The sequence below is a fragment of the Actinacidiphila paucisporea genome (assembly GCF_900142575.1).
In the GTDB taxonomy this organism is placed as follows: Bacteria; Actinomycetota; Actinomycetes; order Streptomycetales; family Streptomycetaceae; genus Actinacidiphila; species Actinacidiphila paucisporea.
On the sequence record NZ_FRBI01000008.1, the window covers coordinates 230,685 to 288,355 of the forward strand.

Consider the following 57,671-nt stretch of genomic DNA (forward strand, 5'->3'; position numbering starts at 1 on the left):
TGACCGGGAGACAGCGATGACAGTGCAGCAGCTCACCGAGAACCAGCCGGCGCCGCAGGAGCCGGCGCCCGCCGTCTTCCCGCTCACCGACCTGCAGGCCGGCTACCTCGTCGGCAGCAGCAGCCTGATCGAACTGGGCGGCTTCCGCCCCACGATGTACGTCGAGATCGACATGGTCGACTTCGACGCCGACCGCGCCCGCCGGGCGGTCGACCTGCTGATCGCCCGGCACGAGCACCTGCGGACCGTCGTGCTGGCCGAGGGCGCCCAGCGGGTGCTCGACCCCGCCGAGGTCGAGCCGTTCGCGCTGCCCGTCACCGACCTGACCGGGCTGCCGCCCGAGCAGCGGCAGGAGGCGCTGCTGGCGACCCGGCGCGCGCTGTGCGAACGCGGCGTCGACCCCACCGGCCGCCCGCTGTTCGAGGTCAGCGCCCACCGGGTGCGCCCGCACCGCTTCCGCATCCACTTCGCGATGAGCCTGCTGCTGCTCGACTCCGGCAGCACCCGGCAGCTCCAGCAGGAGTGGTGGCGGCTCTACACCGACCCGGACGCCGAACTCCCGCCGACCGGGCGGACCTTCCGCGACTGCGTGCTCGCCCGGGTCGCCTACGAGCGCACCGACGATTTCGCCGAGCACTGGAGCTACTGGCGCGACCGGCTCGACTCGCTGCCCGAGGCACCGGTACTGCCATCGTCGGGCCGGGTCGCCACCCTCGAACCCGGCCGCCTGGTCCGCCGCGTCCACCGCCTCGACCGCGGCCAGTGGCAGCGCCTGTCGGCCGCCTTCCGCGCCCACAAGGTGCTGCCCGCCGCCGCGATGATGCACGTCTTCGCCGAGACGCTGGGCGCCTGGGCCGCCGCACCGCACTTCTGCCTCAACGTGCTGCACCAGAACTGGGCCACCGCACACCCCGAAACCGCCGGTGTGGTCGGCCAGTTCAGCTCCACCCTGCCGCTGGAGGTGGACCTGCGCGGCGAGGACGACTTCTTCGGCCGCGCCGGGCGGCTGCAGCGCCGGCTGTGGCAGGACATGGCGCACAGCGAGGTCACCGCGGTCCAGGTGACCCGCGAACTGGCCGCCCGCCGCGGCTGGACCGGCCGCGCCGCGCTGCCGTACGTCTTCAACAGCATGCTCGGGCCGGCCCGCCGGGAGAGCGAGGAGCCCGGGCCGGCCTGCCGGGTGGTGCACAACAACCTGCGCACCCCGCAGGTGCTGATCGACAACCAGCTGGTCGACGGCGCCCACGGGGGAGTGGACTGCGTGTGGGACGTGGTGGACGAGGCCTTCCCGCCGGGCCTGCCCGACGCGATGTTCCAGGCGTACGGGCGGCTGCTCGACACGCTCGCGGGACCCGACGGCGCGCGAAGCGCCCCCGACCCCGTACCGCCCGCGCACCGGGCGGTGGTCGCCGCGGACAACGCGCCCGCCGGCGAGCCGCCGCGGGGCCGGCTGGAGGACGGCTTCCTGCGGCAGGCGGCGCTGCGGCCCGCGGCCCCCGCGGTGGTGACCGCGGAAAGGACGCTGTCCTACGCCGAGTTGGAGTCGGTCTCGCGGGCCATCGCCCGCTGGCTGCACCAGCAGCGGATCGGCGCCGGTGACATCGTCCCGGTGGTCATGTCCAAGGGCTGGGAGCAGGTCGCCGCGGCCCTCGGCGTGGTCCGCTCCGGCGCCGCCTACTGCCCGGTCGACGCCGGCCTGCCGCAGGCCCGTGTCCGCGAACTGCTCGACGACTGCGCCGCTCGGGTGGTGCTCGGCCAGTCCCACGGGCCGCGGGACGCCGGCGGCGCCCGACCGGTCCTCCTGGTGGACAGCGTCGCCCCGAGCGGCTACCCGCCGGCGCCCGCGCACGGCGGCGGACCGGGCGACCTCGCGTACATCATCTACACCTCGGGGTCCACGGGCCGCCCCAAGGGCGTGATGATCGAGCACGCCGCCGCTCTCAACACCGTGCTGGACATCAACGAGCGCATCCGGCTGGCACCGGACGACCGGGTGTTCGGCATCTCCTCGCTCAGCTTCGACCTGTCGGTCTGGGACGTCTTCGGCACGCTGGCGGCAGGTGCCGCCCTGGTGCTGCCCGCCGCGTCGAGCCGGCCCGACCCGGTCGGCTGGGCCGGGACGGCGGCCGAGCACGGGGTGACCGTGTGGAATTCGGTGCCCGCGCTGGCCGAGATGCTCACCGAGGTCGCCGAGCAGGGCCAGGTCGCCGGGCAGGGCCAGGGCACGGGGCAGGAGCAGGGCGCGGGCCGCCCGCCGATCCGGTCCTTCCTGCTCAGCGGCGACTGGGTGCCCACCGCGCTGCCCGACCGGATGCGCGCGCTGTGGCCCGACGTCGAGGTCACCGCGCTCGGCGGCGCCACCGAGGCCGCGATCTGGTCCAACTCCCACCTGGTCGGCCGGGTCGACCCCGCATGGCGCAGCATCCCCTACGGCCGCCCGCTGCCCGGCCAGACGATGCGGGTCCTCGACCACCGGCTCGACATCCGGCCGCCGGGCGCGGTCGGCCGGATCCACATCGGCGGCGCGGGCCTGGCCCGCGGCTACTGGCGGGACCCGGAGCGCACCGCCGAGCGCTTCGTCACCCACCCCTCGACCGGTGAACGCCTCTACTGGACCGGCGACCTGGGCCGCTACCGGCCGGACGGCGTCATCGAATTCCTCGGCCGCGAGGACCGCCAGGCCAAGATCCAGGGCTTCCGGGTCGAGCCGGGCGAGGTCGAGGCGGCGGTCCGCGCGTGCGAGGGCGTACGGGACTGCGCGGTCACCGTGGAGGACGGCCCTGCCGGGCAGAAGCGGCTGGTCGCGCTGGTGGTGGCCGCCCCCGGGCAGCACCCGCGGGCCGCGGAGCTGGCGGCCCGGCTGCGCGGCCGGCTGCCGCACTACATGGTGCCCGGGTCGATCCACGTGGTCGACCGCCCCGCGCTGTCCGCGAACGGCAAGGTGGACGTCGCGCGCACGCTGGCCGCGGCCAGGGCCGCCGACCGGGACGGCGGTGCCGCCGCCGCGGCGGACGGCCTGCCCGGCGGCAGGACCGCGGTACGGCTGGCGGAGCTGTGGCGTGAGCTGTTGGAGGCCGACGCGGTGGGACCCGAGTCCGACTTCTTCGCGCTGGGCGGCAATTCGCTGCTCGCGCTGCGGCTGGTCAACCGGGTCGACGCGGAATTCGGGGTGACGCTGCGGTTCGGCGAGATCTTCGAGACGCCGACGCTGCGGGGCCTGGCCGAGCGGGTCGGACAGGGCGCGGAGGCGGCGGATGCGGGGCCGGCCGGCTGCTCGGTCGCCCTGTCGGCGGGACCGGGCGTGGAAGTGCACCTCTTCCACCCGGTCGGCGGCTCGGTGAGCTGCTACACCGACTTCGCCCGGCTGTGGGGCGGGCCGGTACGCGCCTTCCAGCACCCGTCGCTGGCCAGGGGCGGCCCGGCGGACGAGCGGGCCGACCTGGTGGCCATGGCCGCCGCCTACCGGGCGGAGCTGCTGCGGCTCACCCCGAAAGGCCCTTACCTGCTGGGCGGTTGGTCGATGGGCGGAGTGCTCGCCTACGAGGTGGCCGGCCAACTCGCCTCCGCGGGGCACCAGGTGCGGGTCTTCATGATCGACAGCGATCTGGCCAACCTGCGGCAGCCCGCCACCGACACCGCCCGCCACCGTGAATTCCTCGCCGACCTCGCGCGCGGCGTGCTGCCCGCCGATGTCGCCGCCGCGGTCAACGGCGCGGACAGCGAGGCCCGTTCGGCGGCCGCGCGGGACGCGGCTGTCGCGCACGGGCTGCTCCCCGCGGAAGTGGACCCGGCGGGCTACGAACGGCTGATGCGGGTGCACGCGGCCAACCTCGGCGCGCTCGCCCGCTACCGCCCGGCCGCCTCGGCCGTGCCCGCGCTGCTCTTCGTGGCCGGCGGGGTGGACCGGCCCGACCCGGTGCCCGCCTGGCGTGCCGTCTGCCGCGACCTGGACACCGAGGTATGGCCTGCCGACCACTACTCGATCATGGCACCCCCGAACCAGCGTGCGGTGGTGGCCAGGGTCGCCGCATGGTCGGACCCGGTCTGACCCTCCGCGGGTGCGGCGGGGGAGCGCTCAGCGCGCGGCTGCCGGGCGCGTATCCGCCCGGCAGCCGCAGGCTCATTCGTCCGCGCCCAGTTCCGCGGTCATCGCACGTACCAGGGCGGGCAGGCCGATGGCCAGTGCCTGCTGCTCCTCGGGGGTCAGCGCGGCGAGCCAGCGTTCGTGCCGCTGCCTCATCGCCTCGGCGATCTGGGCGGCGGCCAGCCGCCCCGGGCCGGTCAGGACCACCTTCTGGAAGCGGCGGTTGTCCGGGTCGCGGCCGCGCTCGACCCACCCCTTCTCGGTCATGCCTGCCACCAGCCGGCTGACGGTGCTCTTCTCCAGGCCCAGGTACGAGCCGAGTTCGTGCTGCACGCAGGCGCCGGTGGCCAGATAGCCCAGTGCCAGCGACTCCGAGAGTGAAGCGCCGAGTCCCGGTACGACCCGGGACGGATCGAGCACACCACGCCGTCTGAACAAGCCGTCCATCGCCAATTCCAGCACGTCGTGCGGTCCGGCGGGCATTACCACCTCCGTGGGTCGCGTTCGGCGACCCTGATTGCTACGCTGCCGTGAGCAGTTGTGATGTACAACTATAGAGTCGTGCTCATGTTATCCGACCGGGGCCGCCTCCTCGTCGGATCACGCTGGGGGGTGGAGGCGACTTCACGGTAATTGACTTCCGGTGCTTGCGACGACCCGTAGGGCGGGCCGCCGGGAGCGTCGGCTGAGCGCCTGCCGACCTCGGCGGACCCGACGCCGGCGTTGTCGTTGTCTACTCAAGCACTTTTGTGACCGCAAGTGACCGAAGCCCGGCGAAATACGCCACCTTCGTGATCAGGTCGTGCGTCGCGCCGACGACGGCGGCCGGCCCCTCGGAAAGGGCCGGCCGCCGTCTGGACGGGCGGGGCGCGGTCAGGCCTCGGCCGGCACGTCCCCGATCAGGTAGACGTACATGACACTGCTGTTCACCCCGTCCACGTCAAGCAGCTGGTTGACGGCGTCGTCCATGTAGCCGCTGATCCCGATACAGGACCGGCCCATCCAGGTGGCCACCAGCGACAGGTTCTGCGCCAGGTGCCCGCACTCCACCAGCACCAGGCGGTACGCGCGCAGGCCGTAGGCGAGCCGCTGGTGGGTGAGGTCGGCGACCGGGAAGACCCACAGCGGGCAGTCGGCGGCCTCCAGCTTGCCCGTGGCCTTGGGCGCCGGCACCCGCGGGTCCAGCCAGGGCGAGGTCTGCAGCAGCTGCGGGCTGATGTCACCCGCGGACAGCAGCTCCAGCGCGTGCGCCTCCGGGTCGTAGAGGTAGGTGCCGCGCTCGACGCCCTCCACCGCGTGGCAGTACATCACCAGCCGTATCGGGTAGTTGGCGCCGCCGCTGGGGTAGGTGCGCACCCGGTAGGTGGTCGAGGTGCCGGGCAGCCGCTTGTCGGACGCCGTGCCCGCCGAGTAGTGCAGCAGCGTGCTCAACTCGTCCAGCGAGAAGGTGCCCTGGTAGCGGCCGTGCGTGCTGCGCCGGGCGAGCAGCACCTCGGCCAGGCCGGGGCCGCCGGTGCGGGCGCCCGGCGCGGGCAGCGTGACCGTACGGCCGGTCGGGCGCAGGTCCTGGCGGCCAAGCACCGGTCCGACGCTCTCGTCGGCCAGCTGGTCCTCGCCGCGGAAGACGAAGTATTTGCTCTGCTCGTGGTAACGCCGGTCGGAGGAGCCCACGGTGTCGGCGAAGAAGGGCTCGCGCGGTCCGTCGTCCAGCAGCGCGATCGACAGCAGCCAGGCCAGATACGCCTCGTCGGCCGCGGTGATGCCGAGTTGCCGGTGCAAGGTGGCGTGCACCAGGGCCGAGTAGACCTCGCCGGCGGGCCGGTGCAGCAGCCCGGCCTCCTCCATGCCGGCCAGCCGCCCCCAGGCGGCGGACTGCCAGGCGAACCAGCGGGCGATGGCGCCGCCCGGGGCGCCGTCCGCGATGGCGTTGGGGGCACCGGCGGCGGTACGCACCCGGTCCGCCTGCGCCAGCCAGTCCGCCTGGTTGCGGATGAAGCCGGCCTCGGCGGCGAACCGCGCCTGCGTCTCGTCGGCGAGCGTGAGGCCGTCGCCGCGCGCCCAGGAGCGGGTGTGGCCGCGCAGCCACTGCACCGCGTCGCGCCAGGTGCCGCCGGCCGCCAGCGCGCTGGCGGTCAGCAGGTCGGCGGCGGGCCGCAGCCGGCGGGCTCGCGAGCGGTGGTCGCGGAGGGTGGCGATCACATCGGCGTTGGCCGACACCCACAGCCGCTCGGCGACCGCCGTGCCGCCGGGGCCGCCGAAACGCGCCATGTCCAGCTCGTACGGCACCTCCTGCGTGCTGCACCCGTCGGCCGCACCCTCCAGGCGCTCACCCAGGCGGGCGAGTTGCTTGTCCTCGGAGGACCGCAGATGCACCAGCAGCCGCGGCTCGTCGCCCGCCGTGCGGGTCGCGTACCAGTCGGCGGGGGCGTCGCCGCCCGGCGCACCGGCGGCCCACGGCCGGACCGTGCCGATCAGCACGTCGTCGAGCTGCCGCGCCCGCGCCGCCGGATCGGTGCCGCCGGCCACCGCGACGGACAGCGTCCGCCAGGCGGGGCCGGCCGCTGTGGAAGTCCCCTGAATCGTCTGCGCGCTCAACTTCAGCTCCTCGCTGCCGGACCCCGATGGAGATGTCGTGGGGGTCCGCCCCGCCCGCGGCCGGGGCGGACCCCCACGGGGCGAGCTTCCGCCATCGGCGGGCGGCCGTCACCGTTGAGATTGCTCGAACCGCCGGCGGTCCGTCGGCGATCGGCGGATGGCGGGGCCGGACGCGAAGAACCCGGCCTGCCAGGTCCTGGCCCGGTCGTGCGGGCCAGGACCCGGCGGACCGGGCGGTGGGGCTGCGGTGGAGCGGGGGTGCCGGTCAGCCGACCGAGCCGGTGGGGGACTGCGCGGGCTCGCCCGTCGCCGTCGCCGCGGGCTCCTCGGCCCGGGCCTTCATCATCTGCCGGGCGCCCAGCAGGGCGGCCCTGGCGACCAGCATGATGATCAGCCCGTTGATGACGTGGAAGCCCATGACGGCGACACCGCCGGTCGAGCTGTGCGCGTTGTCGCGGCCGCCGACCGTGTTGATCAGGATCTGGACCGGGATCAGCGCGGCGACCAGAATGGTCAGACCGATCAGCTTGCGCGGGACCTTGGCGATGATGGCCGCGATCGTGGCGAGCACGGACAGTGCCGGGATGATCATCATCCCGTTCATCTTGTGGGCGTCGAAGGTGCTGTCGGTCTGCGGCTTGGTGAAGGCCGCGATACCCGCCAGATAGAACTGCACGCCGATGGCGGCGAACAGCAGAACGCACAGGACGAAGTACAGCTTTCGCATGGCGGAAGCAACCTTTCGGAGTGCTGGGCATGGCGGAACCCGGCTGCGGCACTGTCCACGGTATTTATCCTTAACGACAGTGTCAAGGATAGTTGGATCAGCCCCGCAATCCCGGAGCCGACAGGATGTCAGCCGCCCTGCTTCGTACCGGCGTTCGGTTCGGTGGCGCCTGCGGGCGGTCCCGCGGTCAGCAGCGAGAGGATCGTGGTGCTCACCAGCTCGCCCGCCAGGTCGGCCTTCGTCCGCCCCGAGCCGACCTGCTCCGCGGCCAGGTGCATCAGCGTGTAGACGGTGGCCACCAGCCAGTCCAGCGGCAGATCGTCGCGGAAGACGCCCTCGGCCCGGCCGCGGGCCAGCAGCCGCTCGATCCGGTCGAGCACCAGTTCCGCGTACGCGCGCAGCCGGTCGGGCGGCAGGTTCGCCGACGCCACCAGGTAGAGGTTCCGGTGCCGCTCCAGCACCTGCCAGGAGGAGCTGAGCAGTTGCGCGAGCACCTCCTGGGGCGGCCCCTGGTCGAGCGGCAGCTCGGTCAGCGCCTCGTGGGTCTGCGCGAAGGCGCGCTGCAGGGCCGCGTCCACCAGGGCCTCGCGGGTCGGGAAGTGCGAGTAGAGCGTCACCCTGCTGACCCCCGCGGCGCGCGCGATGGCCGACATGTTGAACTCGCCGTCGGACGGCACGGTGTTGAGGGCGGCGTCCAGGATCGCGGCGATGCTCCGCTCGGCGTCGGCGCGGCGGCGCCTGCCGGCGTCGCCGCGCCGGGCCGGCGATTGATCGTCCATGGTCATGAGGATATCCGCGGGAATGGTGAGGTCAGTGCATCGGCATCGGGCTGTCGCCCAGTTCGAGCGGGCCCTTGGGGAGCAGTGCGGTCACCGCGACGGCCAGCGCCGCGGCCCCGATCGCCAGCACCAGGAAGGCGTGCCGGTAGCCGGTCAGCGACGGGGCGCTCGCGGTGGCGAGGCTGGTGGCGGCGACCGCGGAGACCACCGCGATGCCGAGCGAGGCGCCCACCTCGTGGCCGGTGTTGAAGACTCCCGAGGCCACCCCGGCGTGCTCGGGGTCGACCGAGGACAGGCCGCTGGTGGTCGCGGTGACGAAGGTCGCGCCGATGCCGACGGCGGCGAGCAGGAAGCCCGGCATCAGGGTGGTCCACACCCCGCCGCCGATCCCCTTCCAGGACATCAGCCCCATCCCGGCGGCGGCCAGCAGCAGGGCCGCGCACGCGGTGGGCCGCGGTCCGATCCTGCTGACCTGCTCCGAGGCGAGGTGGGCGCCCACCGCGGTGGCGAAGGCGACCGGCAGGAAGACCAGGCCGGCGTGCAGCGGGCTGTAGTGCTCGGCGCGCTGGAGGTAGATGGAGGTGAGGTAGTACGTGCCCAGCAGGGCGGCCGTCGCGAAGACCATGGTGCCGACCGCGCCGGGCAGCGGCGGGCGGCGGACCAGGCCGAGCGGCACCAGCGGGCTGCGCACGCTCCGCTCGATCAGCACGAAGCCTGCCGCGAGCAGCACGGCGGCGCCGATCGGCACCAGCGCCTGCGCCGAGCCCCAGCCCTTGTCGCCGGCCCGCACCAGGCCGTAGATCAGCAGGGCGACCGTGCCGGTGCCGGTCAGGGCGCCGGGCAGGTCGAGGCGGGTGCCTGGGTTGCGCGGCCGGGCGGGTACGACCGCAAGCACGGAGGCGAAGACGAGCACGCCGACCGGCACATTGATGAAGAACGCCCACTTCCAGCCGGGCCCCGAGGTCAGCGCGCCACCCACGACGACGCCGACGGCGGCTCCCGCGGCGCCGATCGCGGCCCACACCCCGAGCGCGCGGTTGCGGGCCTTGCCGGTGAACTCGGTGGTCAGGATGGACAGCGCGGCGGGCGACAGCAGGGCGGCGCCGACGCCCTGGGCGACCCTGGCGGTCAGCAGTTCCGCGCCGTGCGTGGACATGCCGGCGCCGAGCGAGGCGAGGGTGAAGACGGCGAGTCCGACCTGGAAGGAGTTGCGGCGGCCGATGCCGTCGGCGACCTGGCCGCCGAGGATCAGCAGCCCGCCGAAAGCCACGGTGTACGCGGTGATGACCCACGGCAGCGCGTCGCCGCCGAGCCCGAGCGAGTTGCCGATCGACGGCAGCGCCACATTGACCACGGACACGTCGAGAACGGCCATGAACTGGGCGAGGCTGAGAACCAGCAGGACGAGCGGGCCGGCGGACGGTTCCGCGGGCACCTCGTGGCTGGCGCGCTGGTCGGCTGCGGTCCTACTCATCACTGACCTCCTTAACCTTACATATATGTTAGGTTTACCGCAGCATCGCCACGGATGCAACGGCGGGCGTTTTCGGCCAGTGGTCCGAGCAATCTGGGAGAGCCGAGGGGGCCGCGTGGCGTGCCAGCATCTGAGCCGACACGGGCATGGCTCGAACACGACATCGAACCCCTTATGCGGATTACCGCCGACATGGCGGGGCTGTGCCATGCCGGGAGACCGCGGCCGGGGGGAGACAAAAGGGGTGCAGGATATGAGTTCTTCCGCTGATTCCCAGCCGGCTGAGGGCATGCGGCGGCGGTCCGTGCTGATCGGCACGGCAGGCGGCGCCGCCCTGGCTCTCGCGGGAGCGGGCACCGCCGCCGCCGCACCCAGCGGCGCGGCGACCGCCTCGGCCACGCCTGCGGCCGACATCGACTGGGACCACGGCAACATCGTCGAGATGGTCATCGTGCCCGAGGCCGAGCCCATCATCCTCGCCCACGTGGCGGGCAACGACGCGACCATCATCGTCCGCGTCACCACCCTGCTGCAGCACGCCTGGTTCGACGCCATCGCCCCTTACCACGCGACCGCGGTGGGCGTCACCTCCAAGTTGGGTCGCCGCCCGGCGAGCGAGGGCGCGACCAACCGCAACAAGAACATCGCCATCATGTACGCGACGCTGCGGCTGCTCAGCGGCATGATTCCGGCGGCCACCGCCGACTGGCGCGCGCTGCTGACGAAGTACGGCCTCGACCCCGACAACACCACCAAGGACCTGAGCACCCCGGTCGGCATCGGCAACGTGGCCGGGCAGGCGGTCGTCGACAGCCGGCTGCGCGACGGCATGAACCAGACCGGTGACGTCGGCCGGAAGTACCACCCCATGCCGTACCACGACTACACCGGCTACGTGCCGGTGAACACGGCGTACGAGCTGAAGGACCCGTCGCGCTGGCAGCCCAACGTCGTGCCCACCAACAAGCAGGGCCAGTGGCGGGTGCAGGAGTTCATCACCCCGCAGGTGCAGCACGTGCGGCCGTACACCTTCAAGGACGTCACGAAGTTCCGGCTGCCCAAGCCCGCCGCGAGCGACGTCCACAATTGGCGGCAGTACAAAGCGCAGGCCGACGAGATCCTCGCCTACTCGGCCGGGCTGACCGACGAGCAGAAGATGATCGCCGAGACCTTCGACGACAAGTTCATGGCGCTCGGCATCTCGGTCGGCATGGCCGGCGCGGAGAAGAACCTGCCGTTCGACGACTGGTTCCACTTCCACATGATCACCGCGGTAGCCGTCTTCGACGCCCTGATCGCCGCCTGGTACAACAAGAACGTCTGGGACTGCATCCGCCCGATCAACGCGATCAGGCACATCTACGGCGACGGCAAGGTGAAGGGCTGGGGCGGCCCCGGCCTCGGCACGGTCACCATGAAGGCCACCGAGTGGAGCAGCTACCTGACCATCCCGGACCACACGGAATTCCCCTCCGGCTCCACCACGCTCTACCACGCCCACGCCCAGTCGGCGACCCGCTTCCTCGGCAGCGACGCCATCGATCTGCACTTCCCCTTCCCCAAGGGCTCCTCGATCATCGAGCCCGGCGTCACCCCGTCGCAGGACATCGAGCTGCACTTCACCTCCTGGAAGGACTTCGCGGACGTCGGCGGCATGAGCCGCGCCTACGGCGGCGTGCACTTCCTGGGCGCCATCAGGGCCGGCGAGCAGCTCGGCCCGCAGTTCGGCGACCTCGCCTACGAGTTCGTCATGAAGTACGTCAACGGTCAGGTGTGACCGGCATCCGCGACGCGAACGCCCATCCCCTTCCCACTCGCGACAATCGAGGTCCGATGAACATCGCCAAGCTCGTGTCCGCCCGCAGCGCCGCCGTCGTCGCCGCGACCGCCATGGCGTCCATCGCCGCCATGGCCCTGCCGGCAGCGGCCCACACCCCGGTCATCCTCACCGCCCAGGACCAGGTGCCGTGGGTGGCGCCCCTGGTGGTCGACGGCACCGACCCGATGGGTCTGTACGGTGTCGTGGACCACGCGGGCGAAGTGCGGTCCGCCCAACTGCACTTCACCGCCGGCCAGGAGGTCAACATCGCCCTGGTGATCCCGGACGAGGCGCCCGAGAACACCCTGACCGCCGCCCAGCTGCCCACCGTCACGCTGATCGACCCGCAGCTCCACGTCACCCAGCTCACCCCGGCGCTGCGGGTGCCGATCACCGACGGGGACAGCGGCAACCACTTCCTGTTGCTGCTGAGCTACGACGCCACCGCGGTCTCCGGCACCTACTCGGTGATCGTATCCAGCCACGCGGCAGAGCGTTTCGCGCTGTCCACCGGCATCGAGAGCGAGGAATTCCACGGTGTCCTGCGCGCCACGGTGGCCACCGAGGATGCTGTGGAGGACTGGTACACCACCCCGCCGGCCGTCAGGAACCACTACCACGGCTAGTCACTCGGGTCCCGGCCGCGGCCGATGACCCCCTGACTCGTCGGTCGCCTCCGTCCGCAACCCGCCCCCAGGCGGCTTGCGGACCGCGGCATGTTCGGGCCCTGCCCCGGCTTCCGCGCACTCCGACCCATCCACCCGCACCGCGAGACAGGAACGGGACACTCCCAGTGACCGCAAACCTGATCACCTTCGACCTCGTCGCCGTCGTGCTGACCGCGGCGGCCTGGCTGGCGGCCGGGACCACCGCGGCCTCCCGCCTCTCCCTGCCGGCCGCCGCGCTCACCGCGCTGGGCCTCCTGCTGACCGTCGCACGCGTCGCCCTCACGGTGCTGCTCGGCACCAGCGGCGGCTGGTGGTTCGTGCAGGAGAAGGTGGTCCTCGAGCTGCCGCTGCAGTGCGTGACCGCCGTCGCCGCCGTCGCGCTGAGCGCACCCCGGCTGACCCGTGCCGCAATGGCGCGCACCGCGCTCGACGGCGACACCACGGCGGTCGCCGTCCCGCTGTTCGCCGCCGGATACGCGGCCGCCGCCGGCCTGGTCGTCACCCTGCTCCTGGGCTACCCCACCACGGTGGCGGTCGCCCTGATCACGGTCGCGGTCGTCGTGCTCGCGGTGGTGGTGACCTGGCGGCTGCTGGACGGCAGACCGCGCGGCATCATGCTCAGCGCCGGGGGGACAGCCGTCGTGCTCGGCCTGGTCGGAGTGCTGACCACCTTCGCGGGCATCCCGAAGACCGACGCGGGCGGCGGGCCCGCCGTCGCCTACCCGGCTGCCAAGGGCATGTCGGTGGCGTCCCTCACCGGCCCGACCTCCCCCCGGCCCGGCGGCACCGTCCGGCGCTACACCCTGGACGCGCGCACCGCGACCATCACCCTCGCCTCGGGCAAGCGGGTCGCCGCCTGGACCTTCGACGGCAAGGTGCCCGGGCCGCCGGTCACGGCCGTGCAGGGCGACCTGGTCGAGGTCACGCTGCACAACGTCGACATCGCGGCGGGCGTGTCCATCCACTGGCACGGCTACGACGTCCCGGCCGCCGAGGACGGTGCGGCCGGCCTGACGCAGGAGGCCGTCACCCCCGGGCACTCCTTCGTCTACCGCTTCCTCGCCGACCAGGTGGGCACGTACTGGTACCACACCCACCAGGACTCCAACCAGGGTGTGCAGAAGGGCCTCTACGGCTCGCTGGTGGTCGCACCGCGGCAGGCGAAGGCCGCGCCGACCGATCTGACGCTGCCCTTCCACACCTTCGGCGGCACCGCCGTGATCGGCGACCACGACGGCGTCGAGACCCGGTCGGCCGCGCCGGGCAGCCCGGTGCGGCTGCGGGTGGTCAACACCGACAACGTCACGCACCGCTTCACGCTCGCCGGCGCCCCCTACCGGCTCGTCGCGGCGGACGGCAACGACCTCAACGAGCCGGGGCCGCTCACCAGGACCGCGCTGAGCCTGGCCGCCGGCGGCCGCTACGACCTGCAACTGACCATGCCGTCCGCTTCGGTGGCACTGCTCGCCGACGACGACAGGTCCGGCGGACTGCGGCTCGTGCCCGGCGGGGGCAAGGCCGCGGCGCCGCCGGACACCACCGCGTGGCCGGACCTGGACCTGACCTCGTACGGCAGGCCCGCCGCCCAGCCTGTCACCTCATCGAGCGCCTTCGACCGGCGCTTCACCCTGGTCCTGGACCAGGGCCTGTCGCTGTCCGGCAGGACCAAGGGCCGCGACTGGACGGTCAACGGCCACACCTTCCCCGACGTGCCGACCCTGGTGGTGCGCAAGGGGGACCTGGTCGAGATGACGGTGGTCAACCGCAGCCTGGCCACCCATCCGTGGCATCTGCACGGCCACTCGGTCTACGTGCTGTCCAGGAACGGCGACCCGGTGACCGGCAGCCCGCTCAAGCTCGACACCTTCGACATCAAGCCCGGCGAGGTGTGGAAGGTGGCCTTCACCGCCGACAACCCCGGCCTGTGGATGGTGCACTGCCACAACCTGGTGCACGCCTCGAAGGGCATGTCGCTGAGCCTGGCCTACGAGGGGATCACCGAGCCGTTCGACATGGCGGGCATGCACGGCGACTGACCGCCCGTACGGCCCCATGACTCCGCCCGCCGGCGCGTACGGCCGCAACCGGCGGGCGGAGACGTGTCCGCAGCGGCGATCACCCTGCCAGGGGCGGGGCCAGCGGCCGCCCGGTTGTCAGGCGCAGGATCTGATGGACCGCCGCCCGATCCACACCGCGACCACCGCGACGGCGAACTCGGCGGCCACCAGCCACCACCCGGCCTGGTAGCCGCCCCGGCCGTCCGAGAGCAGCCCGAAGGTGGTCGGGCCGACGACGTAGCCGGCGAAGAAGCCCATCGACACCAGGCCCGAGGCGTGGCCGGTGCGCCCGAAACCGCTGCCCTGGGTCACCGCCACCATCGTCACCGCGTTGGCGGCCGCGGCCGAGCCGCCCAGGCCCACCGCGCCCACCCAGATCAGCCAGTGGCCGCCGGTGGACGCCGGGATGAGCGCGGCGAAGGCGATCGCGGCGACCGCGAGCACCAGCAGCGACTTGGGGATGTCGGTCATACGGTTCGCGTAGCGCGACCACAGCAGCCGGGAGGCCACCCCCGAGACGCCGATGGCCGAGATCAGCGCGCCGGCCTCGGTGCTGCCCAGGCCCAGCCGTTGATGCGCGTAGAGCGCGAGATAGGTGTTGAGCGAGGCGAGGCCGGCGCCGATGAAGAGCGAGTAGCCCATCAGCCACTGGGTGGCGCGGTTGGGCGGGGCGGGCAGCGCGAACGCCCGGGCGGGCGGGCCCGACGCGTCGCGGGGCAGCGCGACGGCCGCGATGGAGGCGGCCGCGGCGATGGGCACCACCAGCAGCACCGCGGTGCGCCAGGAGGTCGCGCGGGCCAGGCTGGGCAGCACCAGGCCCGCGATGAGCGCCGCGAGCGGAACCCCGGACTGCTTGACGCCGATCGCGAACGCCCGCTTGCCGGGCGGCACATGGGCGGCGATCAGCTTGTTGGTCGAGGGGTTGGACAGCGACTGCGGTATCCCGGCGATCAGCACCGCGATCAGCAGCAGCCAGTACGTGTGCCCGGCCGCCACCAGTGCGAAGTCCGCCGCTATCAGCCCGGAGAGCAGGATGAAGGCCCGCCGGGCGCCGAAGGTGTCGGTGAAGTGCCCGGCGAACAGCGACAGGACGGTCGCGGTGCCGAACGCCGCGGACGTCAGGTAGCCCAACTGCGACTTGGTGATGTGCAGGTCGGCGATGACGAAGGGGGCGAGCGAGCCGATGGTGTAGAGGATGAACATCGAAAGACCCATGCCCCCGGCGAGCAGCGGCACCAGGACCCGCGGCGTCTGCTTGGCCGGTGCGGCGGCTTTCTGTGCCGAGTCGGTGGTCATGTGTGTCAGGCTGGCCTCGCGGCGCCCCGTCCTCCACTCCTGAATTGCTCGCCCGCCCGATCTCCGGGATCAGAGCCCGGCGGGCATTCCGTCGCCGCTCAGCGCGGCCAGGTCGCTCTTGCGCACCTTGATCACGAACAGCGAGATCAGGAACGCGACGCCGATGATCACCACGCCGGCCAGATAGGCGGTGGTGACGCCGTGGGTGAGCACCGCGTCCGCCCACTTCGTCGGCAGGTTGCCGGACTTGGCGAAGTCGGCCTTCTGCCGCGGTGTGCCGGTGGCCATGAAGTCCGCCACCTGCTTCCTGCCCTCGCTGCGGCTCGCCGAGCCGAAGACGGTCACCAGTATGGACAGGCCGAGCGCGCCGCCCACCCCCTGCATCGCGTTGAGCAGCCCGGAGGCGGCGCCGGCCTGCTGCTGTGCGATACCGGAGACCGCGGTCAGGGTGAGGGTGACGAAGGTCAGGCCGAGGCCGAGGCCGAAGACGATCATCGGCCCCATCACCCCGGTGACGTAGCTGCTGTCGGGTGCGATCCGGGTGAACCACACCATCGACACGGTCGTGACGGCCGTGCCCACGATGAGGAAGGGCTTGGGGCCGAACCGGGGGAGCAGCTTCTGGGCCAGCGTCGCCGCCACGCCGATCGCGCCGGTCACCGGCAGGAAGCCGATGCCGGTCTTGATCGCGCTGTAGCCCAGCACGTTCTGCACGTAGATCACCAGGAAGAAGATCAGGCCGAGCAGGCAGCCGCCGAGCGCCAGCATGATCGCGTAACTGCCGGCCCTGTTGCGGTCGGCGAAGAGCGACAGCGGGGTGATGGGGTCGCTGGTCCTGTGCTCCTGCACCACGAACAGCGCGAGCAGCACGACGGCGGCGACGAACGCGCCGATCGTCCAGCCGTCCCGCCAGCCGTCGTCGGCGGCCCGGATGAAGCCGTAGACCAGCGAGGACATGCCCAGGGTCGAGGTGAGCGCGCCCAGCAGGTCGAACCTGCTGGAATGCCGGGGCGACTCGTCGATGTACAGCGGGGCCAGCAGCGCCACCGCGAGGCCGATCGGCAGGTTGACGAAGAAGATCCAGCGCCAGTCCAGCCACTGCACCAGCACACCGCCGGCCAGCAGGCCGATCGCGCCGCCGCCGCCGGAGACGGCCGCGTAGACGCCGAAGGCCTTGGTGCGCGCCGGCCCCTCGGGGAAGGTGGTGGTGATCAGCGCCAGCGAGGTGGTCGAGGCGATGGCGCCGCCGATGCCCTGGACGGCCCGGGCGGCGAGCAGTTGCCAGGGCTCCTGGGCGAGTCCGGCCGCCAGCGAGGCGAGGGTGAACAGCGAGATGCCCGCGACGAAGACCCGGCGCCGGCCGAGGATGTCACCGGCCCTGCCGCCGAGCAGCAGCAGTCCGCCGAATGTCAGGGTGTAGGCGTTGATGACCCAGGACAGGCCCGAGGTGGAGAAGTTCAGCGCGTCCTTGATGTGCGGGTTGGCGATGTTCACGATGGTGGAGTCGAGAACCACCATCAACTGGCAGGTCACGATCACCGTGAGCGCGATGCCGGGCCGCCCGGCCCGGCGGGCGGCGCCTCTGGTCGAAGGCACGGATAACTGATCCGTAGTCAAGACAGCTCCCGGGTGTGGTCCGGCGATTCCGGACGGAACAGATCGCTGCCACCCTGACACCCGCGCCGTGCCGGGCGCCAGTTGTGTCGGCCAACTCCCGTGAAAAATTGAGCAATCGTGGCGATGATCGCGCCAGCGCACCGGGTGAGACTCGAAGTCCCGTGCCGCGGATCACCCCGGCGCGGCAGCACCCGCCGGAAGGATCACCATGTCGGAGCAGATCAAGGAGCTGGTGGGCAAGCTCTACGACGGGCTCGCCAAGGCCGACGTCGAGGCGATCGTGGCGCTGTTCGACCCCTCGGTGGAGATCGAGACCCCGCCGTCGCTGCCCTGGTCCAAGGGCAGCTACAGCGGCATCGAGGGCGCCGTCGCCTACTTCACCAGCGCCCTGGAATACCTGGAGGAGACCGGCTTCAGTGTCGACGAGGTCCGCGTGGACGGCGAGTGGGCCGCGGCGATCGGCGACTGGACCGGCCGCTTCCGCGCCTCCGGCGGCGAGTTCGACGTGCGCTTCGTGCACTTCTGGCTGTTCCGCGACGGAAAGGTCGTGAAGGGCTCCGGAATCTCCGACACCGTCGGGATCGTCAGGGCCTACGCACCCGACTCGGTGCCGGCCGTCGGCTGACCGGCGCTCCCGTTGTCCGGTCTTTTGGTTTTCTCCGCGGAAGGACGCGGAGAAAACCAGAGCAATGCGGAAGTCGCAGCCCGGTGACCGCGTGCCTAGCATCGGCACACGGACCTATCTGAGGAGGGCCTGTTGGCTGCACAACGAAAGGCGACCGAGCCGCAGGAACGCATCCGCGCCGATGTGTGCGTGATCGGTTCCGGGGTTGTCGGGCTGATCAACACCATCGCGATGGCGAAACGCGGACTGTCCGTCGTCTGCGTCGACCAGCCCTCCGAGAAGCAGCTTGCGAGCTACAAGGTCGGCGAGTCGCTGCTCATCTACTCCAATGCGTTTCTGCGGGTACTCGGCGAAATAGACGACGAACTGAACAACTCCTTCCAGAAGGACGGCTTCTGGATGGCCTACGGCATGGAAGGGCGTACGAGTTTCGACGACAGCGTCTCGGAATGGGGTTTCGAGAGCGAACTCCCGCAGCGCTGGATCGACAACTACTACGACCCGAAGTTCGCCCGGGTGATGTTCCAGGACTCGCAGATCGTCCGGCCGGAGATCGAGGCCGTCCTGCGCGAGCGGGCCCGTACCACCGAAGGCGTCACCTTCCTCGACCGCGGCCTGGTGCGCGATGTCGAACTGGGCGCGGGCGACGGCGACCACCTGCTGACCTGGTCGTCGCGGGACCGCAGCGAGAGCGGCGAGATCGCGGCCCGCTGGATGGTCGACTGCTCGGGGCGCGCGCGCTTCCTGGCCAAGAAGTTCGGCCACGACAAGCCGCTGCGCGACGAGTTCAGCACCACCGCCGCCTGGGCGCAGTTCGCCAACTGCACCGACGACCTGTTCGACGACCGCTGGGAGTACCACTTCCCCGACGGCGTCGTGGCCCGCCGCGAGCGCAACACCCTGCACCTGTGGGGCGACAACTACTGGATCTGGATCATCCGGCTGGCCGGCGACCGGGTCAGCGTCGGCGTCACCTACCACCGCGGCCGGCCCCCGGAGGACGGCAACGCGCGGGACGTCTTCTGGAAGATCCTGCGGCGCTACCCGGTGCTCGACTGGCTGCACGAGGACGACGTGCTGGAGTTCAGCGCGTACAAGGACGTCCAGCACATCACCGACACCTTCGTCTCCGACCGCCGCTACGCCATGGTCGGCGACGCCTCCTCGATCATCGACGCCTACTACAGCCAGGGCATCTCGCTGTCGATGGTCGGCTCCTGGCACATCGCCAACATCGCCCAGAGCGACGTGCAGGACAGCCGGCTCGACACCGGCTACATCGACCACGTCAACAACTCGCTGACCGCCGACTGGCGGATCATGCGCTCGATGGTCCACTCCAAGTACAGCCCGGCCATCGCCGACAGCCGCTTCTTCATCCTCGACCACCTGCTCGACCTGACGATCTTCGGCGCCGCGATGCTCGGCCGCTTCCGGGCCACCCGCTGGCTGATCGAGACCGAGGGGCGCACCAGCGCCGAGCAGGACGAGCAGCGGCACCTGCGGGAGGGGCTCGGGCGGCGGCTGTACCTGTCGCAGTCCGCGCCCTGGCACAAGATCGACCCGCAGCGGGTGGCGACCATCGTGGAGAACTGGCACCGCGGCCTGGAGGAGCGGGCCGTGTGGCGGCTGGAGAACGGCGAGCAGCTGCCCGCCACCAAGGCCGCGATGCGCGCCTACGCGGCCCTGCCGGGCCTGTGGCGGCTGCCGTACCTCGACCGGCTGCCCAAGGCCGACCTGACGCTGCGGCCCAGGGACGAGCCGGAGTTCACCTACGTCAAGGGCAACGAGTACCGGCCGCCGCTGATGGCCGTGTCCGGCACCCTGCTGCTCGCCCTGGTCGGTGCGGGCACCGCGTACGACATCGCCGACACCCGCATCCGCAAGATGCGCAGGACATGGCGGGGGCTCAGGGGCCGGCGCTGACCGGCACAGCGCGCCGCCCGGGCCGGCCATGGCCCGGGTGGCCCCTGGCCATGGCCGTGCCCCTGGCCCCTGGCTCCTGGCTGCCCAAGGACCTCCGCCGACGCGGGTCCACCGCGTTCCGCACGGTTCCAGAACGTATATAGAAATCCCTGAGACCGCGCCGAGAATAATGGCGGCAAGCGCGGTTGATCAGAGCAACCGACCACATGTCGATATGCCGCACCGCGGCAGAAGGACCGCGACCGGATCGGACTAGCGGAAGGTCTTCGCATGCGACCCAATCCCTACGGGGTACCGGAAGAATACGATGTCATCGTGATCGGCGGCGGGCCGGCGGGAGCGACGACGGGTGGGCTGCTCGCAAAGCGCGGCCACCGGGTGCTCGTGCTCGACCGCGAGCGTTTCCCGAGGTATCACGTCGGGGAATCGCTCATCCCCGCGTTCATGCGCCCCATGGAGGAAATGGGAATCACCCAGCGCATGGACGAGCGCGGCTTCGAGCGCAAGAACGGCGGCACCCTGGTCTGGGGCAACGAGCAGGTCCCGTGGAACTTCTCGTTCGTGGAGGGCACCGCCTACACCCACGCCTTCCACACCCGGCGCGCCGACATGGACTCGCTGATCCTGGACCGGGCCCGTGAGCTGGGCGTCTTCATCATCGAGGACGCCACGGTCAAGGAGCCCATCGAGGAGGACGGCCGGGTCACCGGGGTGCGCTACACCCTGCGCGGCGCCGACCGCCCCTACGAGGCCAGGGCCAAGCTGGTGGTCGACGCCTCCGGCCAGTCGCGGCTGCTCAGCCGCCGCTACGCCGACGTCACCTGGCACGAGGAACTGCGGAACGTCGCTGTGTGGACGTACTTCGACAACTGCGAGCGGCTGGCGGGCGACGAGTACACCAACATCCTCATCGAGGGCCTGGACGACGGCTGGTTCTGGGCGATCCCGCTGGACAAGGGCACCATCAGCGTCGGCTACGTGACCCGGTCCTCGCTGGCCGGCCAGTCCGACGAGAAGCTGCCCGACCTCTTCATGACCGAGATGGAGAAGTCCACCAAGCTCAAGAAGATGCTGACGCCCGCCAACCAGGCGGCCGGCTGGCGTTCGGCCCGGGACTGGTCGTACACCAGCACCCAGTTCCACGGCAACGGCTGGGTGTGCGTGGGCGACTCCGCGGCCTTCGTCGACCCGCTGTTCTCCACCGGCGTGGCGCTGGCCACCCTGGCGGGCAGCACGCTGGCGAAGATCGTCGACGAGATCCTCAAGCACCCGCAGATCGAGGCCGCGGCGCTGGACCGCTACGCGACGGCCTACCGGGGCTTCTTCGACGAGATCCGGATGTTCGTGGAGCGGTTCTACGACCGCACCAAGTACAAGGAGTTCTACTACAGCCTGGCCTCGGAGATGGTCGACCCCGACCACGAGCGGACCCCGAACGCCAACTTCGTGCAGCTCATCTCCGGGCTCAGCGGCAAGCACCCGATGCTCAACCTCCACATGGAGGACCTGATCGCGGGTGCAGAAGCCGGTCAGGAGACCGCTGCCTCGGCCTGACCCGGCCCGGCGGCGCGAGCACGCCGACTTCCACAGCGCGTCCGCATCCATGCCCGTGCGGACGGGCTGTGGAATTAGGGCTGTTCGCCTGTGCGGCTGTTCGCCTGTGCGGCTGTTCCCCCGCACGGCTGTTCTCCCCGTGTGCGCGTGAAAATGCAATCGGCGGGAAACAGGGCGGACGTGTCCGCGATTCACCCCTAGCGGATAGTAGGGGTCATCCCCGAGAAACCCCCGACAAATTGCTCGGTCGGATTCAGGGGTTCTGGTGACGGAAGTGTTCTCCGTAGGGTAGTGGTGGGCGCCGTTTTCCCGGGCGCGCTTGAATTCCACGTGGCTGTTGACGACCGCCCGGTCATTTCCGGGCACGACGAAAAGGCTACCCATGCACGCGGATACTGCGTACGATCCGGAAGACCTGATCGCCATCGTCGGCATGGCCGGACGATTTCCAGGCGCCCCGGACACCGAGAGCCTGTGGACCCTGCTCATGGAGTCCCGCGAGGCGATCGTCCCGGTACCCGCCCAGCGCTGGGACACCGGCCGTCCCCTCGACCCCGACAAGGACATCCAGGCGGTCGGCGGCTTCGTCGACGGCGTCGAGAACTTCGACGCGGCCTTCTTCGGCGTCTCGCCCCGCGAAGCGGCGGCCATCGACCCGCAGCAGCGGCTGATGCTGGAGATCGGCTGGCGGGCCATGGAAGACGCCGGGCAGCGCGCGAGCGACCTGGCCGGCACCCGCACCGGCGTCTACGTCGGGGCCTCGTGGCACGACTACGAGCTGCTGCGCATCAACCGCGGCGCCCGCCCCACCCCGCACAGTCTGGTCGGCAACGCGCTCGACGTGATCGCCGCCCGGCTGTCGTACTTCCTGCAACTGCGCGGCCCCAGCCTCACGGTGGAGACCGGCTGCTCCTCCTCGCTGGTCGCCCTGCACCTGGCCGCCCAGGCACTGCGGCAGGGCGACGTCGACGCGGCGATCGTCGGCGGCGTCAACCTCATGATGGACCCCCATGTCACCGTCGGCCTCACCCACTTCGGCGGCCTGTCGCCCGACGGACGGTCCAAAGCGTTCTCGAAGCACGCCAACGGCTTCGTCCGCGGCGAGGGCATCGCCGCGCTGTACGTCAAGACCCTCGCGCGGGCCCTCGCCGACGGCGACCGCGTCCACGCCGTCGTGGCCAGGACGGTCGTCAACAACGACGGCGGCGGCGACAGCCTGGTCACCCCCAGCCCCGCCGGCCAGCGGGACCTGCTCACCCGCGCCTACCTGGCCGCCGACCACCCGGTGGGCGTCCCCTCGTACATCGAGGCGCACGGGACCGGCACCGGCCGCGGCGACCCGATCGAGGCGACCGCCATCGGCGAGATCCTCGGCGGCAAGCGCGACGGCGACGACCCGCTGCACATCGGCTCGATCAAGACCAACATCGGCCACCTGGAGGCCTGCGCCGGCATGGCGGGCCTGTTCAAGCTGCTGCTGTCGCTGCGGCACCGCACCGTGCCGCCGAGCCTGCACGCCGAGGAGCTGAACCCGGCGATCCCCTTCGACGAGCTGGGCCTGCGGGTGGCCCGCGAAGCCGTCGCGCTCCCCGCGGACGGGCCGGTCACCGTCGGCGTCAACTCCTTCGGCTGGGGCGGCACCAACGCCCACGTCGTGCTCACCTCGCCGCCGCAGACCTTCGCGCCCGCGCTGCCGGCGGGCCGGCCCGCCCCGCTCGCGACCGGACTGCCCGTCGTCCTGCCGCTGTCGGCCAAGGACCGGCCGGTGCTCGCGCTGCGCGCCCGCGACCTGCTCGGCGTCCTGCCGCAGGACGCCGCGGGCCTCGCCGCCACCGCGGGCGCCCTGGGCAGGCGGCGCGACCACTTCCCGGTCAGGGCCGCACTGGTGGCCGACGGCCACGGCGAACTGGCCGCCGGGCTGCGGGCCGTGGCCGAGCTGACCGACACCGGCACCGACCCCGACGTGCCGGGCGTCGTCCTCGGCCGGGCGGTGCCCAGGCGGCGGGTAGCCTTCGTCTTCCCCGGACAGGGCTCGCAGTGGCGCGACATGGGTCTGGCCCTGCACCGCGACAGCCCGCTGTTCGCCGACGTCGTCGCCCGCTGCGCCAAGGCGCTGCGCCCGCACTGCGACTGGGACCTGCTGGACGTCTTCGCCGGGCGGGCCGGCGACGAGTGGACCACCCGCATCGACATGCTGCAGCCCACCTTGTGGGCGATGTCGCTGGGCCTGGCCGAACTGTGGCGCGCGGCCGGCGTGGAACCCGACGTCGTCCTGGGCCACAGCCAGGGCGAGATCACCGCGGCCACCGTCGCCGGCATCCTGTCCTACGAGGACGCCGCCCTGGTCATGGCCCGGCGCAGCGCCATCGCCCGGCGCACCTCGGGACAGGGCCGGATGCTCGCCGTCGACCTGGACCGCGAGGGCGCGCTCGCCGCGCTCGAAGGCTTCGAGGACAGCGTCTCCCTCGCCGTGCACAACGGCCCCACCTCCTGCGTGCTGTCCGGCGAGGAGGACTCGGTCCTGGTGCTCAAGGAGCTGCTGGAGGCCGACGGCACGTACTGCAGGCTCGTCAACGTCGACTACGCCTCGCACAGCCCGCAGATGGACCCGCTGCGCGAGGACCTGCTCGCTGCGCTCGAACCGGTCAGGCCGCGGGCCGGCGCCACCGAGCTGATGTCCACCGTCCGGGTGACCGGCCTCGACGGCCCCGAGATGGACGCCGCCTACTGGGTGGAGAACCTGCGCAGCCCGGTGCTCTTCGCCGACGCCATGGGCGCGCTGCTCGCCGACGGCGTCACCCACGTGGTCGAGATCAGCCCGCACCCGGTGCTGGCCCCCGCGGTCGAGCAGATCGCCGCCGAGCTGCCCGACTCGCTGGCCGTCCTGACCACCCTGCGGCGCGACCAGGGCACGACCGGCCACTTCGCCCTCGCCCTGGCCCGCGGCTACACCCGCGGCCTCGAACCCTTCGCGACGCTGCCCTCCGACCCCGCGGTGCCGCTGCCCGGCTACCCGCTGCGGGCGGACCCCTACTGGCCGCAGGAGCGGCGCGGCGGCGCGGGTGCCGCCCGCGGCTTCGACGTCCCCGTAACCGCCGTCCCCGGTGAGGACGACACCTGGCAGGCCGCACTCGAACTGTCCCTGGCCGACCAGCCCTGGCTCGGCGACCACCGCGTCTACGGCACCGCCGTGCTGCCCGCCGCCGCCACCCTGTCGGTCGCCCTCGACGTGATCCGTACCCGCACGGGCGCGCTGCCGGCCCGGCTGGAGAAGATCACCTTCGACCGCGGCGTCACCCTCTCAGACGACGACCTCACCCACCTCACCGCCCGCTGGCGAGAGGACATCACCTCGGGCGGCACCTTCCGCCTGCTGTCCCTCACCCAGGACGCCGCCGGCTGGCAGCCCAACGCGACGGCCCGCGGCGCCCTCGGGACCGCGCAGGGCGGCACCGCACCGGCCTTCCCCGCCTGGGGGCGGGACGCCGCCGACCTCGCCGGGCCGGAGGCCGCCGACGTCGACACCGCCGACTTCTACCGTGCCTGGGCCGCCCGCGGCCTCGAATACGGCACCGCCTTCCAGGGCGTCACCTCCCTGCGCCTCGCCCACGGCCGCGAGGCGCTGGGTGAGGTGCGCCTCGCCGACCGGCTCGTCTCCGGCGCGCGCCCCGGCACGCTGCACCCCGCACTGTGGGACAGCGCCCTCCAGGTCGCCCTCGCGCTCTACGACGACACCCCCGCGGCCACCGCGCTGGTCCCCACCGCGGTCCATCGCGTCATCCCCCACGCCCCCCTCACGGACCCGGTGACCGCCGTCTGGTCCCATGCCGTACGCCACCCCGACGGCCGCGCCGACGTCACCCTCTTCGCCACCGACCACACGCCGCTGCTGACCATGGAAGGCGTCGAACTGCGGCCGCTGGACGTGGGCGACGGCGCCGGCGCGGCGGAGGCGGAACGCCTCCACCGGCTGGTGTGGACGGAAGTCGCCGCGGACGAGGCTCCCGTCGCCACGGGCGCGGCCGCCGCGGCAGGCGGTGACGCCGCCGGCGCGGATGCCTCGGCGGCTGCCGGGAGCCCGGCGGCCGGCGACGGCGCCGTCTCGGCCCCTGCCGTGAGCGGGAGTTGGGCCGTGCGCGGCGACGCCGGGCTTGCCCGTACGCTCGCCGGTGCGCTGGCCGCCGCCGGTGGGCGGATCACCGAGGCCGCCGACGCCGACGCCGTGGTCTTCGCCGTGCCGGCCGCGGAAGGGGGGCGGGGCGCGCAGCGTGCGGCGCTGGACGACCTCGTCGCGCTCGTGCCCGCCCTCGCCGACCGCACCGCGCCGCCGTCGCTGACCGTCGTCACCGTGGGCGCCCAGCCCGCCGTCGACGGCGACCTGCCCGACCCGGGCGGCGCGCTCTTCTGGGGCTTCGGGCGTGTCCTGCGACGCGAGCACCCCGAACTGACGCCCCGGCTGGTCGACATCGACGGCACGGACGACGAACAGGCCGCCGGATGCGTCGCGTTGCTCGCCGCGGAGGACGGCGAGGACCAGACGGCCCTGCGCGGCGGCCGGCGGTTCGCCGCCAGGCTCAGCCGCGGGGAGGGCGGCGACACGCTGCCGCCCGCGCACACCGCGCCCCAGCCCTTCCGCTTCGCCCCCGGCGGGGCCGCCCCGGTGCTGCCGCTGACCCGGCGGGCCCCGGGGGAGGGCGAGATCGAGGTCGAGGTCACCGCTTCCGCGCTGTCCGGCTCGTGCGCAGGGCGGGTGACCGCCACCGGGCCCGGCGTCGACGGTTTCGCGGTCGGCGACCGGGTCGCCGCCTGCGGCACCGGCACCCCCGCGAGCCACGTGACCGTACCCGTCACACTGGCCAGGCCGATCGCGGCCGGGCTGGACGACGTGGCCGCGGCACCGCTGCCGCTCGCCCTGGCCACCGCCGGTTACGCGCTCGCGCACCTCGGGCGGCTGGACGCGGGCGAGTCCGTACTGATCCACGTGACGGCCGACGACGCGGCCGCGCAGGCGGCGGTCCGTATCGCCACCATGCTCGGCGCCCGCGTCCTCGCCACCGCCGCGACCGGGGACATCCGCGGCCGGCTCCGCGACCAGGGCGTCGCCGACGTCTTCGACTCCACCGACCCGGCCTGGACCGACCAGGTCGCCGCGGCCACCGCGGGCCGCGGCGTCGACCTGATGATCGGCCTGCCCGCAGGGACCGCCCCCGACGCCGGCGCCACCGCCCTGGCCCCCGACGGCCGGCTGGTCGTCCTCGGCCCGGTGACCCCGACCAGGACCCCGCTGCCCAGCAGCCTGACCCTGGCCTCCATCGACATCCCGGGCCTCCTGGCCCGCACCCCGTCCCGCTTCGTCCGCGCCCTCGACTCCGGCTGGAAGCTCGTCGCGGCGGGCACGTTCCCGCCCCTGCCGGTGACGACCCACACCTTCGCGGAGTCCGCGAACGTCTCCCTCACGGAGGAGGCGACCGAGCCCCGCGCCCCGCAGCACGACCCGACCGGCACCCCACCCGGCCCCGCCCCGGCTGCCCCACCCGACGACGAGGGCACCCGCGGGTCCGCGGCCGCCGCCGCATCCGGTGGCCGTCAGGCCCCGCGCGAGCAGGACGGCACGGACGCCGCCGCGGGCGGATCGGCTGCAGATACGGCCGCCGCCGATGGCCGTACCACCCTGCGCGAGCAGAGTGGCGCGCTCGGCGCCGGTTCCGCGCTCGACGGCGACGGCGACGGCGACGGCGCACGCGCGTCCGCGCTCGGCGCGGCGGACGGCGCGGACAGCGCCGCGGGCCGGTCCGCCGCCGGCACGGCAGCCGCCGCGCCCGGTGGCCGTACCGCCCTGCGCGAGCGCGGTGGCGCGGACGTCACCGTGCTGGTCGGGCCCTCCACCGTGGAGGCGGTCAGCGCGGTGGCGCTGCCCGACGGGCGGTTCAGGGGCGACGGGACGTATCTGATCACCGGCGGCCTCGGCGAGCTGGGGTTGTCGCTGGCCCGCTTCATGGCCGACCGGGGCGCCGGGCGGCTGGTGTTGATGGGACGGTCGGCGCCCAGGGCCGAGGCCGCCGGGCAGTTGGAGGAGTTGCGGGCGCTCGGCGCCGAGGTGGAGACCGTCGCGTGCGACGTCGCCGACGCCGCCGCGCTGACGGCCGCGCTGGGCGGGCTGCGGGCGGCGGCGTTCCCGCTGCGCGGCGTCGTGCACGCGGCGGGGCTGCTCGCCGACTCCACCATCCGCAACCTGACGTCCGCCCAGCTCGACGAGGTGCTGGCGCCCAAGGTCGCGGGCGCGGCCAACCTGGACGCGGCGACCGCGGGCGACCCGCTGGACCTGTTCGTGCTGTTCTCCTCCGCCGCCGCCCTCGTCGGCAACGCCGGCCAGGCCGCCTACGCCGCGGGCAACGCCTTCATGGACGCGCTCGCGCAGGCCAGGCGCCGCCGCGGTCGGCCCGGACTCAGCGTCCAGTGGGGACCGTTCACCGGTATCGGCCTGGCCGCGCGTGACGAGCAGCGCGGCGACCGGCTGGCCGAGCGCGGCATGGGCGGCTTCCCGGCCGACGAGGCCTGGCCCGCTCTCGTACGGATGCTGGAGCGCGGCGACGCCGTCACCGGCTACGTACCGATCCAGCTGCGCCAGTGGTTCGACGCCTACCCGGACACCGCCGCCCTCGGCAGTTGGCGGCAGCTGTACGCGGCTTCCCGCGACAACACCGCCTCCTCCGGCGGCGAGTTCCTGGCCGGGCTGCTGCGCAGCGCGCCCGAGGCGCGGCTCGCGCCGGCCGAGGACAAGGTCAGGGAACTGGCCGGACGGATCATGCGGATGGACCCGGCCAGGGTCGAATCCGACACCCCCTTCAAGGCGCTGGGCCTGGACTCGCTGATGAGCCTGGAACTGCGCAACCGGCTGGAGGCCGCCTTCGGGCTCAAGCTCTCTCCCACACTGCTGTGGGCCTACGGCACCCCCCGCGCCCTGGCGGGCGCGCTGTGCGGGCAACTGCCCGCGACGGACGGCACCCGACCGGACGCGACGTCGTAACCGACAGCGAGGAACGGACACATGGAAGAGAACCGCACCGGCGGGCCGGCCAAACAGACCCCGCTCACCCGCGCGCTCGACACCATCCGCACGCTCCGGCAGCGCCTCGACGAGCAGCAGGGCAACCTGCCCGTCGCCGTCGTCGGCATCGGCCTGCGGCTGCCCGGCGGCATCCAGGACCTGGACGGCTACTGGGCGGCGCTCGCCGAGGGCCGCGACCTCGTACGGCCGATGCCCGCGCACCGCAGGGGCCCCTTCGGCGCCGAGTGGGACGGGCTGCCGCAGCGAGGCGGCTACCTGGACGAGGTGCTCGACTTCGACGCCGCCTTCTTCGGCATCAGCCCGCGCGAGGCCCGGCACCTCGACCCGCAGCACCGCATGCTGCTCGAAGTCGCCTGGGAGGCGCTGGAGGACGCCGGACTGCCCGCCGACCGCCTGCAGGGCAGCCGCAGCGGCTTCTACCTGGGCATCATGTGGCAGGACTACCGCGAGTGGCTGGCCGGCGACCCCGACGCGTACTGGACCACCGGCAACGGGCACAACTTCGCCGCCGGGCGCATCGCGTACGCGCTCGGACTGACCGGTCCCGCGCTGTCCGTCGACACCGCCTGCTCGTCCTCGCTGGTCTCGGTGCACCTGGCCGTGCAGGCGCTGCGCCGCGGCGAGTGCGACACCGCCTTCGCCGCGGGCGCCAACCTGATGATGTCGCCGCGCTCGATGCGGCTGGTGCAGGAGACGCGATCGCTCTCGCCCGACGGCCTGTGCCGCACCTTCGACGCGCGGGCCGGCGGCTTCACCCGCGGCGAGGGCTGCGGCGTCCTGGTGCTCAAGCGGCTCGACCACGCCGAGCGGGACGGCGACCGGGTGCACGCGGTGATCCGCGGCACCGCCGTCAACCAGGACGGCCGCTCCGGCGGCTTCACCGCGCCCAACGTGCTCTCGCAGGCGGCGGTCATCGAGCAGGCGCTCGCCGAGGCGGGCCTGGAGCCGGCCGACATCGGCTACGTGGAGGCGCACGGCACCGGCACCGCGCTGGGCGACCCCATCGAGATGGAGGCCCTGGCGATGACGCTGGGCCGCCGCAACGGCGGGGCGCCGCTGCCGGTCGGCGCGGTCAAGACCAACCTGGGCCACCTGGAGTCGGCGGCGGGCGTCGCGGGCCTGGTCAAGGCCGTGCTGTGCCTGCGCGAGCGCAAGATCCCGCCGCTGGTCCACTTCCGCGACCTCAACCCGCGCATCGACCTGTCCGGCACCGGCATCACCGTGCCGACCGCGCTCCAGGACTGGCCCGCGCAGGGCGGCCGGCACGCGGGCGTCAGCTCCTTCGGCATGAGCGGCACCAACGCGCATGTCGTCCTGGGCCCGGCCCCCGACCGGCCGACCGCGCAAGCGCTCCCCGCCCCGGCCGGCTTCCCGGTCTCCGCCCGCACCCCCGAGGCCCTGCGCGCGCTGGCCGCCCGCTACGCCGACCACCTCGACACCCTGCCCCCCGCCGACTACCCGGCCTTCGCCGCCACCGCCGCGACGGGCCGTACCCGCATGGAATCGGCCGGCTGGATCGCCGCACCTGACGCGCGTAGCGCGGCCGCCCAGCTGCGGAAACTCGCCGCGGGCGACCAGCCGCCCGCGGCCGTCCCCGACCTCCCCGACCCGCCCCGCGCGGTCACCACGCTGCCCACCTACCCCTGGCAGCGCCGCCGCTTCGCACCCGAGGACGCCGCGCCCGCTCCGGCCCCCGCCGCACCCGCGCTCCCCGCCACCCACCGCCTGGAGTGGTCCCCGCTCCCGGCCCGGGCCGCGGGCCTCGCGGCCGAGCGGTGGGGCGGCGCGCAGGCCGGCGGCGCCCTCGTGCTCGCCGGTGACGACACCGCGCTGCTCGGGCGGCTCGCCAGGGCCGCCGCCGAGGCAGGGGCGCGGGGAACGCTGCTCGCGCCCGGGGCGGTGGAGGTGCCCGAGGGGTGGCAGCGCGGTGCGCTGCCCGCCGGGGCCGAGGGCTGGGACGCGTACTGGTCAGCTCAACCGCCCGTCGCTGGGACCGCGTTGGTGCTCGTGCCGCGGGCCGTGGACTTCCCCGAGGACGGGCAGGGCGACCCGGCCGAAGCCGGCGCCGACATGTGCGCAGGCGTCACCGCGGCCGTCGCCGCCCTCGCCCGTACGGGGCAGGGCAGGGTGACCGCCGTGACGACAGCCACCCGCCGGCTCGCCGAGGGCGAGACCGTACAGGCGGGCACCGGTGGGCTGTTGCAGGGTCTCGCACCGGTGCTCGGGCTGGAATTCCCCGACGCCTGGGCGGGCGTGGCCGACCTGCCGGCCGGCACCGCCGGCACGGACCTGGCCGCACTGGTCGGGCACCTCGCCCACCAGGCCACCGCGCAGGGCCCGCCCGAGGACCTCGTCGCCGTACGCGACGGGGCCGTGCACGCGGCGCGGCTCGTCGCGGCCGAGCAGCCCGCGCCGCCGCAGGTCGTCGCCGACGCCACCTACGTGGTGACCGGCGCGCTCGGCGCCGTGGGCCGCGAGCTGGTGGACGCCCTGGTCCGCCTCGGCGCCCGCCACCTGCTGCTGATCGGCCGCAAGGACCGGGCCGAACTCGCCCCGGAGGCGGCCGGCTTCCTCGACCGGCTGGAGCAGGCCGGCGTCGACGCGGTCTACCGCGGCGGCGGCAGCGACACCCCGCAGGCCCTGGACGCGGCGCTGTCGGCGCTCAGCCGGATGCCCGCCGTCAGGGGCGCGGTGCACGCGGCCGGCGTCGTACGGCACACGCCCGCCGCCGAGTTGACCGCCGCGGGCATGCGAACCGAGATCGGCGCCAAGGCGTCCGGGGCCTGGTGGCTGCACCTGGCCTCGCTCGGCTGGCCGCTGGACTTCTTCGTCCTGGTCTCCTCGGTCTCCGCGGTGTGGGGCACCGAGGGCCACGGCGCCTACTCGGCCGCCAACGGCGTGCTCGACACGGTCGCGGCACACCGGCGCTCGCTCGGACTGCCCGCGGTGAGCATCGCGTTCGGGCCCTGGGACCTGGCGGGGCAGGGCATGGCCGACGCCGAACTGCGCGAGCGGTCGGCCCGGTTGGGCATCGGAGCGCTCGACGCGGCCGCGGGGCGCGCCGCGCTGGCCGGCACGGCACCCGGCGCGGACGGCCTGCTGATCGCCTGCCCGCTGGACGTGGACCGGCTGCGCTCGACGATGGCGGTACTGCGGCCTCGCGGACTGTTCACCGCGGGCCCGGAACCGGCCCCCGCACAGCCCGAAGGGCCCTCGATCGCGGCCGAGTTGGCGGCGCTGCCCGAGCGCGAGCGCGCCGCGGCCGCCCAGGCCCACGTCGCCCGGCTGGTCGCCGAGCAGCTCGGCCACACCGACGCCGCGGACCTGCGCACCGACGTCGGCTTCTACGACCAGGGCCTGGACTCCATCACCGCCGTGGACCTCGCGGTCAGGATCGGCGCCGCCTTCGGCACCACCGTCCAGGTCACCGACGTCTTCGACCACCCCACCGTCGCCGCGCTCGCCGCACACCTGCTCAGGGGCGGCCCCGCGCCGGCCCCGGTGCGCCGCCCGGCCGCGGTGCCGCAGGCCGCACCAGCACCCGCAGAACCGCAGACCGCCGTTTTGGCGGCGGACGCCGCGGAGCCGATCGCCATCGTCGGCATGGCGGGCCGCTTCCCGCAGGCGCCGACCGTCGAGGACTTCTGGGACCTGCTCAGCGAGGGCCGCGACGGCGTCACCGCCCCGCCGGAGGGCCGCTGGGACGCGGCGACCCTCGGCTCCGACCGCATCACCACCCTGGAGGGCGGCTACCTCACCGACCTCGACCGCTTCGACTCCGCCTTCTTCTCCGTCCCCGCCCGCGAGGCCGACAGCCTCGACCCGCAGCAGCGACTGCTGCTGGAGTCGGCGTGGCACGCCCTGGAGGACGGCGGTATCGCGCCCGGACGGCTGCGCGGCACCCGCACCGGGGTCTTCGTCGCGATCGGCTACGCCGACTACGCCCGGCTGCTGGCCCGCGGCGGCACCCCGCAGATCGACGCCTACTACAGCACCGGCACCGCGCTGAACGCCGCGGCCGGCCGGATCGCGTACACCCTGGGCCTCGGCGGCCCCGCGATGGCCGTCGACACCGCCTGCTCCTCCTCGCTGGTGGCGCTGCACCTCGCGGTGCGCTCGCTGCGTTCCGGCGAGAGCGACACCGCACTGGCCGGCGGCGTCAACATCCTGCTCGACCCGATGTCCTGGACCGCCGTCAGCCAGGCGCACATGCTCTCGCCGACCGGCCGCTGCCGCACCTTCGCCGCCGACGCGGACGGCTTCGCCAGGTCGGAGGGCTGCGGCGTGCTGGTGCTCAAGCGGCTCTCCGACGCCCGCCGCGACGGCGACCGGGTGCTCGCGGTGATCCGCGGCAGCGCCGTCAACCAGGACGGCGCCTCCTCCGGGCTGACCGTGCCCAACGGCGTCGCCCAGGAGGCGATGATCACCGCGGCGCTCGCCGACGCCCGCACCGCGCCCGCCGAGGTGTCGTACCTGGAGGCGCACGGCACCGGCACCTCGATCGGCGACCCCATCGAAGTCGGCGCCGCCTGGCGGGTGCTGGGCCCCGGGCGGGCGGCGGACGAGCCGCTGCTCGTCGGCTCCGTCAAGAGCAACGTCGGCCACTGCGAGACCGCGGCCGGCATGGCCGCCGTCTTCAAGACCGTGCTGGCGCTGCGGCACGACACCATCCCCGCCGACCTGCACTTCGGCGAGCCCAACCCGCACGTGCCCTGGTCCGACATGAACGTCAGGGTCGTCGACACCGCCAGGCCCTGGCCGCGCGGCTCCCGGCCGCGGGTCGCGGGCGTCTCCGGTTTCGGCTTCACCGGGACCAACGCCCACCTCGTCCTCGCGGACGCGCCGCCGCCCCCCCACCCCGGCGGCACGTCCGAGAACAGCCCCGAGCCGCCGCGGCACCACCTGCTGGCGCTGTCCGCTCCCGACACCGACGGCGTCGAGCGGCTCACCGGCGCCTGGCGGGACCGGCTGGCCGGCTGCCGCGACGAGGACCTGCCCGCCCTGGTCGCCACCGCCGCCGGCGGCCGCAACCACTTCCCCTACCGGCGGGCCGTCGCGGGCCGCGACCGCGAGCAGCTGCTCGCGGCACTGGAGGAGCCGGGTCCGGTCGCGCACGCCCGCGCGGGCGGCCCGCGGATCGCCTTCCTCTTCACCGGGCAGGGCAGCCAGTTCTTCGGCATGGGACGGGAGTTGTACGAGACCGAGCCGGTCTTCCGCGAGGTCTTCGACGCCTGCGACCAGGCCGTCGCGCCCAGCCTCGGCGCCTCGCTGACCGACCTGGTCCTCTACGGTGACGACCGCACCGCGATCAACGAGACCCGGGTCACCCAGCCCGCGCTGGTCACCCTGCAGACCGCGCTCGCCGCGCTGTGGGAGTCCTGGGGGGTGCGGCCCGCGGTCCTGCTGGGCCACAGCGTCGGCGAGATATCCGCCGCCGTGCACGCCGGGGTGATGGACCGGGCCACCGGGCTCGCGCTGATCACCGAGCGGGCCCGGCTGATGCAGGGCACCCGGCGCGGCGCGATGCTCGCGATCGCCGCGCCCGAGGACGCGGTCCGCGGCTGGACCGAGGGCCTGGAGGTGGACGTGGCCGTGCTCAACGGCCCCCAGGCCACAGTCGTCTCCGGCGACCCCGACGCGGTCGACGCGCTCGCGGCCCGGCTCAGGTCCGACGGCGTCAAAGCCCGCAGGCTCGCCGTCTCGCACGCCTTCCACTCCCGGCTGCTCGAACCCGCGATGGACGAATTCTCCGCGCAGCTGCGCACGTTGAGCTTCTCCGACCCGCACACCCCGCTGATCACCAACGTCACAGGGCGACTTGCCGGTCCTGGCGAGTACGACGCCGGCTACTGGCGCCGGCACGCCCGCAACCCCGTCCGCTTCCTCGACGGGCTGCGGCAGCTCGGCGAACTCGACATCGACGTCTGCCTGGAGATCGGCCCCGACCGCACCCTGGTCAACATGCTCAAGGGCGCCGGCCTGGCCCCTTCCGGCGGCGCCGCTCCCTCGCTGCGCCGCGGTTCCGCGGACCGCGCGGGACTGCTCGGGGCCGCCGGATTGCTCTACGAGGCCGGGCAGGACCTCGACTGGCGGCGCGTCCACGCCGCCGCCGGGCACGACGACACCGCGCCGCGCTACCCGTTCGCCCGCACCCGGCACTGGACGTCCGCCGAGCCCGACCCCGCCACCGGCACCGCGCCGGCCGTGGCCGGACCCGCGTGGGGTACGGAACTGCGCTCGCCGGGCCTGCGCGGCCGGGTCTGGCGCACCGAGCGCACCACCGCCTACCCGGCGCACCTCACCGACCACCGGCTGTTCGGCACGGTGTCGGTGCCGGGCGCCTCGCAGACCGCGACCGTGCTGTCCGCCCTCGGACAGGGCGGCGCGCCCGTCGAGTTGGCGGACCTGTACTTCCCCCGGGCCCTGGTCCTGCACGACGGCGAGCGCTACGAGCTGCAGATCGTCGAGGAGTTGGGCAACGGGCAGGTGAGTGTCCACAGCCTGGTCGACGCCGACCGCGACGAGTGGCAGCAGCACCTGTCCGCCAGGATCGTCCCGCAGGCCGACCCCGCGGGCGCCGCGGCCCCCGACCCGCGGGCCTTCGCCGCCGCTGCCGAACGCCGCCTCACCGGCGCGGACTTCTACCGCCACCTGCGGGCGCTCGGCTACCACCTCGGCCCGTCCTTCCGCTGGATCGACGAGGTGTGGATCCGCGGCGACGAGGCCCTGATCCGCTACGCCGAGCCGGAGGACCCGCGCGAGGACCCCGCCTCGTACGAGATCCACCCCGGGCTGCTCGACTCCCTGCTGCAGAGCGCCGTGGTCTTCGCGGTCCGCACCGCGCAGGAGGGCGAACCGGCCGAGGAGGCCGGGCTGGCCATCCCCTTCGCCCTGGCCCGGGTCTCCTTCCCCGGCCGCCCGACCCCCGGCGGCGCGCTGTGGGGCCACGTCACGGCGACCCGGCACGCCCGCGACGCCGACGGCCTGATGCAGGTCGAGTCCGCCGACCTGCACCTCTTCGACGACGCGGGCCGCACGGTGCTCGCCGCCGACGACTTCCGCTTCCGCCGCGCCCCGCGCACGGTCCTCGAACGCTCCCTGCGCGGCGGCACCCCGCACGCCTACCGGCTCGTGTGGCGCGACACCCCCGGCCTCCCCGCCACCGACGCCACCGCCCACCCCCGCCGGGTAGCCCTCCTGGGGGCCGACTCCAAGCCCGGCCGCGCCCTCCGCGACACCCTGGAGTCCTACGGCCACCACGTCACCGCCCCCGACCGCGACTGCCTCCCGCCGGCCGGCACCGACCTGCTGGTCGACGCCCGCTTCGCGGAGGAGCCGTACGACGAGGCCGCCGCGGCCGGGACCGGCGTCGCGTCCGCGCCGCTCGCCGGGGCGGCCCTGGAGGCCGCCGGCGCGCTCGCGCGGGGGCTGCGGGCCGCCGGGCGTGACGTGCCGTACGCCGTGCTCGCGCCCGACGGGGACGAACCGGCCCCGCTCACCGAGGCGTTGTGGGGGATGCTCGCGTCCGTCGAGGCCGAGCAGCCAGGACGGTTGCTCCTGCGGGTCGGGCTCGGGGCCGACTGGCAGCCGGGCGCGGTCGTCAGGGCACTGGACCGGGAGCTGGACGCCGCCGTCGCGGAGCCGCGGCTGCTCGTCGGCGCCGAGGGCGTACGGGTGGCGCGGCTGGCCGCCGTACCGGCCGGCAGCGGCGACGCACCGCCGGCCGGTGGCGCCGCACTGGTCACCGGGGCTCTCGGGGCGCTCGGGCTGAGCGCCGCCGCCGCCCTCGGGCGGGCCGGCTTCAGCGCGATCACCCTGATGGGCCGCTCGGAGCCCGGTCCGGCGGCGCAGGCCGCCATCGGCGAGCTGACCGCCCGCGGCGTCCGGGTCGACGTCGTGCGCGGCGACGTCACCGACCCGGCGGACTGCCGGGCCGCGGTCGCCGCGGCGGGCGGCACGGCGCCGCTGCGGGCGGTGCTGCACCTGGCGGGCGCCACCGCCGACCGGGCCTTCGACCAGCTCACCGACGACGACTTCGGCGCCGTCTTCGCCGCCAAGGCCGCCGGCGCCGAGCACCTGGCGGCGGCACTGGCCGGCCACGACATCGACGCCCTGGTCCTCTTCTCGTCCGCCTCCGCCGTCCTCGGCTCCGCGGGCCAGGCCAACTACGCCGCCGCGAACGGCTTCCTGGCCGGCCTCGCCCGGCGGCTGCGGGCGGACGGCGTCCCCGCGACCACCGTCGACTGGGGCCCATGGGTCCCGGAGGGCGGCGGCGGGCTCGCCGACTCCGCCGCCGTGCGCGCCGCGGTGGCCCGGCAGGGCCTGCGCCCGCTCACCGACCCCGAGGCCGAGGACCTGCTCAAGGCCGCACTCGGCGGCGACCCGCCACGGCTGGTCGCGGTCGCCCTCGACACCGAGGCCTACGCGGCGGCGTACGCCCAGCGCTCCGGGGGTTCGCGGGCCGCCCTGCTGGACGGCACGCTGCTGCGCCGCCCCGCGCCCACCGCTCGCCCCGCAACCGCGGACGCGACTGCCGACCGCGGCTGGCTGCGCGCCGAACTGGCCGAGCAGCCCGCCGAGTCCCGGGACGAGCGGCTGCGCAAGGAACTGCGGGACATGGTCGACGCGACCCTAGGCGCGCGGACGGGCGCCGACGACGACCTCGGATTCGCCGAGGCCGGGCTCGACTCCATCATGATCATCGACCTGCGCACCCGGCTGTCCGAGGCCGTCGGCCACGACCTGCCGGCCACCGTGGCGCTGGACCACCCGACCGTCGCGCGGCTCGCCGCCCACACCCTCGACCTGCTCTTCCGGGCACCGACCCCGGCACCGACCCCGGCACCGACGCCGGCACCCGCACCGGAAGCCGTGTCCGCCCCCGCCGCCCCCGCGGCGCCCGAGCCGGCACCGGCGGACGCCCCCGCCCCCGGGGCCTTCGCCGGCAGCCTGGCGGCGGACCGTACCAGGACCCCGTACGGTCCGCCGCCGCCCACTTCCGACCCAGCGGACACGCGCGCACCCGACACGCCCGACAACCCCGCCGAGGAGGACGGGGAACTGGCCGGACTGTCCTTCGACGAGCTGCTGCAGGCCGTGCAAGCAGATGTGACCACAGAGAAATGAGGCGGGACAGCATGGACGCCGATCAGATCCGCCGGCTGATGGAGGACCAGCTGAAGCACTCCCGCCGCCTCCAGGCCAGAATCCGCGAGCTGGAGGACGAGCGGCACGCCCCGCTGGCCGTGGTCGGCATGGCGCTGCGGCTGCCCGGCGGGCTCGACTCGCCGGACTCCTACTGGGACTTCCTGCGCGGCGACGGCACCGCCTACCGGCCGATCCCCGCGGACCGCCCCGGCCTGCGGGCCGTCTACGACCCGGTGCCGGGCAAGCCCGGCCGCTCCTACGTCGACCAGGCCGGCTTCCTCGACGACATCGCCCACTTCGACGCCGACTTCTTCGGCATCTCCCAGCGCGAGGCGAAACTCCTCGACCCGCAGCAGCGGATGCTGCTGGAGACCGCGTGGGAGGCGCTGGAGCGCGCCGCGGTGCCGGTACGCCGCGCCGACCGGCTCAACGTCGGCGTCTACCTCGGCATGATGGCGTCGGAGTACCTGGAGCGCCTGGAGGACCGCGAGGACACCACCGGCATCGACCCGTACTACACCACCGGCGGTGGGCTGTGCTTCGGCGCCGGACGGATCAGCCACGTGATGGGCTTCAGCGGCCCCGTCCTCAGCGTCGACACCGCCTGCTCCTCGTCGCTGACCGCACTGCACCTGGCCGCCCGCGGCCTGCGCAACGACGAGTGCCGCTACGCGCTGCTGTGCGGCTCCAACCTGCTGCTGTCCGCGAACCTGATGGTCTCGCTCAGCCAGACCAGGGCGCTGTCCCCGACCGGCAGGTCGAAGTCCTTCCTGGCCTCCGCCGACGGCTACGGCCGCGGCGAGGGCGTCGGCGTGCTGGTCCTGATGCGGCTGGCCGACGCCGAGCGGGAGGGCCGCCCGGTGCTCGCCGTGCTGCGCGGCACCGCCGTCAACCACGACGGCGCCGCCTCCGGGCTCACCGCCCCCAACGGCCCCGCCCAGCAGGAGGTGATCCGCGCCGCGCTCGCCGACGCCCGCGTCGACCCGGCGGAGATCGGCTGGATCGAGGCGCACGGCACCGGCACCGCGCTGGGCGACCCCATCGAGGTCGGCGCGCTCGACGGGGTGATCGGCGAGGCGGTGCGGCAGCGCGGCTTCCCGCTGCCGATCGGCAGCGTCAAGTCCCGGCTCGGCCACCTGGAGGCCGCCTCCGGCATCGCCGCGCTCATCAAGACCGTGCTGATGCTGCGGCACGGCGAGATCCCGGCCGCGGCGGGGGAGGACGACGGCCCGCTCAACCCGCACATCCCCTGGGAGACCACGGGCTTCACCGTGCCGCGCGCCAACCAGCCCTGGCCCGAGCAGCTGCCGCGGCGGATCGCCGGCGTCAACTCCTTCGGCATGAGCGGCACCAACGCGCACGCCCTCCTGGAGGCGTACGAACCGGCCGCACGCGGCGGGCAGCCGGCGTCCGGCGAGGACATCGAGGACGGCGGTCCTGACCTGCTCACCGTCTCCGCGAAGGACCCGGCGGCGCTCGCGATCCTCGCCGGGCGGCTCGCCGACCGGCTCCGCAAGGGCGACCCCGGGCAGACCGCTTCGCTGTGCCACACCCTGCGCTGCGGCCGGGCCGCCCACCCGGTGCGGCTCGCCGTCACCGGCAGCAGCGCCGCGGAGTTGGCCGACGAGCTGGACGCGGCCGTCGAGGGCCTGTCGGACGGGGCCCCGGCGCCGCGGGCCGACCGCACCGCGGCGCCGCGCGAGGTGACCCTGCTCCCGGGCGCCGACGCCGGCGCGCTGTCCGCGGCGGTGGGCGTCCTCGTCCGGGCCTTCCCCGGGCCGGCGGACGGCGGGTCCCCGGCCGGGCAACTGGCCGCGCTGCTCGGCCGGTTCGGTCTGCGGATCGCCCTCGGTAGGCAGGACGGCGGCCCGGCCCGGCTGCGCTGGCAGTCCGGCGGTGAGCGCCACGAGACGCCGCTGACCGGCGGCCGGCCGCAGGACGCGCACCGGATGCTGCTCGCCGCGCTCGGCGAACTGTACGCCGCGGGCGCCGAGTTGCGGTTCGACGCGCTACGGCCACCCGCCGCGCGGCTGCTCGGCGACCTGCCCACGTACCCCTTCCAGCGGCGCCGCTTCTGGATCGACGAGCCCGCGATGGGCGGCGCCGCCCGCGACGGCGGCGCCGGTCCCGCGACCCGCGGCACGGACGCACCCGACCCGGTGGACACCGCGGCCGTCGAGGCCTTCCTGCTCGGCCAGTTGCAGGAGGTGCTGCACTCCGACGAGCCGCTCGACCCGGCGCTGTCCTTCCTGGACGGCGGCGGCGACTCCTTCATCTCGACGCTGTTCATCACCCGCGTCGAAGAGCACTACACCTTCGGGCTGACCGCCGAGGAGCTGCCGCTCGACCTGCCGCTGACCGAACTGCTCGGCACGCTCGCCAGGGACATCACCGACACCGCCCTGGCCGACCGGGCGCAGGCCGCCCGATGAACGGCCGCCAGGCGGTGGCGTCCCGCCCCGAGGACGCCGCGGCCGCCTTCGTCCGCCCCAGGCCCGTCGCGGAACCGCGGCTGCGGCTGGTGGTGATCCACCACGCCGGCGGCTCGGCGGCCGCGTACTTCCCGCTGAGCCGGCTGCTGCCGCGCGACTGGGACCTGCTGCTGCTCGACCTGCCGGGGCGCGGCAAGAGCCACACCCAGCCGCCGCTCGCCGACATGGCGCACCTCGCGGCCTGGACCGCGGACCGGATACGCCCCTGGGCGGCCGGCACGCCGCTGGCCCTGTTCGGCCACAGCCTCGGCGCGGTCGTCGCGCACGAGACGGCCCGCCTGCTGGAGGCGGACGGCGCGGCCCCCGCGTGGCTCGGCGTGTCCGGCAGGGCCGCGCCCGGCCACCGGGTGCCCGACGGCCTGCCCGACACCGACCTTCCCGACGACGAACTGATGCGGCGGCTCACCCTGATGGGCGGCATGCACCCGCGGATCGAGGAACTCCCCGACTTCCGGGAGCGCTTCCTGCACCTCGTACGCAACGACCTGCGTGCGGTGGCCGGTTACCGCCCTGACCCCGCACGGCCGCCGCTCGGCATACCGCTCACCGCGATCGGTGCGACCGACGACCACGTCGCGCCGCCCGGCACCCTGCCCGGCTGGGTCGCGCAGACCCGGGCGCGGTTCGCCCGGCTGGTCTTCGACGGCGGGCACTTCCACTTCCTGGGCCCGGCCTTCCCCGACTTCGCGGCCCGGCTCGTCCAGGAGATCCACCAGGCGCTGCAACCGGCCCAGGCCGGCCGCCAGGCGTTCCACCCCAGCACCGTGTGAACCCGTCAGGAAGGCTCCGGCTCATGACGCAGCAACCGATACCGGACATACGTCCGCTGATGAGCGCGTTTCCGACCGGCGTGTCGGTCATCACCTCGCTGGCACCCGACGGCGTACCGTGGGGGATGACCTGCACCTCGCTGTGCAGCGTCGCCCTCGACCCGCCGACCCTGCTGGTCTGCCTGCGGCGCGGCAGCCCGACCCTGCAGGCCGTCCTGGACAGCGGTGCGTACACCATCAACCTGCTGCACCAGGCCGCCCGGAGCACCGCGGAGCTCTTCGCCTCCGGCGCCACCGACCGCTTCGAGCGGACCCGCTGGGCGATGCAGGACCCCGCCTGCGGCCCGCACCTGGTCGAGGCGGCGCACACCATCGCCGACTGCCGCGTCGCCGACGTGCACGAGATCGGCGACCACGCGGTGGTCATGGGCGCGGCCGTCGCCGTCACCCAGCTGTCCTCGCAGTGGCCGCTGCTGTACGGCATGCGCCGCTACGGGGCATGGGCCGAGTCCGGGCAGGACGTCCACCTCTCCTATGACTTCATCTCCTGACCGGGCGACCGCCACGGTCGCACCACCGGCTCCCCGGTCCGCGGAACGCCCGCTCCAGCTGACCGCCGCCACGGCCGCGCAGCTGACCCTCGACGCGATGTTCGCCAGGGTCGCCGCCCGCAGGCCCGACCACACCGCCGTCCGGGTCGGCTCGGGCCGGCTCACCTACCGGGGCGCGGAGCAGCGCGCCCGACAGCTCGCGTCGCTGCTGGTGCTCGGCGGCGTACAGCTCGGCGACCCCGTCATCGTCTCCTGCGTCGACCACCGCCGGTCACTGGTGGCGCAACTGGCGGTGCTCAAGGCCGGCGGGGTGGTCGTCCCGGTGCCCGCGGGCACACCGGACGCGGCGCTGCGGGACATCGCCGCGCTCAGCGGGGCGCGGACCGTCCTGTGCGGCCAGGCCCACCGGGCCGCCTGGAAGGGCATCCAGCTGGTGGTGCCCATGGACGACCCCGCCACCTGGCAGCGCGCCGAGGCCGTACGCCCCGACGACTCGCTGCCCAGGTCCAGCCCGATCGACCCGGCGTATCTCCTGCTCGCCCCCGGTACGGACACCGTGCCCGGACCGACCGGCGAACTCATCGACCACCGCGCCTGGCAACTGGCCGCCGCCGCCCGCATCCAGCGGGTCGGTGCCGCCGAGCACGGCGTCGAGATCCGCCAGCCCGCCCCCTGCGGCCCGGTGACCCTCGCCGCGATGTGGTGGGCCGTCGCGTCGGCCGGCACGCTCTACTGCGGGCCGCCCGAGGGACCGCTGACCCGCTCGCCGGTCGCCGTGCTCACCCCGCAGCAGTACGACCGGCTGCTGGTCCCCGGCGCGGCCGGGCCGCGCACCGTCGTCCTCGTCGGCGACCCCTGCCCGGCGGAACTCGCGGCGCGGCACCGGGCGCTGCTCCCCACGTCCCGGCTGTGGGCGGAGTTCGCGCCGGCCGGCGGGGCGCTGCCGTGGACCGCGCTCGACCTCTCCCACCCGGGCGAGCCGGTGGCCACCGGCTCCGGCCGGCGCCGGGGCCTGAACGTCGGCGGCGCCGTCGCCGGCGTACGCATCCAGATCCTCGACGAGCGCGGCGCGGCACTCCCCGGCGGCATCGGCGAGGTCTGCGCGGTCGGCCCGGCCCTGGCCTTCGACCGCGTCTTCCACCACGCCCCCGGCCGCGCCTTCAACCCCGACCCGGGCCCGGTCCTCCACGCCTCCCTCCGGGGCCGCCACACCCCGGACGGCCACCTCACCGTCTTCCCCGCGCCCTAGGCACAGCCCAGGACACCCCAGCGGACCGCCCGCCCGGCCCGGCTCGCGGACGACCCGCCCCATGCACTCGCCGCCCGAGCCCGCCCCCGACGCGCCGCCGAGCCCGGCGGAAGGGGTGAACTGAGTACGGCTACTCATGCCCCGACCCCTACGCCGCCGGGTAGTTTGGGGGAGCGGATCACCTGAAGTGACGTGTGGGCGGGGAGGGGTGGGGGCCGTGACGTTCGAAGCGGAGTGGGCCGGGATCCAGCGGGAGGTGGCCGGCGGGCCGGTGTTGACGCCGGCGCACGCGGACGCCGGCGGGGGTGGTGGCGGCACGCCCGACGCCACCGGCGGTGATGCGGGCATGGCCTCCGACATCGCCGCGTGGAAGGCGGCGGCGAAGGGCGTGGGGACGCTGGCCGAGAACCTGGCGCAGGCGGGCACCAGGCTCTACGAGGCACAGCAGGGCATGGACACCAGCCTCCAGTTCACCGACTCCACCTTCGAGACGCTGTCGGCCCAGGCCGAGCTGCATCCCACCTGGAGCGGCTACGTCAGCAGCCTGCTGGCCCGGTGCGCCGCCCTGCAGAAGCAGTTGGAGGCCGCAGGCGCGACGCTATGCGTCAGTGACGACGTGATCAGGTCGGAGTTCGACAGGCTGGACGACGGCTACCAGGACACCCCGGCCGTCGGCGGTCAGAGCCTGGGGGCCTGATCCGTGGACGTACCGGCTCTCCACTTCCTCAAGACCCCCCAGTTCGAGGGCCTGGCCGATGGCTACCGCGCGCTGAGCGACATGGCCGACCAGGGCGGGGGCGACATCGAGAACGGCATCAGCGCGAAGATGCGGGTCGCAGGGCTGGCAGGCGTCGGCGCGGACGCGGCCCACCGCCAACTCAGCGAGGTTGCACTGAACTTCCACTACATACGGGTGGAATGCGGCCTGGTCAGCACGGCCTTGCGGGCCTTCGTCTCCGATATCGGTCCGGCCAAGGCGAAGTTCGACGCGGCCGTCGCGGACGCGGCGACCCACGGGTTCACCGTCGGAGACGACGGCTCGGTCGCGTACCCGGAGGGTGGCGAGGACAAGGGAAAGCCCGTCGCGGGCGGTACGGCGACGAGCGTGGCGGATCCCGCCGCCCGCGCGATCTCCCACCAGGCCGCCCACTTCGACCCCAACCCGCATCACGCCGTGGCCCAGGACATCGCCGAGCGGATCTCCGACGCGCTGCGCGAGGCCACCTCGGCCGACGAGAAGTGGGCGCCGCAGTTGCGCAAGCTGATGGCCGACGACGATCTGACGGTCTCGGCGGCGGACTGGGCCGACGCCCAGAAGGACATGCAGGGCGTCGAGAGGGACGCCGCGTCCTACCTCAGCCACCTCAAGCCGCCGCCCGGCAACGGCACGCCGCGGGACAACGCGGACTGGTGGAAGAGCCTGTCGCCCCAGGAGCGGGCCGACTACCTTGCCGCCTACCCCGACCGGATCGGCGCCCTCGACGGCCTGCCCGCGACCGTGCGCGACGATGCCAACCGCACGGTCCTGGCCGAGACCCGCGGTAAGTACCAGACGCAACTGGACTCGGTCCCGCCGCCGCCTCAGGAGGTGTGGGCCGACATAGCGGACCCGTCGGGCCGCGGGGTGCACACCCCCGAATGGACGGTGTGGAATGCGCTGTACGGCGACAGGTACCGCGATCTGGCGCATGTCCGAGGCCGGGTGAACGGGATGAACGCCATACAGGACCGTTTCGATGCCACCGGCACCGACGGGCTTCCCGAGGCGTACCTCCTGGGGTTCGACCCTGAGGGGAAGGGCGACGGGAAGGTCATCCTGGCCAACGGTGATCCCGACACCGCCGACCACACGGCCGTCTACGTGCCCGGCACGACGTCCAAGCTCGACAAGATCGGCGGTGACATCAACCGGGGGGTGAACCTTTGGCAGGCCAGCCGTCAACTGGACCCGACGGGCACGGTCTCCACGATCACCTGGTTTGACTACAACGCCCCTGACGACATCCCGGCGGCCACTGGCGACTCGTACGCGCACTCCGGCGCGCCCCGGCTGCGCAGCTTCCTCGACGGCAACGCGGCAGCCCATCAGGCAGCCACCGGGGGCCACGGACATACCACCCTCATCGGCCACAGCTACGGCAGCACCCTTATCGGCGACACTGCGAAGTACGATCCCGACAACGACTTCCGCACACCCGACCCGCTGCCCGTCGACGACGTGATCGCGGTCGGTAGCCCGGGCATGCAGGCCGAGCACCCCGGTGACCTCGGCCTGGACCCCACCCACATGTGGGCGGAGGGCGGGGGCGGTCTCGACCACGTGGTCCGCGACGGCGGCCGCTTCATGGGCCTCGGTGGCGGAGGAAACATCCCCACCGACCGGGCGTTCGGCGGCAACGTGATGCAGTCGGACGCCGACAACCACAGCGCGTACTGGAACATGCACGGCCACCGGCCGTCGGTCAGTCTGGCGAACCAGGCCGCAGTGATCACGGGTCGGTACGGTGACACCCAACTCGTGTACGAGTCGCCGTACGGAGCACCGAGGTAGTGAGGAAATGAGCAACGTGTCCGAAGAGTTCGGCTACGAGCCGCGGGTCCGTGCCGCCGGTGCGGTGAAAGAGGAGATCGCCGAACTGTCGAGTGCCGTACTCGACGTGGCGCGAGTCAGGGCCCGGATAACCGAGGGCGGCCCGCTGGAGTTGCCGTGGGACGCAGGCGTGGACCCCGATGCTTTTCACAACGTCACGCACCTGTGGTCGCTGTACGGAGTGGGCAACGACGTGCTGGGGCGGGGAATGGCATCGCTCGCCGAACACTTGCCGGAACGCGGCTGGACGGTGGTGCGGGACGGTCCCGACTCAAGCCCGAACAGAAACCGAGAGATCCTTGCCACCCACATGGCGACGCACGCCCAACTCCAGGCCCGCTGGATGAAGGGTCTCGACGGCCACGAACCGCTGATCGCCTTTTCCGTCAACTCGCGTTTCTTCGTGCCGGCACCGGAGGCCGGCCGGTGAGGCCGCGCGTGGCACAGGCGGTGACGGTCGCGGGTGTCCTCGCGCTGGCCGCGGGGTGCGGAGGCGGGGCGAGCACGCCCGAGCACGACCCGGGGGAGGTCAAGTCCCAGGTCGCCGACGAGTCGAGAGCGGTCGCGGGCATGACGCACGTCACGGGGAAGACGACCGAGGCAGCCCCGCCGAGGGGCACCCCGACGGACATGTCGTGCGACGAGGACAACGAGGACGGCCCCGACCGTCAGATGGCGCAGTCCTGGTCCCTGTACGGGGTGGACAACACGACCCTGGGCAAGGGGATGGCCGATCTCGCCGCAGGCCTTCCCCCGCAGGGCTGGAAGGTGGTGAAGAACGGCCCGGACTCCAGCAGGAACAGGAACCAGGAGATCCAGGCGACCCACCTGGCGACGAAGACGCAGATCGACGTGACCTGGATGAAGGGTCTCGACGGCCACGAGCCGCTCGTCCACTTCACCGTCTACTCGGACTGCTTCCGCGCCAAGTAGTAGCCCACCTCCGCCCGCACGGCGGACAGGGGCGCGGGGAACTGCGCGCCATGTCCCGGTGTGCGCCCCCCACCGGCCGGCGGGGTGGGGGGGCGGGCCCGGTGGCCCGGTGCGGGCGTCAGTCCGCCGGGTTGGCGGGGGAGTGGCGGGCCGCGAGGAGGGAGCGGATCGCCGGGCCGGGGCGGAAAATGGAGGACGGGCGGGCCAGCAGGTGCTGCATGTCGAGGAGTACGAGGTGGGACTCCTGGGAGACATGCGTGGCGAGCATGAGCCGGCGTACGTACCGGTTGACCAGCCCGGTGCCGGGCGGCCGCGGCCCCACCGTCTCGGGGTACATGAAGTCGCTGCCCGTGGACATCTGCCACGGCGTCGCGATGGCCGCGGCGGCCTTGCGGTAGTACGCGCGCGCCATCCGCGCGGACGCGCGGCCCTCCTCGTCGAGGGTCTCGCCGAGGGCCACCGCCTCCATCGCCCCGACGGTCATGCCCTGCCCGTAGAGCGGGTTGAAGCTGCAGATGGCGTCGCCCAGGGCGACATAGCCGGTGGGCAGGACGCGCAGCCGCTCGAAGTGGCGCCGCCTGGCCTGCGGGTAGGTGAACTTGTGGGCGCGCATCCCGTCCAGCGGCTCGGAGGAGGCGAGGAGCTTGGCGACGTGCGGGTCGGGGAGGTTCTCGGCGAACTCGGCGAAGCCCTCGGGGTCGGTCGGGGCGTGGGAGCGGTGCCAGCCGCCGAGGGTCACCATCCAGCGGTCGCCCTCGACGGCGAAGACGGCCGCCGCGCGCTTGTCGTGCGGCGGCACCGCGGACATCAGGTAGAGCAGCCCGCCGCCGTCCCCGCCGATCCGGTCGCCCGGCGCCCGGCGCAGCACCCTGGTGGTGTAGCCGACGTCGACCTTGAGCTTGGTGACGTCGGGCGCCGGGCATTCGAGCCGCCTGAGCCAGGTGTCGGTGCGGTCGCCGCTGCGTCCGGTCGCGTCCACCACCAGGTCGGAGCGCAGGATCTCGCCGCCGTCGAGGACGACGCCGCAGACCCGCCCGGGGGAGCCGTGCAGGTCGATGACCGAGACCTGGTGGCGTACCGTCACGTTGGGGAGCGCCCTGACCCGTTGCCTCACGGTGTGCTCCAGATACGCCCGGGTCAGGCTGATGCCGAGCTTGCCGCTGCTGAACCTGGCCCGCAGCGCGCCCATCTGGTGGAAGAGCAGGTCGGAGCCGGCGTCGTAGGGCACGGCGCCGCCCTGGATCAGCTCGTCGGTCAGCCCGGGGAAGACCCGGTCGAGCACCTGCCGGCCGCTGATCAGCAGCGCGTGCGCGTGGCCGCTCTGCGGAACGCCGCGGCGGTCGCTCGCGTCGTCGGGCAGGGTGTCGCGGTCGATGACCGTGACGCGGTCGAATCTGGCCGACAGCACGGCGGCCGAGACCAGTCCGCTCATCGAGCCGCCGACGACGACCGCATGTCCACCGATTGTGCCCACAGATCCTCCAGGCCTCGCGACCAACTGGACAAAGGAGTCGACTGGACATAGGAGTCCGAGTCGATTCTTGGCCGGAGGAACGGAAGTGGCATCTCCCTGGTTGCTGGGCTTTCTACGGCGCTCGTATACCCGTGCGCGGCCAATGCATGCCATGCACGGGGGCTAGCAGCCGAAGAGATTGGGAACGGCGAGTCCGAGTTGCGCCCGGTCGGCTTCCACTGCCCGGAATTTCGTCGGCGCCGTCAATATCACGTCAACGTTCACAACGCTTCCCGGATCAATCTGAAACGGTCCCGCCTGGCCGACGACGACGTCGTACCTGCCGCCGCCGACCGTCCGGGAAACCGCTTCGACCATCCACATTCCCGAGGGAATGTGCGCGATGTTCCACAAGTCCGTCGAGTTGCCGCTGCGGCAGCACCGGGTGGCCTTGTGGCCGTTGAGCGACACCGGGAACGCGGCCAGATAGACGGGCTCACGCAGCAGACCGTCACCGCGCCTGGTACGCCCGGTCACCGAGCCGTACGTGAAGTGCGTCGTCTCGGCGCCCGCCACCATGTCGACGATGGAGCTGCCGAGCGAGCTGAGCCGCCGGTACTTTCCCGGCGAAACACCGACAACCTTGGTGAACCGCGAGGTGAACGCCCCGAGGCTCGCGTAGCCGACCTCATCGGCGATGTCCGCGATGCTCCGCTCGGAGCGGAGCAGCTTGCGGCGGGCCTGCTCCATCCGTACTGCGAGCAGGAAACCGGAAGGAGTCAGTCCGGTCTCCTGGTGGAACAGCCTGGCCATGTGGCAGGGGCTCAGCCTGGCCATACGCCCGAAGTCGGCGATGGACAGGTTGCCGTCAAAGCCCTCATGAATGCCTTGAACCACCCATTCGATCTCGGTCCGCACCCGTGCTCAGCCTCCCCGTATTGGGCCGCACGTGACAACTCGGTCACGATAACCACGTGCTATGTGTGAGGTCAAGGAGTCTCAGGCCCACAGTTGTCGAACGGAACTGAGCAATCCGGGCGATGCGTACGGGGTGTCCCGCACGCACCCTTGTGGTGTCTACTTGAAAGAGCGACGGGATCTGGACGGGGGATCATGCAGCTGGAATTACTGGGGCCCATTCGCTTCTGGCGGCACGGTGAGGAGGTGTCGCTCGGCCCTCCCAAGCAGCGGGCCGTGCTCGGCCTGCTGGCCGGCCGGCTCGGCGAGATCGTCAGCGTGGAGCAGATCGTCGACGGGGTGTGGGGCCGTGAGCTGCCGCAGTCCGCGGCCAGCGGCGTGCACACCTACGTGGCCGGTCTGCGGCGGGTGCTCGATCCGGCCCGCGGCCGCCGCAAGTCCGGCGGCGTCCTGGTCTCGGCGAGCGGCGGCTACAGCCTGCGACTACCGGCCGAGGCCGTCGACGCCCAGCTCTTCACCCGGCACCACACCGCCGCCCGCAGCCTGCTGGCGAACGGCCAGGCGGAGGCGGCCATCGGCCAGTTGGAGCGCGCGCTCGCGCTGTGGCACGGGGACGCGTACGCCAATGTGCCCGGGCCCTTCGCCGAGATCGAGCGAGTGCGACTGACCGAGTCCCGGCTGATGGCCGTGGAGGAGTGGGCGGATCTGCTGCTCACCGCCGGCTGGCACAACCAGGTGATCCCGGCGCTGGTCGGCCACGTCGGCCGGGAGCCGCTGCGTGAGCGGCTGCGCTCGCTGCTGATGCTGGCGCTCTACCGGTGCGGAAGGCGGGCCCACGCGCTGGGCGTCTACCGGGAGACCAGGGAGCTGCTGATGGCCGAGCTGGGGGTCGAGCCGGGTCCCGAACTGAGCGCGCTGCACGAGCAGATACTCAACGGGCACCCCGCGCTGATGCCCCGGACGGTGCCGGGGAGTGTGCAACTGCTGCGCTCGATGACGGCCGCTCCGGCGGGCGTCGAACGCTGGCAGACGGCCGATCCGCGACCCGAGCTGCGGCCGCAGGTCAGGCAGTCCCCTGCGGCCGGCGCGGCCGCCCGCAGGGTCCCGTACGCCCGGCAGGCGGCGGACTACACCGCGGTCGCGGAGGGCTCGCGGTAGCCGGTGAGCAGCTTGCGGGGGGTGGTGACGCCAGGCATCTGGTGCGGCAGGGCGAGCAGCACCGGTGGCCGGAACCACTCCGCGGGGCGAGGGGACAGGATGACCCGCTCGTGCCGCTCGGCCGTCACCGCGTCCTGGTCCCGCATGGTCAGTGCGCCCGTACAGTCCACCAGTTGGACCGGCTGTCGCCATTGTCTGGTGCGACAGCCGGCGGCACCTGGTTCCGGCAGGGTGGCCGCGTGCAGGAACCACGTGCCCGCGGGAACCCCGGTGAGCCGGAAAGGGCCCGGCGCCTCCAATACCGCGCAGACCGCTGGTCTGCCTTGGAGGATCGGGCTGTCGAACAGCCCGACGAAAACCTCCGTGCGACCGGTTCGCCACGGTCTCACATAACCCGAGACGCTGTTCCTGCCGGTGCTCGCCGGCCGCTGCGGGTGGGGCAGCGGGACCGCGGTCGCCGACTGCCGGTACTGCGTCGGCGGCAGGCCCACGGATTCGGTGAACCTGCGGGTGAAGCTGCCGATACTGCTGTAACCGACCTGCGCCGAGATGTCCGACACCTTCAGCGAGGTGTCGAGAAGCAGGCGTTTCGCCTCGGCGAGCCGGACGGCGCTCAGAAAGCGCCCCGGGGTGACCCCGGTGGTCCGCCGGAAGGAGCGCAGGAAGTGGAACTTGCTGACAAGCACCATTTGCGCCAGTTCGTCGAGGGTGAGCGGCTCTCCGTACTTCTCCCGGATGACTGCCACTGCGCGCTGAACTATGTACTCCATGAAACACTCCCAGGTCGTGAGGGTTCATTCGAAATACTCACAAACCGACGGGGCAGCCAGAGTGGCGCACGACCGCATAAGGAAGTACTCGGGTAAATCATTTATTTCGCGCCGATTATCGGCACGCAAATAACATGTTGCATCCCAGAGTCCCCCGTGAGTTCCCGTCACGCTCTGTGCTATAGAGGCGGTGATGAACCGGTGTGGCGGAGTTGATCCTTGCATCTCTGCGCCCCCGGTGTCTTCTTCATCCTTGCGAATCCGCCGGATCCGGCACGTATTCGCAGGTCAGCGGCTTCCAGTGGGCGTATAGACGCTCTTTAGGCGCTCCCGGAAGAATCAACGGGTGCCGAGTCGAATGCCTGACAAGGTTGTTCCGCGGCCGGCAGCGTGCGATGAAGTCAGATGCTCCACGGCAACTGAGAGGGCCACGCTATGTCGAGCCATCAAGTACAACTTCTATTCGTTGACCTCGCCTTAATCGTGATCGTCGCCCGGGTGGTCGGCAGACTTGTCGCCCGTTTTGGGCAGCCTGCGGTGATCGGTGAGATCCTCGGCGGGATTCTGCTCGGTCCCACACTTCTGGGCGGCACCGTCAACACGCTCTTCCCGATGGGCGTACGCCCGCTGCTGACCGGAATGGCCGACGTCGGCGTCGCTCTGTTCATGTTCACCGTCGGCCTGGAGATCGAGAGCCGGCATCTGCGCGGCCGCGGCTGGCTGACCGCGGGCACCGCGCTCGGCTCCATGCTGGTGCCGTTTTCGCTGGGCATCGGCATGGCGTTCTACCTGCTGCACAACCACCCGGCCGACCGGCACGGCACCTTCATCGTCTTCATCGGCCTGTCGGTGTCGGTGACGGCCTTCCCGGTCCTGGCCCGGATCCTCACCGACCGCGGCCTGTCCCGCACCACGCTGGGCGGCATCGCGCTGGCCACCGCCGCCATGGTCGACGTGCTGGCCTGGACCGGACTCGCCGGGGTCCAGGCCGTCGCCGCCGAGGGCGGCCACCACTGGCGGCTGATCCTGGCCATCCCCTACCTGCTGGTCATCATCCTGATCGTACGACCGGTGCTGAGCTGGCTGGTCGGCAACGGCACCGCGCTGCGGCCGCAGAACCCCAGCGCGGTCCTCGTGGTGCTGGTCGGCATCCTGCTGTCGGCCGCGGCGACCGAGGCGATGGGCCTGCACTTCATCTTCGGCGCCTTCATCTTCGGCCTCGTCACCCCCAAGGGGACGGCCGTGCACGCCTTCCACACCGAGATCACCGACCACATCGGGCGGATCTCCGGACTGCTGCTGCCGGTCTACTTCATGGTGGCCGGCCTCGGCGTGGACCTGCGGCACTTCGGCGCCACCCAGGCCGGCGAGCTCGGCGTCATCCTGCTGGTCGCGATGGTCGGCAAGTTCGGCGGCACCTACGTCGTCGCCCGGCTGCTGAAACTGCCGCCCAGACCGGCCTGCGCGCTGGCCGCGCTGATGAACACCCGCGGCCTGACCGAACTGGTGATCCTCGGCGTCGGCAAGCAACTGGGCCTGTTGGACGGCCCGCTGTACTCGCTGATGGTCGTGATGGCCGTCGTCACCACGATGATGACGGGACCGCTGCTGAACCGGATCTACCACCGTCCTGTCGTGGTGCCGGAAGCCCCCAGTGTCCGCCTGCCGGAGGCCCAGGAAGTTCCGTCGGCCTGACGGCCAGAGCACGGGGAGGAGCACCGATGCGGCTCATCGAACGCACCGCGGAACTCGCGGAGATCGACGGCCTGCTCACCGAGTGCGCGGCCGGCACCGGCGGCGCGGTCCTGATCAGTGGCGCCATGGGATGCGGCAAGTCCGAGCTGCTGACCACACTGCTCAAGCGGGCCTCGGAGCAGGGCTACGTCGTTCTGGACGCGGTGTGTTCGGCGGCCGAGCAGCGCTCGCCCGGCGGGGTGCTCAACCAGCTGCTCCGGTGCACCGCCCCGCTCTCCGGCGGCCCGGACGGGGACACCGCCGGTGTCTCGCCGCTGCTGGAGCGGGTCGGTGCCTTCCCGCCGTTCGCCGACCAGGAGGCCGGGGCCGAGGAGGCGGCACTGCACCCCGCCGTCACCGAGGCCCTGCGCCGCCTGGTGCTCTGGGTGCTCGACACCGCAGAGCACACCCCGGTGCTGCTCTGCGTGGACGACATCCAGCTCGCCGACGACATCTCCCTCTACTGGCTCCTGCAACTCGTACGCCAGCTGCGGTCGTCCAGGATCGCGCTGGCCCTCACCGAGTGCCCGCTGTCCCGGCCGGTCTACCCGCGGCTGCGGGCGGAACTGATGCGGCAGCCCAACTACCGCCGCATCACCCTCGGCCCGCTGACCCCCGCCGGCGTCAGCGGGCTGATCGCCGACCACCTCGGCGCTCTCGCCGCCGCCGAGCTGGGCGCGGAATGCCACGCGGCCAGCGGCGGCAACCCGCTGCTGGTACGGGCACTGGCCGAGGACAACCTCGGGGCGGCCCCGGGCCACCGGCACGCCGCCGACGTACGGCTGTCCTGCGGCGAGGCGTACCGCGACATGTACCTGAGCCTGCTGCACCGCGGCCGCACCCCGCTGCTGCGGCTCGCCCAGGTCCTCGGCATCCTCGACGGCGACCTCAGCGACGGCCTGGTGCTCCCCGGCGCCCTGCTCGACGGCGAGCCCGCCGAGATCGCGCGGGCCGAGCAGGCACTGCACTCCGCCGGCCTGCTCACCGGCCGCCGGCTGCGCGGCCCCGCCGCCCGGCAGGCCGTCCTGGACAGCCTCAGCGCCGCCGAGCGTTGCGAACTGCACCAGCGCGCCGCCCAGTTGCTCTACCACGAGGGCGCCGCCGTCACCCGCGTCGCCAGCCATCTGCTGGCCTGCGACGAGATATCCCAGCCCTGGGCCGGCACGGTGCTGCGCGAGGCGGCGGAGAGGCATCTGGCCGGCAACCGCACCTCCGAGGCGCACGCCTGCCTCGACGCGGCCCTGCGGATCTGCGTGGACGAAGGCGAGCAGGTCTGCCTCAAGGCGCTGCTCGCCTCCACCGCGTGGGCGCTCAACCCGTCCATCAGCGCCCCGCACCTCGGCGAACTCGCCGTCGCCCTCCGCGACGGCCGGCTGCCCGACCGGCATGCCCTGATGCTCGCCAAGTACCTGCTGTGGCACGGCCGTTTCGACGAGGCCGTCGACGCCGTCCAGCGGATGGTCGAACGCGAGGAACTGTCCGACCCCGGTTGGGCGGTGGAGGTACGCGCCACCCGCGAGCTGCTGTCCGCGTCGTATCCGGTGCTGGTCACCCAGCAGGGCCGCGGCGCCCGCCGGCCCGTCCTGGACGCCGGCCACCGCTCCCGCTCCGACGAGGACCCGCGGGTACGCGGCGCCGCCGCCCTGTCGCACGTCCTCGCCCACGGCCCCGACGACGCCGTCGCCTCGGTCGCCGAGGAGGCCATGCGGGCCATGCGGCTGGGCAAGAACACCCAGGAGTGGCTCATGTGCGCGGTCGCCGCGCTGGGCTTCTCCGACCGGCTCGACGCCGCGGGCAGCTGGTGCGACCACTGGCTCGAGGAGTCACGCGCCCGCCACGTCCCGCTGTGGGTCGCCGAATTCTCCTCGCTGCGGGCCGGCATCGCCCTGCGCGAGGGCCGCCCGGCCCGCGCCCGGCTGCTCGCCGAGGCCGCGCTCGCCCAGGTGCCCGCCGACAGCTGGGGTGTCTGCATCGGCGGCCCGCTGGCCAACCTCGTACAGGCCGCCACCGACACCGGCGACTTCGAGGCGGCCGCGGCGTACCTGCAGTTCTCCTTCCCCGAGGGGATGTTCTCCAGCCGCTTCGGCCTGTACTTCCTGCAGGCCCGCGGCTCCTACCACCTCGCCACCGGGCGCCCCTACGCCGCCCTCGACGACTTCATGGCCTGCGGCGACCTGATGGCCCGCTGGGGCTTCGACCAGCCCACGCTCGTGCCCTGGCGCAGCGAGGCGGCCCGCGCCCATGTGATGCTCGGCGACCAGGGCCGCGCCTACACGCTGGCCCGCGAGCAGATGGACATGGTCGACCTGCGGCCCAGCCGCGCCCGCGGCATGTCGCTGCGGGTGCTCGCCGCGGCAGGCCCGCCGGCCGCCCGGGTGCCGCTGCTCAGCGAGGCCGTCGAGGTGCTGCAGATCTGCGGCGACCGGCTGCAGCTGGCCGGCGCCCTGGCCGACCTCGGCCGCGCCCACGCCGAGTCCGGCCGTCCTGGACGGGCCCGCGCCCCCCGCGAGTCCGCGCTCCGGCTGGCCCGCGAGGCCGGCGCCGTACCGCTGGAGCGCGAACTGGTGGCGGAACTCGCCGGCAGCGACTCCCCGGCGGGGGAGCGCGACAGCAGGCTCGCCGCGATCGCCCAGCTCAGCGGCGCCGAGCGCAGGGTCGCCGTGCTCGCCGCACGGGGCCACACCAACAAGGAGATCTCGCAGAAGCTGGTCGTCACCGTCAGCACGGTGGAGCAGCACCTCACCAGGATCTTCCGCAAGCTCGGCGTCACCACCCGAACCCAGCTGCCGGCGGAAAGCACGCTGGCGGCCGTAACCGACCGGCAGACCTGTTGACAAGGAAGGCTAGGTGAGGGACGTGCAGCAATCCAGCTCCGCCCACCCGCGCAGCAACGAATTCGACGTGGCCATCCTGGGCAGCGGCATGGCCGGCGGCCTCCTCGGGGCGGTGCTCGCCCGCAACGGCGTGCGGGTGCTCCTGCTCGACGCGGGCACCCACCCCAGGTTCGCCGTCGGCGAGTCGACCATCCCGTACACCTCCGGCATGACCCGGCTGCTCGCCGACCGCTACCAGGTGCCCGAGCTGATGCCGCTGTCCAGCTTCAAGGGCATCCAGAAGCACGTCACCCGCAGCTGCGGCCAGAAGCAGAACTTCGGCTTCGTCTACCACCGCGAGGGCGAGGCGCAGAACCCGCAGGAGATCAACCAGCTGGTGGTGCCCTCGGCGATCAGGACCGAGACCCACCTGTTCCGCCAGGACATCGACGCGTACCTCTTCAACGTCGCGGTGAAGTACGGCGCCCACGCCCGGCTCGCCACCCGGATCTCCGACGTCGACATCGACCCGGCGACCGGGGCGGTGCTGCGCGCCGACAGCGGCGAGGAATTCCGCGCCAAGTACGTCGTGGACGGCAGCGGCTTCCGCTCGCCGCTCGCCGAGCGCTTCGGCCTGCGCGAGACACCCACCCGCGCCAAGACCCACACCCGGGCGATGTTCACCCACATGATCGGCGTCAAGCGGTTCGACGACGCGCCCGCCGCGAAACTGCACGACAAGCCCAACCCGTGGCACAACGGCACCCTGCACCACGTCTTCGACGGCGGCTGGCTGTGGGTCATCCCGTTCGACAACCACGAGAACGCGCAGAACCCGCTGTGCAGCGTCGGCCTGACCCTCGATCCGCGCAAGTACCCCAAGGGCGAACTGAGCGCCGAGCAGGAGTTCGCCGACTTCCTCAAGCGCTTCCCCGAGATCGCCTGGCAGTTCGAGGGCGCCAAGGCCGTACGCCCCTGGGTGTCCACCGGCCGGCTGCAGTACTCGGCGAACCAGGTGGTCGGCGAGCGCTACTGCCTCACCTCGCACGCGGCCGGCTTCATCGACGCGCTCTACTCACGCGGCCTGACCAACACCCTCGAAGTGGTCAACGCGCTGGGCTGGCGGCTGATCGCCGCCTCCCGCGACGGCGACTGGTCGCAGGAGCGCTTCGGCTACGTCGACGCCCTGCAGCAGGGGCTGTTCGACTTCCACGACGACATCGTCTACAGCTCCTTCGTCGGCTTCCGCAACTACGAGCTGTGGAACGCCGTCAACCGCACCTGGATGCTGGGCACCATGCTCGGCAACGTCATGCTGGAGGACGCCTACTACCGGTTCATCAAGACCGGCAGGGACGACGTCTTCCTGGAGCTGGAGCAGACGAAGTACCCCGGATCGCCGCTGCCGGTGAGCCCCGGCTTCAACGACATGGGCCGGCTGGTGCGCGAGCAGTGCCAGCTGGTCGACGAGGGCAAGACCGAGGCGACCGCCGCCGCCCACCGGATCCTGGAGCACATCAGGAACGCCGACTTCATCGCACCCTCCTTCCGGCTCGGCGAGCGCGACACCCGCTGCTTCAACATGTCCCCCGGCAAGATGGCGCGCAACGCCGTCTGGTGCCGCCGCGAGGCCCCGCCGGAGATCGGCCCGCGCATGATCAACGCCAGCAAGGGCCTGGTCAGGATGCGGCTCAAAGGCGGTGAGTGAACAAGCCGGCCGCGGTAAGGACCGCGGCCCGGCGCGAGGATCAGGACCGGTCCGCCCCGAGGCCCCAGCCGGGGGCGGCCGGTCCGGCCAGTGCTGCCCAGCGGGGGCAGCTGCTGCTTCAGGAGGCCCAGTAACGTGACCAGCCAGGTCGAAGAGGCGGAGCACACATTGCCCGCCACCGTGCCCGACGCATCGGTCAGGACCGCCAAGAAGGTCCAGAGCGTGGACCGGGTGATTATCCGGTTCGCTGGTGATTCCGGTGATGGTATGCAGCTCACGGGTGATCGTTTCACGTCGGAGACGGCGTCGTTCGGTAATGATCTGTCGACGTTGCCGAATTTCCCGGCGGAGATCCGGGCGCCCGCGGGGACGTTGCCGGGGGTGTCGTCGTTCCAGTTGCATTTCGCGGACCATGACATCCTCACCCCGGGGGACGCACCGGATGTGCTGGTCGCGATGAATCCGGCGGCGTTGAAGGCGAATCTGGGTGATCTGCCGCGGGGTGCGGAGGTCATCGTGAACACCGACGAGTTCACCCGGCGGGCGCTGGCGAAGGTCGGCTGGTCGGCCAGCCCGCTGGACGACGACTCGCTGGCCGGCTTCGCGGTCCACCGGGTGCCCTTGACGACACTGACCCTGGAGGCCCTCAAAGACTCCGGCCTCGCACGGAAAGACGCCGAGCGGGCGAAGAACATGTTCGCTCTGGGATTGCTGTCGTGGATGTATCACCGCCCGACCGCGGGCACCGAAGCGTTTCTGTTGCGGAAGTTCGCGAAGAAGCCGGATATCGCGGCGGCGAACGTGGCGGCATTCCGGGCGGGCTGGAATTTCGGGGAGACCACCGAGGACTTCGCGGTGTCCTACGAGGTCGCACCGGCGTCGGCGGCATTCCCGCCGGGCACCTACCGGAACATCTCGGGGAATCTGGCCCTGTCCTACGGGCTGATCGCCGCATCGAAGCAGTCGGGCCTGCCGCTGTTCCTGGGCTCCTACCCGATCACCCCGGCCTCCGACATCCTCCACGAACTGTCCCGCCACAAGAACTTCGGGGTGCGGACCTTCCAGGCCGAAGACGAGATCGCCGCGATCGGCGCG

32 protein-coding genes (1 of these 32 only partly in view) are annotated in these 57,671 nt (G+C 73.0%); 22 read left to right on the forward strand and 10 right to left on the reverse strand.

The genetic code is table 11. The features are described from left to right. Positions 1–16: 16 nt before the first annotated feature. On the forward strand, positions 17–4,048 hold the full coding sequence (locus BUE44_RS15180; RefSeq protein ID WP_073498402.1) for a non-ribosomal peptide synthetase: 4,032 nt from the start codon (positions 17–19) through the stop codon (positions 4,046–4,048). 72 nt (positions 4,049–4,120) lie between these two features. On the opposite strand, the gene BUE44_RS15185 is transcribed toward BUE44_RS15180, so the two are convergent. The 5 genes from BUE44_RS15185 to BUE44_RS15205 form a co-directional block, all read right to left on the reverse strand. Next, positions 4,121–4,567: a MarR family winged helix-turn-helix transcriptional regulator gene (locus BUE44_RS15185; protein WP_073498404.1), complete on the reverse strand. Its 447-nt coding sequence runs from the start codon at positions 4,565–4,567 to the stop codon at positions 4,121–4,123. A 390-nt stretch (positions 4,568–4,957) separates the two neighbouring features. Beyond that, on the reverse strand, positions 4,958–6,679 hold the full coding sequence (locus BUE44_RS15190) for a SagB family peptide dehydrogenase (protein WP_073498407.1): 1,722 nt from the start codon (positions 6,677–6,679) through the stop codon (positions 4,958–4,960). Positions 6,680–6,944: 265 nt separating this feature from the next. After that, entirely contained in the window at positions 6,945–7,406 is a 462-nt protein-coding gene (locus BUE44_RS15195; protein ID WP_073498409.1) for a DUF6220 domain-containing protein, read from the reverse strand. A 128-nt stretch (positions 7,407–7,534) separates the two neighbouring features. Beyond that, the gene (locus BUE44_RS15200) at positions 7,535–8,185 is read right to left on the reverse strand and encodes a TetR/AcrR family transcriptional regulator (RefSeq protein ID WP_079189767.1); all 651 of its coding nucleotides are present in this window, start codon (positions 8,183–8,185) and stop codon (positions 7,535–7,537) included. 31 nt (positions 8,186–8,216) lie between these two features. Further along, a complete protein-coding gene (locus BUE44_RS15205) occupies positions 8,217–9,659 on the reverse strand; it encodes an MFS transporter (RefSeq protein ID WP_073498413.1) in 1,443 nt (480 codons plus the stop codon). A gap of 253 nt (positions 9,660–9,912) precedes the next feature. Here BUE44_RS15205 and BUE44_RS15210 point away from each other — a divergent pair, with 253 nt between their 5' ends. From BUE44_RS15210 to BUE44_RS15220, 3 genes are all read left to right on the forward strand, one after another. Beyond that, positions 9,913–11,436, forward strand: coding sequence for a DUF6851 domain-containing protein (locus BUE44_RS15210; RefSeq protein ID WP_159450258.1), 1,524 nt, complete (start codon positions 9,913–9,915; stop codon positions 11,434–11,436). 56 nt (positions 11,437–11,492) lie between these two features. Continuing rightward, a complete protein-coding gene (locus BUE44_RS15215) occupies positions 11,493–12,104 on the forward strand; it encodes a hypothetical protein (RefSeq protein WP_073498415.1) in 612 nt (203 codons plus the stop codon). 167 nt (positions 12,105–12,271) lie between these two features. Then, a complete protein-coding gene (locus BUE44_RS15220) occupies positions 12,272–14,182 on the forward strand; it encodes a multicopper oxidase family protein (protein WP_073498417.1) in 1,911 nt (636 codons plus the stop codon). 117 nt (positions 14,183–14,299) lie between these two features. Here BUE44_RS15220 and BUE44_RS15225 read toward each other — a convergent pair whose 3' ends face one another. Further along, positions 14,300–15,499 (reverse strand): MFS transporter, encoded by a 1,200-nt coding sequence (locus tag BUE44_RS15225; RefSeq protein WP_079189756.1) that lies wholly within the window; start codon positions 15,497–15,499, stop codon positions 14,300–14,302. A gap of 69 nt (positions 15,500–15,568) precedes the next feature. Then, on the reverse strand, positions 15,569–17,116 hold the full coding sequence (locus BUE44_RS15230) for an MFS transporter (protein ID WP_073498419.1): 1,548 nt from the start codon (positions 17,114–17,116) through the stop codon (positions 15,569–15,571). A 208-nt stretch (positions 17,117–17,324) separates the two neighbouring features. Here BUE44_RS15230 and BUE44_RS15235 point away from each other — a divergent pair, with 208 nt between their 5' ends. The 13 genes from BUE44_RS15235 (at position 17,325) to BUE44_RS15295 (ending at position 46,022) form a co-directional block, all read left to right on the forward strand. Further along, complete coding sequence (locus tag BUE44_RS15235) at positions 17,325–17,741, forward strand: nuclear transport factor 2 family protein (RefSeq protein ID WP_073498422.1); 417 nt, start codon at positions 17,325–17,327, stop codon at positions 17,739–17,741. 132 nt (positions 17,742–17,873) lie between these two features. Next, positions 17,874–19,667 carry an NAD(P)/FAD-dependent oxidoreductase gene (locus BUE44_RS15240; protein WP_159450259.1) on the forward strand — a complete coding sequence of 598 codons (1,794 nt, stop codon included), beginning with the start codon at positions 17,874–17,876 and terminating at the stop codon, positions 19,665–19,667. Positions 19,668–19,937: 270 nt separating this feature from the next. Further along, a complete protein-coding gene (locus tag BUE44_RS15245) occupies positions 19,938–21,221 on the forward strand; it encodes an NAD(P)/FAD-dependent oxidoreductase (protein WP_073498424.1) in 1,284 nt (427 codons plus the stop codon). Between the two features lie 382 nt (positions 21,222–21,603). After that, complete coding sequence (locus BUE44_RS15250) at positions 21,604–28,248, forward strand: type I polyketide synthase (RefSeq protein WP_073498426.1); 6,645 nt, start codon at positions 21,604–21,606, stop codon at positions 28,246–28,248. A gap of 21 nt (positions 28,249–28,269) precedes the next feature. Further along, positions 28,270–37,416, forward strand: coding sequence for a type I polyketide synthase (locus tag BUE44_RS15255; protein ID WP_073498428.1), 9,147 nt, complete (start codon positions 28,270–28,272; stop codon positions 37,414–37,416). A gap of 11 nt (positions 37,417–37,427) precedes the next feature. Then, positions 37,428–39,869: a polyketide synthase gene (locus BUE44_RS15260; RefSeq protein ID WP_073498430.1), complete on the forward strand. Its 2,442-nt coding sequence runs from the start codon at positions 37,428–37,430 to the stop codon at positions 39,867–39,869. Beyond that, entirely contained in the window at positions 39,866–40,699 is an 834-nt protein-coding gene (locus tag BUE44_RS15265) for a thioesterase II family protein (protein ID WP_073498432.1), read from the forward strand. Before BUE44_RS15260 ends, BUE44_RS15265 begins: the two co-directional genes overlap by 4 nt. A 59-nt stretch (positions 40,700–40,758) precedes the next feature. Further along, entirely contained in the window at positions 40,759–41,250 is a 492-nt protein-coding gene (locus tag BUE44_RS15270; RefSeq protein ID WP_235002167.1) for a flavin reductase family protein, read from the forward strand. After that, positions 41,234–42,499, forward strand: a complete 1,266-nt coding sequence (locus BUE44_RS15275; RefSeq protein ID WP_073498436.1) for an AMP-binding protein — start codon at positions 41,234–41,236, stop codon at positions 42,497–42,499. The genes BUE44_RS15270 and BUE44_RS15275 overlap by 17 nt, the downstream gene beginning before the upstream one ends. A gap of 217 nt (positions 42,500–42,716) precedes the next feature. Continuing rightward, positions 42,717–43,196 (forward strand): hypothetical protein, encoded by a 480-nt coding sequence (locus tag BUE44_RS15280; RefSeq protein WP_143172509.1) that lies wholly within the window; start codon positions 42,717–42,719, stop codon positions 43,194–43,196. A gap of 3 nt (positions 43,197–43,199) precedes the next feature. Continuing rightward, complete coding sequence (locus tag BUE44_RS15285) at positions 43,200–45,050, forward strand: alpha/beta hydrolase (protein ID WP_073498441.1); 1,851 nt, start codon at positions 43,200–43,202, stop codon at positions 45,048–45,050. 7 nt (positions 45,051–45,057) lie between these two features. Then, positions 45,058–45,519, forward strand: a complete 462-nt coding sequence (locus BUE44_RS15290; RefSeq protein WP_073498443.1) for a hypothetical protein — start codon at positions 45,058–45,060, stop codon at positions 45,517–45,519. Between the two features lie 8 nt (positions 45,520–45,527). Beyond that, positions 45,528–46,022, forward strand: coding sequence for a hypothetical protein (locus tag BUE44_RS15295; RefSeq protein WP_143172510.1), 495 nt, complete (start codon positions 45,528–45,530; stop codon positions 46,020–46,022). 118 nt (positions 46,023–46,140) lie between these two features. On the opposite strand, the gene BUE44_RS15300 is transcribed toward BUE44_RS15295, so the two are convergent. Together BUE44_RS15300 and BUE44_RS15305 are read right to left on the reverse strand one after the other, a co-directional pair. Beyond that, positions 46,141–47,496: an FAD-dependent oxidoreductase gene (locus BUE44_RS15300; protein ID WP_143172511.1), complete on the reverse strand. Its 1,356-nt coding sequence runs from the start codon at positions 47,494–47,496 to the stop codon at positions 46,141–46,143. 162 nt (positions 47,497–47,658) lie between these two features. Further along, complete coding sequence (locus tag BUE44_RS15305; RefSeq protein WP_073498450.1) at positions 47,659–48,393, reverse strand: helix-turn-helix domain-containing protein; 735 nt, start codon at positions 48,391–48,393, stop codon at positions 47,659–47,661. Positions 48,394–48,588: 195 nt separating this feature from the next. On the opposite strand from BUE44_RS15305, the gene BUE44_RS15310 reads away from it, so the two are divergent. Next, positions 48,589–49,551 (forward strand): AfsR/SARP family transcriptional regulator, encoded by a 963-nt coding sequence (locus BUE44_RS15310; protein ID WP_079189758.1) that lies wholly within the window; start codon positions 48,589–48,591, stop codon positions 49,549–49,551. On the opposite strand, the gene BUE44_RS15315 is transcribed toward BUE44_RS15310, so the two are convergent. Continuing rightward, entirely contained in the window at positions 49,521–50,321 is an 801-nt protein-coding gene (locus BUE44_RS15315) for a helix-turn-helix domain-containing protein (RefSeq protein ID WP_079189759.1), read from the reverse strand. The genes BUE44_RS15310 and BUE44_RS15315 overlap by 31 nt on opposite strands. A 498-nt stretch (positions 50,322–50,819) precedes the next feature. Between BUE44_RS15315 and BUE44_RS15320 the strand changes: the two genes are divergently transcribed. The 4 genes from BUE44_RS15320 to BUE44_RS15335 all read left to right on the forward strand — a co-directional run. Continuing rightward, the gene (locus tag BUE44_RS15320; protein ID WP_235002168.1) at positions 50,820–52,016 is read left to right on the forward strand and encodes a cation:proton antiporter domain-containing protein; all 1,197 of its coding nucleotides are present in this window, start codon (positions 50,820–50,822) and stop codon (positions 52,014–52,016) included. 26 nt (positions 52,017–52,042) lie between these two features. After that, the gene (locus BUE44_RS15325) at positions 52,043–54,889 is read left to right on the forward strand and encodes a helix-turn-helix transcriptional regulator (protein WP_073498458.1); all 2,847 of its coding nucleotides are present in this window, start codon (positions 52,043–52,045) and stop codon (positions 54,887–54,889) included. Positions 54,890–54,911: 22 nt separating this feature from the next. Next, positions 54,912–56,576, forward strand: a complete 1,665-nt coding sequence (locus BUE44_RS15330) for an NAD(P)/FAD-dependent oxidoreductase (RefSeq protein ID WP_073498507.1) — start codon at positions 54,912–54,914, stop codon at positions 56,574–56,576. A gap of 168 nt (positions 56,577–56,744) precedes the next feature. After that, on the forward strand, positions 56,745–57,671 hold the beginning of the coding sequence (locus BUE44_RS15335) for a 2-oxoacid:acceptor oxidoreductase subunit alpha (protein ID WP_235002173.1). It continues 975 nt past the right edge of the window; the window shows 927 of its 1,902 coding nt (coding positions 1–927); the start codon lies at positions 56,745–56,747; its stop codon lies beyond the right edge, outside the window.

What these genes read in the sequence shown, in the direction of transcription:
- BUE44_RS15180 (WP_073498402.1), top strand. Translation starts at nt 17, where the DNA reads ATGACAGTGCAGCAGCTCACCGAGAACCAGCCGGCGCCGCAGGAGCCG.
- BUE44_RS15185 (WP_073498404.1), bottom strand. Translation starts at nt 4,567, where the DNA reads ATGCCCGCCGGACCGCACGACGTGCTGGAATTGGCGATGGACGGCTTG.
- BUE44_RS15195 (WP_073498409.1), bottom strand. Translation starts at nt 7,406, where the DNA reads ATGCGAAAGCTGTACTTCGTCCTGTGCGTTCTGCTGTTCGCCGCCATC.
- BUE44_RS15200 (WP_079189767.1), bottom strand. Translation starts at nt 8,185, where the DNA reads ATGGACGATCAATCGCCGGCCCGGCGCGGCGACGCCGGCAGGCGCCGC.
- BUE44_RS15205 (WP_073498413.1), bottom strand. Translation starts at nt 9,659, where the DNA reads ATGAGTAGGACCGCAGCCGACCAGCGCGCCAGCCACGAGGTGCCCGCG.
- BUE44_RS15210 (WP_159450258.1), top strand. Translation starts at nt 9,913, where the DNA reads ATGAGTTCTTCCGCTGATTCCCAGCCGGCTGAGGGCATGCGGCGGCGG.
- BUE44_RS15215 (WP_073498415.1), top strand. Translation starts at nt 11,493, where the DNA reads ATGAACATCGCCAAGCTCGTGTCCGCCCGCAGCGCCGCCGTCGTCGCC.
- BUE44_RS15225 (WP_079189756.1), bottom strand. Translation starts at nt 15,499, where the DNA reads ATGACCACCGACTCGGCACAGAAAGCCGCCGCACCGGCCAAGCAGACG.
- BUE44_RS15235 (WP_073498422.1), top strand. Translation starts at nt 17,325, where the DNA reads ATGTCGGAGCAGATCAAGGAGCTGGTGGGCAAGCTCTACGACGGGCTC.
- BUE44_RS15245 (WP_073498424.1), top strand. Translation starts at nt 19,938, where the DNA reads ATGCGACCCAATCCCTACGGGGTACCGGAAGAATACGATGTCATCGTG.
- BUE44_RS15250 (WP_073498426.1), top strand. Translation starts at nt 21,604, where the DNA reads ATGCACGCGGATACTGCGTACGATCCGGAAGACCTGATCGCCATCGTC.
- BUE44_RS15255 (WP_073498428.1), top strand. Translation starts at nt 28,270, where the DNA reads ATGGAAGAGAACCGCACCGGCGGGCCGGCCAAACAGACCCCGCTCACC.
- BUE44_RS15260 (WP_073498430.1), top strand. Translation starts at nt 37,428, where the DNA reads ATGGACGCCGATCAGATCCGCCGGCTGATGGAGGACCAGCTGAAGCAC.
- BUE44_RS15265 (WP_073498432.1), top strand. Translation starts at nt 39,866, where the DNA reads ATGAACGGCCGCCAGGCGGTGGCGTCCCGCCCCGAGGACGCCGCGGCC.
- BUE44_RS15270 (WP_235002167.1), top strand. Translation starts at nt 40,759, where the DNA reads ATGAGCGCGTTTCCGACCGGCGTGTCGGTCATCACCTCGCTGGCACCC.
- BUE44_RS15275 (WP_073498436.1), top strand. Translation starts at nt 41,234, where the DNA reads ATGACTTCATCTCCTGACCGGGCGACCGCCACGGTCGCACCACCGGCT.
- BUE44_RS15290 (WP_073498443.1), top strand. Translation starts at nt 45,058, where the DNA reads ATGAGCAACGTGTCCGAAGAGTTCGGCTACGAGCCGCGGGTCCGTGCC.
- BUE44_RS15310 (WP_079189758.1), top strand. Translation starts at nt 48,589, where the DNA reads ATGCAGCTGGAATTACTGGGGCCCATTCGCTTCTGGCGGCACGGTGAG.
- BUE44_RS15315 (WP_079189759.1), bottom strand. Translation starts at nt 50,321, where the DNA reads ATGGAGTACATAGTTCAGCGCGCAGTGGCAGTCATCCGGGAGAAGTAC.
- BUE44_RS15325 (WP_073498458.1), top strand. Translation starts at nt 52,043, where the DNA reads ATGCGGCTCATCGAACGCACCGCGGAACTCGCGGAGATCGACGGCCTG.